This is a genomic window from Cupriavidus sp. GW822-FHT03E04, assembly GCF_058801495.1.
The window spans coordinates 137,746-195,416 of record NZ_JBXANI010000006.1 but is presented as its reverse complement, the minus strand read 5'-3'; the positions used below and the strand labels follow the sequence as shown (position 1 = coordinate 195,416).

The window sequence follows — 57,671 nt, the reverse complement described above, 5'->3', positions numbered from 1 at the left end:
AGATGCTGCAGTACCGGGTGGCGGTATACGCGGGCTTCGTTACGCAGTGCTGGTGGGGGGGAATCAAGATCATGGTACTGGTGGCGTTCTACCGCAGCGCGGCGGCGGCGAGCGCGCCGCTGTCGCTCGCGCAGGCCATCACCTACACGTGGTTGGCCCAAGGCTTGCTCGCACTGCTGCCGTGGATGGGCGACCCAGAGGTGGCGCAGGCGGTGCGCACCGGAGCCGTGGCATACGACCGGCTGCGGCCGGTGAATGCCTATGCGCTGTGGTTTGCACGCTCGGCCGGCTGGACGGCGGCGCGCGCGCTACCGCGTGTGGCCCTGATGCTGGCCTTTGCTGGCATTGCGCTGCCAATTGCCGGGCTGGGTGAATGGGCCTGGCAGCCGCCTGCCGGACTGGCTGCGGGCTTGGGCTTCATCGCCTCGGTGCTGCTCGCGCTGCTGCTGTCCACATCGCTGGTGATGCTGCTCAACATCGCGGCGGCAGCCGCGCTCAACGAACGCGGCATCAATACGCTGGCGGGACCCGTCGTCATCGTGTTCTCCGGGAACCTGCTGCCTCTGGCACTACTGCCCGACACCTGGCAGACCGTGCTGCTGGTGCAACCGTTAGCGGGCGTGATGGATATTCCGGCGCGGATCTATTTCGGGCAGCTGGGCGGCGCGCAGATGCTCTGCGGGCTGGGCCTGCAATGCCTGTGGATCGTGCTGCTAGTGACCGTTGGCCATGCGGCCATGGGACGCACGATGCGCCGGCTCGACGTGCAAGGCGGCTGAGGCGAATGGGCTCCCTGGCATTGTTCGCCCGCCTCGTGATGGCTTCGCTGAGCGGCCAGGCACGCTATCCGGCCTCGGCGCTGTTGCTTACGGTGGGGCAGTTCCTCGTCACCGGAGTCGAGGTGGTCGCGGTCTGGGCGCTGTTCCACCGCTTCGGCGACGTGCAGGGTTGGAGAATCGGCGAGGTGGCGCTGTTCTACGGGCTGGTGAACTGCATGTTCGCCATCGCCGATGCCCTGGGGCGCGGCTTCGACGTGCTGGGCACGGCGTTGTTGCGCACCGGCGAATTCGACCGGTTGCTATTGCGGCCTCGTCCCCTGGCTCTGCAATTGATGGGGCACGACGTCCGCATCAGCCGTCTGGGGCGCTTGTTGCAAGGGCTGATGGTATTGGCTTTCGCAACGGTGCAGGTGGGCATCGCGTGGACACCGGGATCCATCGCCATCGCCCTGTTTGCGGTCGCAGGCGGCGTGGCGCTGTTTCTGGGCATCCTGGTACTGCAGGGCACGCTGTCCTTCTGGACCATCGAGAGCCTCGAAATCGCCAACGTCCTGACGTACGGCGGCGTACAGGCGACGCAGTATCCGCTGGCTTTGTATGCGCAATGGTTCCGGTACGTGCTGACCTTTGCCGTGCCACTGGCCTGTGTCGCCTATTACCCCGCGCTGGCCATATTGGGCAAGGCCGATCCACTCGGTGCGCCTGCCTGGACAGGGCTGGTGTCGCCGTTGGCGGGTTTCGTTTTTCTCCTGGCGGCTTTCGGCGCGTGGCGTGTCGGGCTGCGCCACTATGCCTCGACCGGCAGCTAGTCGGTAACGCGCCTGTCCGTTTTCGCTTCGGGGGTTGCCTCCGCAACCACCTGCCTGGCATCCCGGCTCACCACGAAACCATCACGACATGATGTATTTCGGCACACCGAACTGGTAGCGGCAGATTGGCGAGTGGGCAAGAATGCCGCTACCGGGGGCCTCACCCCGAAACCAGTATCACTCGCGGGATCGTGGTGATTGATGCCGGTAGCGGCATGAGTTCGTTAGAGCCCGGGGCCTGACGACGAAACTACCGGGCCGCGCGGTCCCGACACGCCAGCACCTAGAAGCCCCAAAGGACCGCCCCAAAACGTTCCCCTGCGCCAGTAGCAGACGCGCCGCCCAATTTTGTGCGGCGTGGCATGGCCGCGTCCGGCCGCCATCAAGACCCCTTCACCAACTCAATAGCCCGCGCCAGCTTACCAACCGCAGGTGCAATCTCCGCATCCGCAACTCCACCATAGCCGAGCACCAACCCATTCTGCGCCTGCAGCGAATCAGCAAAATACGACGACAACGGTCGCGCCACAATCCCGTGCGCCAGCGCGAAACGCGATACCAACTGGTCATTGGCATGCCGGAGTATGACGCTCAGATGCAGCCCGGTATCGGTGCCCACGATCGCCACCTCGTCGCCAAGCTGGCGCTGCAGTTCGTCAATCAGCAACACCTGGCGCTCGCCGTAGATCTTGCGCATGCGCCGTACGTGCGCAGCGTAATGGCCATCGGAAATAAACTCCGCCAGCGCGGCTTGCACCGATAGCTGTCCGCCGCGATGCAACTCGGATTGCGCTACCGAGAAGGCGTCGACCAGTTCCGGTGGCACGATCAGGAAGGCGAGCCGCAAGCCAGGATAGAGCACCTTCGAGAAGCTGCCGACATAGATGGTGTTGCGGTGCGGGTCCAGCCCCTGCAGCGACGGCAAGGGTGCGCCCTGATAGCGGAACTCGCTGTCGTAGTCGTCTTCGATGATCCATGCGTTGTGGCGATGCGCCAGCTCTGTGAGCAGGCGGCGCCGCGCAAGGCTCATCACCACGCCGCTCGGGTATTGGTGAGAGGGGGTGACAAAGATCAGCCTTGGCGCGCTCTCTGGTGCAACCGGCGGCCGGATCCCGTGCTCATCCACCGTAATGCCCTCCATCTGCAGGCCCGCCGAGCGAAAGACACTGCGCGCGCCCCAATAGCATGGGTCCTCGACCCAGACCAGTTCGCCCGGGTCCGCGAGCAGGCGGGCGCAGAGATCGGTGGCCTGGTGGCTGCCCTGCGTCACGATGATCTGCTCCGGCGAACAATCCACGCCGCGGGCGAGCGACAGGTACTCCGTCAGCGCGCGCTTGAGCGGCGGATGGCCATGCCGGCTGCCATAGCCCAGTTGTTCCTGGCTGGCGGTCTTCCAGACCTTGGTGATCAGGCGCTGCCACACGCCGCGCGGGAACTGGCTGACATCCGGAATGCCGGGCACGAACGCACCCACTTGCAGGTCCGATGCGCCAACGCTGGCCAGCAGTTCGCGCGCGCGCAGCGAGAGCCTGGATTCATCGCCGGGAAGCGCGGGCTCGCCGGCCTGGCTGGGGGCGACGATGTGGGCGAGCAGGGCGGGGTCGGGGGCGGTGTCGCCGACGTAGGTGCCGCTGCCGCCGTGCGTGTGCGTGTAGCCCTCGTCGGTGAGCCGCTCGTAGGCATAGAGGACCGTGTTGCGGGCAATGCTCAGTTCACGGGCAAGTTCGCGGGTGGGTGGCAACCGTGTGCCCGGGGATAGCTGGCCGGCGAGGATGGCCTCGCGGATGTCGTCGAACAACTGCCTGTTCAGCGGAGCACCGGATCGTTCGGGCTGGCTCCAATGACTGCGCGCGAGAAGCCAATCGGTCAGCGGAGTCTCTCTCAATTCTTGGCTCCGTCTGAAAATTTGTACCGGCACTATACAGTGGAGCCAACGGGCTTGTAGAGTAGATCCCATCATGTCGCGGCATTACCACATAACCATTTCAACTAAGTAACAGACCGCCGGCTTGGCCCAAAAAAGTGTGAAAGACCAGCTATTGAGCGGGCACTTAATTCACCACATAAATGCGATGGGGCAATGGCGAATATCCCCATATCGGTGCGTGCTGATGTACCAGTATGTTGTATTTATCGAGGCATTAAATGAAGCGTTTTGCAGTAGCAGGTATCCAGATGCCGGTGTCGGCATTCGAAGAGAACATCACGCAGATGAATCGCTACCTGGCCCATGTCAGGCACCGCTTTCCGTGGGTCGACATGGTGATGTTCTCCGAGCTGGCGGCGTTTGGCCCGAGCCCGGCCAAGGCCGAGGAAATGCCGGGCGCAGCCGAGGCCCGCCTGTGCGAGATGGCTGCCAAGTACGGCTTGTGGCTGATCCCCGGATCCTTGTTCGAGCGTCGCGGCGGCGCGATCTACAACACCGCGCCGGTGATCGACCCCGCCGGGAACGTGGTTGCCCGTTTCCGCAAGCTGTTTCCCTTCCGGCCCTATGAGCAAGGCATCGCCGCGGGCAGCGAGTTCGTGGTGTTCGATGTGCCGGACGCGGGGCGCTTCGGCATCTCGATCTGCTATGACATGTGGTTCCCGGAGACGACCCGGACACTGGTTGCGATGGGCGCTGAAGTGATCCTGCACCCGACCATGACGGACACCATTGACCGCGACATCGAATTGTCGATCGTGCGGGCATCGGCGGCAACCAACCAGGTCTATTTTTTCGATATCAACGGTGTCGGTGACGGTGGCGTGGGCCGCTCCATCGTGGTGGATCCCGCTGGCTATGTGCTGCATGAAGCCGGCCCGGGCACTGCGGAGATCATCCCCGTGGAGATCGATTTCGAAAAGGTCCGGCGCGAGCGCGAGCGCGGCTTGCGCGGGCTTGGCCAGCCGCTCAAGAGCTTCCGCGACCGGGAGGTGGAGTTCCCGGTCTACCAGCGCAACAGCGGCGCGGATGCCTATCTCCACACGCTTGGCAAGCTGGTGAAGCCGGGTGTCCTGGAAGACGCAAAGCCGGAAGTGACCGGGCCGGCGGGCGAGTAGCCGCCGGGGGAAAAGCCTCGGCAGGCCGCCACGTTATTCCGGTGCGGCGAAAAAACAGAATTCAAATATCCGAGGGAAAGCGTGATGGCTGGCCCAATGGATAGCGCTTGCCTTCAAGGTTGCTATCGACCCGCTTGATAAACAGGAGCCGGTGAATATCGGGCCGGAAATAAAACGGTCGTTCTATTAAACGGATTCGCAGTTGCAGATCCGCGCATTGAGATTATCTAGTTAGCAGAGGAATAACATGGCACGCAGCACGGCACGAAAAGCAAAGACCGGGCAAAACATTTCCCTAAACCGTTACCGCAGCGTTTGGGAAATGCGCGCGGATGGCTGGATGAATCTGACTGACGACCTGGGCCGCCTGGTCAATCTCGCGCGGGAGTGCAAGGAATTCATCGAACGCCACGCCCGGGTAAAAGAGACGCTGGCCATGCTTGAACCGATCGAGCGGTTCTGGGCATTCCCGGGGCACCGATTGTTCGAGGAGCTGACCGCGTGGTTCGAGGCTGGCGACCTGGGCCGGCTGAACATCGCCGTGCACCGTATCAACCGCATGCTGGCCAGCGATACCTATCGCCATAAGAAGCTGTCGCTGGATGCGGAGTCGGAGGAGCCGTCCGAGATCGAGACGGAAGAGGAGATGCAGGCGCAAATAGCACGACCGTACTTTGAGGTCCTGATCGTCGACGACATGACGCGCGAGGATGAAGAGGCCTTGCGCCGGCGCGTTCAGCGCAAGCAGCGCGTGGATGATCCCTTCGTGTGGGACGTGGTGGTGGTGCCAAGCTTCGAGGATGCGCTGATTGCCACGCTCTTCAACTTCAACCTGCAGGCTTGCGTGATCCGGCATGGCTTTCCGTTCAAGTCCGAGTATGAGCTGGACCTGCTGCGCAAGTTCCTGGAAGGCCTGGACGAGGGCATCGAGGAGCAGCCGGAATCCGAGCGCGGCCCCTTGCTGGGGCAGAAGATTGCGGAGCTGCGGCCGGAACTGGACCTGTATCTGGTCACGGACGTGAAGGCCGAAGAGATCGCGTCGCGGCTGGGTGAGGTCTTCAACCGGATCTTTTTCCGGGAGGAGGACCACACCGAGCTGTACATGTCGATCATGAAAGGCGTGTCGGAGCGTTACAAGACGCCGTTTTTCACGGCGTTGAAGGAGTACTCGAAGCAGCCGACCGGGGTGTTCCACGCCTTGCCGCTGGCGCGGGGCAAGTCGATCATGAACTCCCACTGGATTCAGGACATGGCGCAGTTCTACGGCCTGAATCTGTTCATGGCCGAGACCTCCGCCACGTCCGGCGGGCTCGACTCGCTGCTGGACCCCATCGGCCCCATCAAGGTCGCGCAGGAGTATGCCGCGCGCGCATTTGGCGCGCGCCGCACCTTCTTCGCGACCAATGGCACTTCGACGGCCAACAAGATCGTGGTGCAGGCGCTGGTCAAGCCGGGCGATATCGTGATGGTAGACCGCAACTGCCACAAGTCCCACCACTACGGCATGGTGCTGGCGGGCGCCAAGGTGGCGTATCTCGACTCCTATCCACTGGACGATTTCTCGATGTACGGGGCGGTCCCTATCGCCCAGATGAAGCGCACGCTGCTGCGGTTCAAGCGGGCGGGCACGCTGCACAAGGTCAAGATGGTGCTGCTGACCAACTGCACGTTCGATGGCGTGGTCTACGACGTGAAGCGCGTCATGGAGGAGTGCCTGGCCATCAAGCCCGACCTGATCTTCCTGTGGGACGAGGCCTGGTTTGCCTTTGCCCGCTTTCATCCCACCTACCGCCAGCGCACCGGCATGGATTCGGCGTCGCGCCTGCGCCGCGAGCTCGATAGCGAGGATTATCGCCGGCGCTACGATGCATTCACCGCATCGTTCGGCGGGGCGGACTGGGATGATGAGGAGAAGCTTGTCGCCACCCGCTTGATGCCGGATCCGGACCGCGCGCGGGTACGGGTCTACGCGACCCAGTCCACCCACAAAACCCTGACCTCGCTGCGCCAGGGCTCCATGATTCACGTGTGGGACCAGGACTTCAAGGACAAGGCGGAAGAGGCGTTCCACGAGGCGTACATGACGCACACCTCCACCTCGCCGAACTACCAGATCCTGGCCTCGCTCGATGTCGGCCGCCGCCAGGTGGAGCTGGAAGGCTACGAACTGGTGCAGCGCCAGATGGAACTGGCCATGACACTGCGCGAGTGGATCCACACGCACCCGTTGCTCAAGAAGTACTTCCAGTTCCTCAACGTCTCCCGCGTGGTGCCGACCGCGTACCGGCCATCCGGCATCGAGGCGTACTACAGCCCGGAATCCGGCTGGGCCAATATGGAAGCCGCGTGGCGCGTCGATGAATTCGCGCTGGACCCGACCCGGCTGACCCTGTCGATCGGCACCTCCGGCATTGACGGTGACACGTTCAAGAACAAGTACCTGATGGACAAGTACGGCATCCAGATCAACAAAACGTCGCGCAACACCGTCTTGTTCATGACCAATATCGGTACCACGCGGTCGTCGGTGGCTTACCTGATCGAGGTGCTGATCAAGATTGCCAGGGAGCTGGAGGAGCGCACGGCGGACATGAGCGTGATCGAGCGCCGCCTGCACGAGAAGCGCGTTTCGTCGCTGACCAGGGAACTGCCGCCGCTGCCGGACTTTTCGCACTTCCATTTTGCGTTCCGCAGCGTGTGCAACAGCGGGCAGATCGAGACGCCGGACGGCGATATCCGCAAAGCCTTCTTCATGTCCTATGACGAGGAGAACTGCGAGTACCTGAACATGGGCGAGGTGGCCAAGGCCATCTCCAAGGGCCGTGAAGTGGTATCGGCCTTGTTCGTGATTCCCTACCCCCCGGGCTTCCCCATCCTGGTGCCGGGGCAGGTGATCAGCTCCGAGATTCTGGAGTTCATGCAGGCGCTGGATGTGCGGGAGATCCACGGTTACCGCCCGGAGTTGGGCTTCCGTGTGTTCAGCGACGGGGCGCTCCAGCAACTGGCGCTCCAGGCCGCCGGCGAGGCAGCTGCGGCGGTGGCGGCCGCGGCGAAGGCGTCGGTCTCGGCCGTTGTGGAAGTCTCGACGGCAACGGTCGATGAAGTGGCGGCGGCGGCCCTGGCGGAACGCCCCGCGGCAAAAAAGTAGCGAGGCGGGAGGCTGGGACAGGCGCCCGGCTTCTCGCAACAGAGCCCATGTCGACAAAAAAAGAATGCCGGACCTGGATGTCCAGGAACCGCGGGAAACCCGCGTCCAGCCGGCCCCGAGTTCATCAGGAGAAAGCCGCGATGCAAAAAGTCCGTAATGTCTCAGATCTGCGCGTGATGTTCCACAGGAACGAGAAGCCCATCTACTTCATCAGCGCCACTAACTTCAATCTCCTGGGCATCGATCAGTGGGTCAACCGTTTCAAGTACATCAACTACATCGATTGCTTCGACGGCCGCCATCCCAATGTCTTCGTGCCGCAGGCGCTGCCGCACGAGGAGTTCACCTCGATCGAGGACATCAACAACTACCTGCTGCAGCATAAGGACGTGGTGGAAATGATCGAGCAGCGGGGGGGGCGGCCTGCCGCGACCTTCCTGATGTTCGATGAGAAAACCGAAGAGCTGGCCGACGAGCTGGGGCTTGACGTGTGGTTCCCGCCGGCCGCGCTGCGCAGCCGCTGCGATAACAAGATGGAGACTGTGCGCATCGGCAACAAAGCTGGCGTGCACTCGGTGCCCAACGCACTGGAGAAGGTGGACAGCTACGAGCATCTGATGCAGATCGCGGAGCACCACGGTCTGGGCAATGACCTGGTGGTGCAGAGCGCGTTCGGCGACTCCGGCCACACCACCTTCTTTATCGCAAGCGTTGACGATTTCAACAAGCACAAGGATGAGATCGTCAACGACCCCGAAGTCAAGATCATGAAGCGCATCAACTGCCGCGGCGCGACCCTGGAGGCCTGCGCCACGCAGTCAGGCACGCTGGTCGGGCCGCTGCTGACCGAGGTGGTGGGCGCGCGTGAACTGACCCCCTACAAGGGCGGCTGGTGCGGCAACGAGATCTTCCCCGGGGCGTTCTCGGAAGACGTCAGGATGAAGGCGCGCGACATGGCCTTCCGTTTCGGCAACCAGTTGCTGGAGGAGGGCTATCGCGGCTACTTTGACCTGGACTTCCTGATCGACGTCGATAGCGGCGAGGTGTATCTCGGCGAGCTGAATCCCCGCATCTGCGGCGCCAGCCCGATGACCAATCATGCGGCCTTCGCCTATGCGGACGCGCCGTTGTTCCTGTTCCACCTGCTGGAATTCTCGGGTGTGCCATTCGACCTCAATGTGCGCGAGCTCAATGAGCGCTGGGCCGAGAAGTCGTTCATCGACGGCTGGTCCCAGCTGGTCATCAAGTACACCGAGGACAACGTGGATATCGTGACCCATGCGCCGCCCTCGGGCATCTATCGCATGGCATCCGACGGCTCCGTGTCCTACCACCGCTTCGACTCCAACCGTCGCGAGATCGAGAGCGAGCAAGAAGCCTTCTTCCTGCGTATCACCGGGCCCGGCGACTATCGCTACGAAGGCGCGGATCTGGGCATCCTGATCACGCGGGGTCGTTCGATGAACGACGAGTTCAAGCTCAACGAGCGCGCGCACCAATGGATCCGGGGCATCAAGCAGTATTACGTGGCCAAACCCCTGGTTGCCGCACAGGCCGAGCTGGCGCCGCAGCCGGGCGCGTTCAAGATCCTGTAGGCCGAAGGTCCAACCACGAGAGGCCAGGAATTCATGCGTTGTACATTCGAAGCGATCAGTGAGGACTTGCCCGGCCAGCGATGGCAGAACATCTTCCGGCAGTTCTGGCCCGGGTACCGGCAATGGTATCTGCGCGACGGCGATCGCGCGCGGCCGGGCTTCCTGATGTGCCGCAAGGCCTTGCGCCACCACATGCCGGAGCTGGTCCCGACCTGGGAGCGGCTGGTCGAGCTGTCCGGCGGCGGCGACCTGGAAGCGCGCTTCCTCTCGATGTGGGGGCCGCCGCCCTACATTGCCGGCTGCTCGCAGGCGGTGTGGCTGCCGGTGGACGGGCAGCAGGCTGCAGGCGCCACGCCCGCGCTGTTGCGCAACTACGATTTCGCCCCGGCTTTGCTCGAGGGCGTGTGGCTGGCGTCCAGATGGCATGGCCAGCGGGTGGTGGCGGTCAACGACTGCCTGTGGGGCGCGCTCGACGGCATCAACGAGAGCGGCCTGGCCGCGTCGCTGTCGTTCGGGGGCCGCAAGGCGGTGGGTAATGGATTCGGCATTCCACTGGTCTTGCGCTACGTGCTGGAGTTCGCGGAGAACGTCGACCAGGCCGTGGAAATGCTCGCGCGCATCCCGGTGCATATGAGCTACACGGTGAGCCTGCTTGACCGCCGCGCACAGTGGGCAACGGTGTTTGTCACGCCGGACCGGCCGCTGGAGGTGGTGCGCAAGCAGGCGGTGAGCAACCTGCAGCATGGCGTCGAGTGGACGGCGCACGCCAATGCGACCCTGGCCGAGGCCAGGGAGCAGACGCTGGCTGTTGCGGTGCGGCAGGCCGAGGATGCCAAGGCTGTCCTGCGCGCGCTGCTACGCCCGCCGCTGTTTCAAACTGCCTACGGGCGTGGCCACGGCACGTTGTACAGCGCCGTCTATCACCCCTATGACGGTTCCGTCGAAATGGTCTGGCCAGATGCCGTCTGGCGGCAGTCCTGCAGCCATTTCCTGCCCGGCGCCCGGATGATCGAGTTCGACGTGGAGAGCACCGCGCTGCCGCATGCGGTGGTGCCGGCGCGCCGGTGGATGCTCGACGATGTTGGCAGTTTTCAGTGAGTTTCCTAGTCTCATAGTCATGGGGGAAGGCATGCATGGCGAATCCGGGCTGCCTTTGGCCGCAGGCTAACCATCGAATACGCGCAAACGCAAGCAGGACGCGGCCCGGTCCGGACCGCGGCGACCCAATTCGCCAGAACATATCCGAGGGTGGCGGCTTCGGAAAAGCAGGCTCGCAAGAATCCAAGGAGCAGTCATGAAAAAAAAGCGCCCAATCACCACCTACATCGTCATCGCGATGATCCTCGGCGTTATCGTCGGCTATAGCTGTAACAAGGCCTTCCCGGATCCCGGTACCGCCAAGGAGATCGCCGGCTATATATCGATCTTCACCGATGTCTTCCTGCGCCTGATCAAGATGATCATCGCACCGCTGGTGTTCTCCACGCTGGTGGTTGGCATCGCGCACATGGGCGATGCGAGCACCGTTGGCCGCGTCGGCGTGAAGGCGCTCGGCTGGTTTATCGTGGCTTCGTTTCTCTCGCTCACGCTGGGCCTGATCCTGGCCACCCTGCTGCAGCCCGGCCACAACATCGGCCTGCCGTTGCCGGACGTGGGGGCGGCTACCAACCTGAAGACCAACGCCTTCACGCTGAAGGATTTCATTACGCACCTGGTGCCGAGGTCCGTGGCGGAGGCCATGGCCACCAATGAAATCCTGCAGATCGTGGTGTTCTCGATCTTCTTCGGCACCGCGCTGTCGACCCTGGGGGAGACGGGCAAGCGGCTGGCCGGCGTCATCGACGACCTGGCGCAGACCATGCTGAAGATCACCGGCGCCGTGATGTGGATGGCGCCGCTGGCGGTGTTCGCGGCCATTGCTTCCACCGTGACCACGCAAGGACTGGGCATTCTCATCACCTTCGCGAAGTTCATGGGCAGCTTCTATCTTGGCCTGCTGGTGCTGTGGGGCCTGCTGGTGGCGGCCGGGTTCTTCTTCCTGGGCAAGCGGGTGTTCACGCTGATCCGGCTGATTCGCGAGCCCTTCCTGCTGTCCTTTTCCACGGCCAGCTCGGAGGCCGCCTACCCGAAGATGCTCACCGCGCTGGACCGGTTCGGCGTCAGCCGCAAGATCTCCAGCTTTGTGCTGCCGATGGGCTACTCCTTCAACCTCGACGGCACCATGATGTATTGCACGTTCGCCGTGCTGTTCATTGCGCAGGCCTACGACATTCACCTGCCGATCGGTACCCAGATCACCATGCTGCTGCTGCTCATGCTGACGTCAAAAGGCATGGCCGGGGTGCCGCGCGCATCGCTGGTGGTGATTGCCGCCACGCTGAACCAGTTCGGCATTCCGGAAGCTGGCTTGCTGCTGATCATGGGGGTCGACCAGTTCCTGGACATGGGCCGCTCGGCGACCAATGCGGTAGGCAACTCGATTGCCGCTGCCGTGGTGGCGAAGTGGGAGGGCCAGCTGGCGAGCGAGTCGGATCTGGACGGCGAGGGCGACAGCACGGCATCGGACGCGCGCGCCCCGCTCGGAAAGCCGGGCGCGGTCCAGGCCTGAGCGGCCAGCGCGGGAGGGTGCCTCGCAGGCGGCCTCCCGCATGGTGTGCCGGGCATTGTGCGAACGATCACTGCAGGAGTGCAAATCAAATGCGTTCAAATGGAGCACGCGTGGGTGGCGGGCGCAGCAGCCGCGGCGGCCGGCAAATCGTGATGTGGGCGGCCGTTGCGCTGTGCGCGGCATTGGCCGCCGGCGCGGCGTTGGCGCAACAGGCGGGGGAACTGGCCGGCACGCTGAAGAAGGCGAAGGAAATCGGCACCCTGACCATCGGCTATCGCGAGTCGTCCTTGCCATTCTCGTACCTGGACCGGCTTGGCAAGCCGGTCGGCTATTCCATCGATATCTGCCGCGCGATTGTGGATGCGGTGGCGGCGGAGGTGGGCCGCGAGGTCGGCATTCAATGGACGCCAGTCACCTCGGACAATCGATTCGATGCGGTCACGTCCGGCAAGGTCGACCTGGAATGCGGCTCGACCACCAGGAACGTCGAGCGCCTGAAGCGCGTGTCGTTCTCACCGGTGATCTTCGTGGCCGGGACCAAGCTGATGGTGCCGAAGGGATCGCCGATCAAGTCGTTCAAGGACCTGAAGGGGAAGACCGTGGTCGCGACCGGCGGCACCACGAACGTGGAGGCGCTTGAGCGGCTATCGGCTCGCTTCGGCCTGCAGCTGAACGTCATCAAGGCACGGGACCATGCCGATGCGTTCCAGGTTTTGCAGCACGGTGGCGCGGACGCCTATGCGGGGGATGATGTGCTGTTGTATGGTTTTTTGCGCAGCAGCAGCGCCGGCGGCAGGTTCCAGATCGTCGGCGATTTCCTCTCCTACGATCCCTACGGGATCATGTTCCGCAAGGGCGATCCGCAGTTCGCCGCCGTGGTGGACAAGGCGGTGCGCGAGATGGCCGTGTCCGGGGAACTGGATCGCACGTACAAGCAATGGTTCATGAACAAGCTGCCCACCGGTGAGCGGCTCGGGTTGCCCATGAGCGCGCAGCTCGATGAGCTGATACGGGCCATCCCGGACCAGTCGGATTAAGCCGCTCGCGCATCCAGGGTTTCACGCCATCGCTGGGGAGCGCCGCTCAAGGGCGCGCTCCTCGGCCCTTGGAATGGCGAGCCGGACTGCTCAGCGATAGCTGGCGATGAACGCGCGCAGCTGCGGATAGATCTCCTCGCGCCAGCGCCGGCCGGAGAAAATGCCGTAGTGCCCGCAGCCCTGCGCTGTCACATGCTGCTTGCGCGCGCCGGGAATGCCCGCGCAAAGATCGTGCGCCGCCGCGGTCTGGCCCGCTCCCGTGATGTCGTCCAGTTCGCCCTCGATGGTCAGCAGCGCCGCGCCGGTGATGTCCTGCGGCCGTACCGGCTTGCCGTCGATCTCCCAGGTGCCGCTGGCCAGCCGGAATTCCTGGAACACATCGCGGATCGTATCCAGGTAATACTCGGCGGCCATGTCGAGCACGGCGTTGTACTCGTCATAGAAGCGCACGTGAGCCTCGGCGTCGTCCAGGTCGCCATCGACCAGGTTCTGGTAGTAGTCGTAGTGCGAGGAGAGGTGGCGATCCGGGTTGGTGGCAACAAAGCCGGCGTGCTGCAGGAAGCCCGGGTAGACCTTGCGGCCGTGTCCCGGGTAGTTGGCCGGCACGGCATGAATCACGTTGTTCTCGAACCACGCGAAGGACTTGTCGGTGGCCAGCGCGTTCACGGCAGTGGGGCTGCGGCGCGCATCGATCGGGCCGCCCATCATGGTCATGGTCCGCGGCGTGGCCTCACCGGCGGAAGCCAGCAGCGAGATGGCGGCAAGCACAGGCACGGCCGGCTGGCACACGGAGATGACATGGAGGTTTTCCGCGCCGATGTGGCGGATGAAGTCCTGAATGTAGTGTACGTAGTCGGTCAGGTGGAACGGGCCGTCCTCCGCCGGCACCATGCGGGCATCGATCCAGTCGGTCACGTAGACCTTGTGATGCTGCAGCAGGGTTCGCACCGTATCGCGCAGCAGGGTTGCATGATGGCCTGACAGCGGGGCGCACACCAGCACCACCGGCTCGTCCTTCAGCCACTGGATGACCTGCGGATCGTCGGCATAGCGCTTGAAGCGCAGCAGCTTGCAGAAGGGCTTCTCCACGATGGTCTGCTCGACGATGGGAACGTCCCGCCCGTGGCATTGCACCGACTTGATGTCGAAGGGCGGCTTCTTGTAATCCTTGCCGAGGCGGTAGAGCAGTTCGTAGCCGGCGGCCATCCGGTTGGCGCCCGGCATCATGGACAGCGGGCTGAGCGGATTGGTAAAGGTGCGCGACGTGGCTTGCGCCAGTGCGGTGAGCGGCAACAGCAAGGCGCTCTTGAGTTCGTGGAATTGGTAAAGCATGGGGAATACCTGTCAGTCTTGAAAATAGGGGGCGTCCCCCGCGCGACCGGGGGCGATGGTGGATCAGTTGGATCAGTTGGGCCAGTTGGCTCAGTTGGCTCAGTTGGATTACGCCTGGGTCACTCCTCGGCCTGCACCTTGTCATAGGCGATTTGCAGACGGCGCAGCTTGGAGTACAGCGTTTGCTTGGGGATGGAAAGTGCCCTGGCGGTAGCCGCCACGTCGCAGTTGTTCCGCTTGAGTTCCTCCATGACAACCACCCGTTCAAACTGTTCGAGCTGGTCGGGCAGGCTGTTGCCGTGCTCGGCATGGCCGCCGTGCAGCTCGAAATCATCGGACAGCAGCCCGAGCACGAAACGGTCGGCCACATTACGCAGCTCCCGCACGTTGCCAGGCCATGAATGGGACAGCAGCAGCTCGAACTGCGCGTTCCCGAGCACCGGCGCCGGCCGGTTGAAGCGGGTAGCGGCCTGCAGGATGAGATGCTCGAACAGCAGCGGGATATCTTCGCGCCGCTCGCGCAGTGGTGGCAGGTCGATAAAGGCCACGCCGATGCGGTAGTACAGGTCGGCACGGAACTTCTTTTGCTCGCTGAGGAGTTTCAGGTCTTCCTTGCTGGCGGCAATGACCCGGCAATCCACCGCGATGGGCTCGTTCGACCCCACCCGTTCGATGGAGCGCTCCTGCAGCGCGCGCAGGAACTTGACCTGCACCGACATCGGCATGCTCTCGATCTCGTCGAGAAACAGGGTGCCCCCCTGCGCATGCTCGAACTTGCCGCAACGCCGCCGCGTGGCGCCCGTGAAGGAACCCACCTCATGCCCGAACAGCTCGCTCTCGGCCAGGGCTTCGGGCAGGCCGCCGCAGTTCAGCGGCACGAAGTTGCCGGTGCGGCGCGCGCTATGGTCATGCAGGCAGCGCGCCACCAGGTCCTTGCCCGTGCCGGTCTCGCCATAGATCACCACGTCCGCGGGCGCATCGGCCAGCGCGCGCACGGCGCGGCGCACCCGCTCCATCTGCGCGGAGCGTCCGATCAGGCAGGCCTGGATCCCCTGCCAGCTTTCCAGCTGCTCGCGCAGGCCCAGCACTTCCAGGCTGAGCTTGCGCCGGTCGGCGGCGCGCCTGACCACGGAGACCAGCCGCTCGGAGGAGCACGGTTTCTCGATAAAGTCGTACGCGCCCTCGCGCATGGCTTGCACCGCCATGGAGATGTCGCCGTGGCCAGTCATCAGGATCACGGGCAGGTCGGGGTCGATGTGCCGGATCTCGTTGAGCCAGGCCACGCCGTTCATGCCCGGCAGCTTCACATCGCAGACCACCACCACCGGCTCGCCGATGCCGATGCTGCTGCGCGCCTGCTCCACCGAGGCAAAGCCGTTCACGGCGAAGCCCGCCAGCTCGAGGGCCTGCGAGCTGCCGACCAGCACATCCTCCTCGTCCTCGACAAAAACCACGCGGATGGGATGGGTGTCAGTCATTGGTTTGTCTCTCATGCGCCGGCGCCAGCGGCAGCTCGACCACGAACTCGGCACCGGCAGGCGCAAGGTTGCGGGCGTACAGGCGCCCGCCGAATTCGCGCACGATGTGCGCCGAGATCATCAGGCCAAGGCCCAGGCCCTTGCCCGCCGGCTTGGTGGTAATGAATGGGTCGAACAGGCGCGGCAGCACGTCGGGATGGATGCCGGGGCCGGTGTCGCGGATGGTGATGATGCAGAGTTGGTCCTGCCGGGCCGCATGGATCTCCAGATCCCGCACCGGCGCGCCCGACAAGGCATCGGCGGCATTGCCCAGCAGGTTGACCAGCACCTGCTCGACGCGGATCTCATCGGCCAGGACGCTGATGTCGTCGGGGTCGATCGCCACGTTGACCGTGATATCGCGCTCCCGCATCCGGGTGCTGACAAGGAGCAGTGCGTCCTGCACCGCCTGGCGTACCAGGACCGGCTGCACCGCATCCTGGGACTTGAAGGCAAAGACCTTGAGCTGCTGCGTCAGCCGGCCGAGGCGATCGATCAGCTTGGCGATGCGCTGGAGGTTGCCCGCCACATCCTTGAGCCTGCCTTTTTCCAGCAGCACCTCGGCATTGTCCGACAGCGTGCGCATGGCCGCCAGCGGCTGGTTGAGTTCATGCACCACGCCGGCGGACATCTGCCCGAGCGCGGCCAGCTTGCCGGCGTGGACCAGGTCGCTTTGCAGCGCGCGCAGCTCGGCCGTGCGCTCCAGCACCTTGGCCTCCAGGCCATCGTGCGCGGCGCGCAGCGCGCGTTGCGCGGCGGCTTGTTGTTGCGCGGCGCGCAGGCGTAGCGCAATCACCAGCGCCAGCAGCAGTATCACCATGCAGGCCAGGAGAGCGCCGATGGCGGCGTTGCGGGCCAGGTTGCGCGCCGGCAGTTCGTCATCCAGCAGCATGATGCGCCAGAGGCCATGGTTGACCGTGCGCTCCGAGGCCAGGTAATCCACGCCATCCAGGCGCACGCGCGTGGTGTGCGCATCCAGCCTGGCGCGTACCTGCCAGTCCAGGGGCATCAGGTCGGACTTGCCGTAGGTGCGCGCCAGGCCGGCCTCGGCCAGCATCGCTTGCGTCAGCGGCGCCAGCGGACGCAGCCGCCACGGCGCAAGCGACGCGAGGATGACCACATCGCGGGCATCGACCACCATCACCTTGCCCGGGATCTGGACCCAGTTGCGTTCCACCGCGTCGAGGTTGACCTTGACCGTGGCCACGCCGCGCTGCGCGCCGCCTTGCTGCAGCGCGTAGGCGAGGTAATAGCCGGGCCGGCCGGAGGTAAACCCTACGCCGTAGAAGCGGCCCCGGCCGTGCTCGAGCGCATCGCGCATATACGGCCGGAACGAGAGATCCGCGCCCACCGGGGTGCCCGGCTGGTCCCAGTCGGCCGCCGCCAGGGTCAGGCCGGAGCGCTGGGTGACGTACAGGTTGTCCGCGCCGGCGGTGGCGGTGATGCCGTGCAGGTAACGGCTGACCTGCCGCTTGAGCGCCACGTCATCGGGCCGGCTGAGCAACGCGAAGACATCCGTGGTGGATTCGAGCAACGATGGCAGGTAGTCGAACCGGGACAGCTCGCCGTCAAGCCGCGCGGACACGACATCGAGGCGATGCTGGGCGGCAACCCGCAGCTGATCGAGCCCGGCGCGCAACGCCATGACATAGGCTAGCCACGTGGCCAGCGCGATCGCTACCAATGCCATACCGCACCAGATCCCCATGCGCATACGGCCGAGATTCATGTCGCGAGCCCTTTCTCCGCGGTCCTCAAGGATGCAGGACTTGTCGTCCGGATACCAGTGATAGAAGCGAGACCTGTGCTCGTCCAGGCACAGGTCAGGTGAATGCAGTGTACTCCCGGAGCACGGCTGCGCGAAGCCCGCGCAGCCGTCGGCGGGGCCTTGCGTTGTGTCGCGCCGCAGCATGTTCCAGGGCCAGCTAGGCATAGCGGAGTTCGCCGGTCTTGCCACGGAATACCCGGTACGAGAACACCGTGTAGCCGGCAATGGCCGGCACCGAGATGCACACGCCCACCAGGATCACCTTCAAGGCCTCCGGGCTGCTGGCGGCCTGCCAGATCGTCAGGCGGTGGATCACGACAAACGGAAAGATGCTGTAGGCCAGCCCGAGGAAGCTGAGCACAAAGACCCCGATCAGCAGCACGAAGGGCAGCCAGCTCACCGGCCCGCGCACCACGCGGGTGTTCAGCAGCATGCGCACGGCCACGAGCGCGACGCCGGTCACCAGCGGGATGGAGACGAGGGCGACAATCTGCGGCAGTACGAACCAGCGCTCGCGCACCGCCGGGCTGATCCAAGGTGTGGCAATCGAGATCAATGCCAGCCCGCAGACCATCGGCGCCCACGCGATCCTGGCCCAGTGCACCGCGCGCTGCTGGAGTTCGCCCTCGGTTTTCATGACGAGCCAGCACGCGCCGAGCAGCACGTAGGCCATCGGCAACGCCACGGCGATGGCCGCAGCGAACAGGGGATAGTTCCAACCGGTACCGAAGCCACTGATGTAACGTCCCAGCATCCATCCTTGCGAGACCGACGCGATCGTCGAGCCGGCGAAGAAGAGGCGGTCCCACACCGGCTTGTGCGCGCTCTTTACCTTCACCCGGAAGTCGAACGCCACGCCGCGCAGGATCAGCCCCACCAGCATCAGCGTGACAGGCAGGTAGAGCTCGGTCAATATGAATCCGTGCGCCTTAGGGAAAGCCACGAGGAGGATGCCGATGCCGAGCACCAGCCAGGTTTCGTTGGCATCCCAGAACGGACCGATCGACGCCACCATGACGTCTTTCTCGGCCGGGGCCGCCCGGTGCATCAGCATGCCGACGCCCAGGTCATAGCCATCGCTGATCACATAGACCAGCATGGCCACGCCCATCAGCGCCATGAAGATCACGGGCAGGGTGTCGTCAAAACGCATCCAGGTCATGGTTGGCTCCCGGCAGGCAAGGGGCGCGCGGCGATCGTGCCGGACGCCGGCGTGGGTTGTCCGGCGTGATCGGCCCCGAGCGGGGCTTCCGGTTTCTCCGCCAGGTACTTGAGCACGCTGACATAGGCGACGATCAGCGCGAGGTACACCGTCGCAAACAGCGTCAGTGTCAGGGCGATATGGGGCGCCGGCACGTTGGAGGCAACGTCGGCGGTGCGTACCAGGCCGTAGACGATAAAAGGCTGGCGTCCGATCTCGGTGACGTACCAGCCGGCCACCGTGGCAATCCAGCCGGAGAAGGTCATGCCTGCGAATCCCCACAGCAGCGCGCGCGGCAGCCGCTGCGGCTGCCAGCCGGCGCGGCGGTACCACCACCAGCCCAGCCAGCTGGCCGCCAGCATCAGCACCCCCATGCCCACCATCACGCGAAACGCGAAGAACAGCGGGAGGACGGGCGGATGCGCGTCGCCGAACGTGTTCAGCCCGCGGATCTCGCCGTCAGCGCGGTGCGTCAGGATCAGGCTGGCGAGATGCGGGATGCCGATCGCCGCGCGGTTGGTGCGGGCGCCGGCATCGGGAATGGCGAAAAGCAGCAAGGGCGCGCCGCGCTCGGTCTCCCACACGCCCTCCATGGCCGCGATCTTCTGGGGCTGGTGCTCAAGCGTGTTGAGCCCGTGCATATCGCCGATCACGATCTGCAGGGGGATCGCGACAGCGGCGAGGGTCAGCCCGACCCGCAGCACCTTGGGCGCGGACAGCTGTCCGGTGCCCTTGAGCAACTGCCACGCGCTCAGCCCCGCGAGCAGGAAGGCGCAGGTCAGCGCCGAGGCCAGCAGCATATGGCAGAAGCGGTAGGGGAAGGAGGGGTTGAAGATGATGGCGAGCCAGCTGTGCACATGGAACTCGCCATGGATGATCTCGTAGCCCTGTGGCGTCTGCATCCAGGAATTCAGCGCCAGGATCCAGAAGGCGCTGAGCGTGGTGCCGAAGGCGACGAAGAAGGTCGACATCAGGTGTATCCGCTCGCCCACCTTGCCGTGGCCGAACAGCATCACGCCAAGAAAGCCGGCTTCGAGAAAGAACGCGGTCAGCACTTCATAGGCGAGCAGGGGCCCGGCAATATTGCCGACCGTTTCCATGAAGCCAGGCCAGTTGGTGCCGAACTGGAAGCTCATGGTGATGCCGCTGACCACGCCAAGCGCAAACGTCAGCGCGAACACCTTGGTCCAGAACCGGTAAGCATTCAGCCAGGCATGGCGCAGCGGTGGCGTGTCCGCCTTCAGATAGCGCCAGCGGAAGAACAGCAGCAACCATCCCAGGGCAATGCTGATGGTCGGGAACAAGATATGGAAGGTGATGTTGGCAGCAAACTGCATGCGCGCCAGCAGGATGGGATCCATCTGTCCGGGCTCCTCCGTGGGTTGTGGACGGGACGCCGCGCGTGCGGCGTCCCGGTTGCTGCATGGCGGCGTGGCTACCGCGAGGTCAGCGCTTGCCTTCGCCGTTCAGGCCGTTCGACATGCCGATCAGCACGCCGCTGACCAGCGTGGCGTAGTGCTCGAGCCAGGCTTCGGTGCTGCTTTGCGCAAAGGCCCGTCCCTCGCGCGCGAGCTCGCGCGCCTGGGTGGTCAGTTGCTCGACCACTGCCGTGGCGCTGGCGCCGGTCGCCGTGCCTTTGAGCTTCATGCCCTCCAGCACCGACGACCACGGCCCCTGCACTGACTGCGGCAACTCGCCGATGGATTTGGCCACCGTGCCCAACAGCGCGTCCTCCATCTTCTCGATGTCGGCCACGGCCTTCTTGAGGTGGGTCTCGCGCAATTGCGCGCCCTGGTCGACGATCTGCTGCAACGCCCGGCGATTGGCTTCCACCGCCTGCACCAGCGCGGCGTCCATGCCCTGCGCGACCTGGGACAACATCGGCTCCAGCCCCGGCCCGGCGAGCCCGCTGCTGGCCGCCCCGGCGGAGGCCGCCTGGGTGACCATCTTCAGCGTGTCCTTGATGCTCTTCAGGGTCAGCTCCCGGCCTTGCAACGCCTTGAGGGTCGCCTTCTGGACCGCCTGTTGCAGGGATTCGCCTTGCTTTTGCGACGATTGCGCGAACTGCTTGATCAGCGCGTCGTGATCGATGCCCATGGATTTCATATGGTCTCCGGTTGCTGCCTTGCCTTGCTGTTGTCTTGCCAGATGGCCGTCATCGCTGCGCCCGCGTCACTGCATGTGCTGGCCGCCGTTGATGGCGATGTTGGCGCCGGTCAGGAAGGCGGCTTCTTCCGAGGCCAGGTAGATGATCAGGCCCGCCACTTCCTCCGGCTTGCCCAGGCGGCCTACCGGGATCTGCGGGAGAATCTTGGTATTCAGGATCTCCTCGGGAATGGCAGTGACCATCTTGGTCCCGATGTAGCCGGGCGAGATGGTGTTGACCGTCACGCCTTTCCTGGCGACCTCCAGGGCCAGTGCCTTGGTAAAGCCGTGCACGCCGGCCTTGGCGGCCGAATAGTTGGTCTGGCCGAACGCGCCCTTGGAGCCGTTGACCGACGACACGTTGATCACGCGGCCCCAGCCGCGCTCGACCATGCCGTCCGCGACCTGCTTGGTCATGTTGAACAGGCTGTCCAGGTTGGTGCGCAGCACCATGTCCCAGTTCACCTTGTCCATCTTCTTGAACGTCATGTCGCGCGTGATGCCGGCGTTGTTGACCAGCACATCGACCGGGCCGGCGACTTCCGTCACTGCCGCCACTGCCTCGGCGCACGAATCGATGTCCGCCACATCGCAGGGCACGGCGAGGATGTCGTAGCCGCGTGCCTTCATCTGCTGAACCCATTCGCCATGGGTGGTGTTGCCGGGCGAATAGGTGACCGCCACCCGGTAGCCGGCATCGGCCATCTTGGTGGAAATGGTTTCGCCCAGGCCGCCCATGCCGCCCGTGACCAGTACTACGCGTTGCTTGCTCATGGTTGTTTTCTCCTTGTGGAATGTATGTTGTCTTAGCGATAGATTGGCGCTCGATTAGCGCTCGACGGCCAGCGCCACGCCCATGCCGCCGCCGATGCACAGCGACGCCAGGCCGCGCCTGGCATGGCGCCGCGCCATTTCATGGAGCAGGGTGACCAGGATGCGGCAGCCGGACGCGCCGATGGGATGGCCGATGGCAATGGCGCCGCCATTGACGTTGATCTTGCTGGCGTCCCAGTCCATTTCCTGGTTGACCGCACACGCCTGGGCGGCGAAGGCCTCGTTGATTTCCATCAGGTCCAGGTCGTTGATGCTCCAGCCCGCCTTGTGCAGGCAACGCTGCGAGGCCGGGACCGGGCCCATGCCCATGATCGTGGGATCAAGCCCGGCGCTGGCATAGGAGGCGATGCGGGCCAGCGGCGTCAGCCCCAGCTCGCGCGCCTTGCTGGCCGACATCATCAGCACCGCCGCCGCGCCGTCGTTCAGGCCGGAGGCATTGCCCGCGGTGACGGAGCCGGCCTTGTCGAACGCCGGCCGCAGGCCCGCCAGGGCATCGGCCGTGGTGCCGTGCTTGATGAACTCGTCGGTATCGAACACCACCGCGCCCTTCTTCGAGACGATCGAGACCGGCACGATCTCGTCCTTGAAACGGCCGGCTTTCTGTGCCAGCTCGGCCTTCTGTTGCGACGCGGCCGCGAACGCGTCCTGCTGTTCGCGCGAGATGTTGTAGGCCTTGGCCACGTTCTCGGCGGTGGTGCCCATGTGGTACTGGTTGAAGGCGTCCCACAGGCCGTCGACGATCATGGTGTCGGTCAGCTTCCAGTCGCCCATGCGCTGGCCGTCCCGCGAGCCTGCCAGCACGTGCGGTGACGCGCTCATGTTCTCCTGGCCGCCGGCGATGACGATATCGGCGTCGCCGCACTTGATGGCCTGGGCCGCCAGGTGCACGGCCTTCAGGCCGGAGCCGCAGACCTTGCCGATGGTCATGGCGGGCACGGTGTTGGGCAAGCCGGCCTTGATGGCGGCCTGGCGCGCGGGGTTCTGCCCGCTGCCAGCGGTCAGCACCTGGCCCAGCAGCACTTCGTCGACCATCTCGGGTTTCAGGCCGCTGCGTTCGAGCAAGGCCTTGATGACCGTGGCGCCCAGCTCAGGGGCCGGCACCTTGGCGAGCGATCCGCCGAACTTGCCCACGGCGGTTCTGGCTGCGGCGACGATGACAACATCTTCCATGTGACTCTCCTGGGTGAATCTTGGGGGTAGGGTGGATAGCGGATTGACGGGGCGGCTGGCTGGTTGGTAGCTAGCTGGCCTTCGCCTTGACGTAACGCCCGGGTGCGGGCTCGATCACGGGGTAAGCGGCGTGGCCGGGCGACCGGCGCGCAGCGGTGCGCGCGCCGGCGTGCTGCGCCAGCCAGCGGGTCCAGGCCGGCCACCAGCTGCCTTCGGCGCGCTCGGCGCCGTCGAGCCAGCGTTGCGGATCGCTCTGGAGCGGCCCGGTCCAGTGATGGCGCTTGCCTTTGGCCGGCGGGTTGATCACGCCGGCGATATGGCCGCTGGCGCCCAGCACAAAGGTCGTGGGCCCGCCCAGCAGGCGCGTGGTGGCATAGGCGCTGCCCCACGGCACGATATGGTCGTCATGCGAGGCATAGAGAAAGGCTGGCACCTGGACCTGGGCAAAGTCCACCGGCTCGCCGCACTGCACCGTGCCGCCGGGCACCCGCATACGGTTCTCCAGGTAGGCGTTGCGCAGGTACCAGCAGTACATCGGCCCGGGCAGGTTGGTGTCGTCGCAGTTCCAGGACAGCAGGTCGAACGCGGGCGGCGCGCTCCCCTTCAGGTAGCTGTTGACGGCATAGGGCCAGATCAGGTCGTTGGCGCGCAGCGCCGCGAACACATGGGCCAGCTCGCGGCCGCGCAGCAGCCCGCCGCGGCCGATCGCGGCCTCGTGCATGGCGACCATGGCTTCGTTGACCAGTAGCCCGATCTCGCCCGTGTCGTGGAAATCCAGCATCGTGGTGAGCAGCGTGACGCTGGCAACCTTGTCCTCGGCGCGCGCGGCGGCCACGGCCAGCGCGCAGGCCAGCAGCGTGCCGCCCACGCAGAAGCCCAGCGTGTTGACGCGGTCGGCGCCCGTGATGTCCTGCGCCACGTCGATGGCGCGCAGCACGCCTTGCTCGAGATAGTCGTCCCAGGTCAGGTGCGCCTGCGCCTGCGCCACGTTGCGCCAGGACACCAGGAAGACCGTATGTCCTTGCGCCACCGCATGGGCGACGAAGGAGTTCTCGGGCTGCAGGTCGAGGATGTAGAACTTGTTGATGCAGGGTGGCACGATCAGCAGGGGGCGCTGATGGACCTTGCCCGCGCCCGGTGCGTACTGGATGAGCTGCATCAGCTCGTTCTCATGCACCACGGCGCCCGGCGTGGTGGCCACGTTGCGACCAACCTCGAAGCGCTGCTCATCGGTCATGGAGACGCGCCCCTTGGCCAGGTCCTGCAGGAACAGGCGCATGCCTTCCACCAGGCTGGCGCCGCCGGAGTCCACGGCTAGTTGCAGCGCCTCGGGGTTGGTGGCCAGGCAGTTGGCCGGGCTGAGCGCATCCAGCACCTGGCGCAGCGCAAACTGCCACTGGCCTTTGGTCTGCGCATCGGCCGGCGCTTGCTCGATCGCGCCTTGCAGCAGCGTGGCGTAGCTCTGGTAGTGGCGCACCGCCAGCGCGAAGCGCGGGTCATCGCGCCAGGCCTGTGCGGCAAAGCGCCGGTCCGCGGTGCCGGCAGGCTCGCTCGCCGGCCAGAGCGCGCTCATTTGCCTGAGGGCCTGTTCCGGCCAGGCGGCGAGCGCGCGCGCTGCCGCCAGCATGGAGACCGGCGCGGGCGTGCCGTCGGCATCCTGCGGTGCCTGGCCGGGAGCGGCGTCGAACGCGCGCAGCATGGTCTGTTGCGCGCTGAAGAGCTCGGCAATCCAGCGGGAGGGGGCGGGCGTGGGCGTGGTCATGGGGTCCGGATTTGTGCGGTTGCTTGTGCGTGTGCGTGTGTGTTTGCAGGACAGCGGCACCGGGTTCAGTGCAGCTTCACATGTGGCTCGGTGCGCCGGACGATGGAGCGCGCCAGCGTGTCCAGCGCCACCTTGGCAAAGCCGTGCAAGGCCAGTTCGTGCATCTTGTAGAGCGACAGGTACATCATCCGGGCGAACAGTCCCTCCACCATCAGGCTGCCGCCGATCAGGCCGCCCATCATGTTGCCCACGGTGCTGAACTCGCCCAGCGACACCAGCGAGCCGAAGTCGCGGTAGCGGTAGTCGGCCAGCGGCTTGCCCGCCATGCGGGCGCGGACCTGCCTGACCATGTGCGAGGCCTGCTGGTGCGCGGCCTGGGCGCGCGGCGGCACGAACCCGCCCTTGCCCTGATTGGCCTCGGGCCACGCGCACGCCGCGCAATCGCCGATCGCGAAGATGTTCTCGTCGCGGCTGGCCTGCAGCGTGGGATGCACCACAAGCTGGTTGATGCGGTTGGTTTCAAGGCCCGCCAGGTCCTTGAGAAAGTCGGGTGCTTTCACGCCCGCCGCCCATACCACCAGTTCCGCCGGCAGCAGGCGGCCATCGCCCAGCAGCACGCCGCCGGGCAGCACCTCGGCCACCTTGGCGTCGGTAAGTACTTCCACGCCCAGCTTGCGCAGCAGGCCCTGCGTCGCGCTTGAGAGGCGCGGCGGCAGCGCCGGCAGCACGCGCGGCGCGGCTTCGATCAGCGTGACGCGGATGTCCTTGTCGGCGTCGACCCGGTCCAGGCCGAAGGCCACCACCTCGCGGGTGGTGCGGTGCAGCTCGGCCGCCAGTTCCACCCCGGTGGCGCCGGCGCCGATGATGGCAACGTGCAGCTGCTGGGCCAGCAGGGGCGCGGTCTGCGCATGCGCGCGGATGCAGGCATTGACCATGCGCGAGTGAAAGCGCAGCGCGTCCGCCGCGGACTCCAGCCGCATGGCGTGCTCGTAGACGCCAGGGGTGCCGAAGTCGTTGCTCTGGCTGCCCACCGCGATAATCAGCGTGTCATAGCCAAAGGTGCGCGGCGGCGTGATCTGCGTGCCTTCGTCATCCACATAGGGCGCCACCAGCACCTCCTGGCGCTCCCGGTCCAGTCCCACCATCTCGCCGACGCGGTAGCGGAAGTGGTGCCAGTGCGATTGCGCGAGATAGCCCACTTCATGGGCGCTCATGTCCATGCTGCCGGCGGCGATCTCGTGCAGCTTGGGCTTCCACACGTGGGTGCGGGTTTTCTCGATCAGGGTGACTTCGGCTTGCCGGCGCCGGCCAAGGGTGTTGCCCAGCCGGGTGGCCAGCTCAAGCCCGCCAGCGCCGCCGCCGACGATGACGATGCGGTGCGGTGCCTTGACGCTGGCGTCGGGACGATAGGTGGAAGGTTTCATCGCGGCCTGCCGGTCACCGGGTCAGCGTGGTGCCGGAGGCCGGCATGCGCGCCACCATCGGATCGAGCACGGCCTCCGGCTCGTCGGCCTCGGCGTCCGATTCGTTGTCCAGCCGGCGGTGCATGCGCGCCACGTCCAGGTCGCCGGTCCATTTAGCTACCACCACCGTGGCCACGCCGTTGCCGATCAGGTTGGTCAGCGCGCGCGCCTCCGACATGAAGCGGTCGATGCCCAGGATCAGGGCCAGGCCCGCCACCGGCACATGGCCCACCGCCGACAGCGTGGCCGCCAGCACGATGAAGCCGCTGCCGGTGACCCCGGCCGCGCCCTTGGAGGTGAGCAGCAGCACGGCCAGCAACGTCAGCTGCTGCATCAGGCTCATGTCGGTATTGGTGGCCTGGGCGATAAACACAGCCGCCATGGTCAGGTAGATGGACGTGCCATCCAGGTTGAACGAGTAGCCGGTGGGAATCACCAACCCCACGACGGACTTGCGCGCACCCAGGTTCTCCAGCTTGGCCATCATCCGCGGCAGCACCGATTCGGACGACGACGTGCCCAGCACGATCAGCAGTTCCTCCTTGATGTACTTGATGAACTTCCAGATCGAGAACCCATGCGCGCGCGCGATGCCGCCAAGCACGACAAAGATGAAGAACAGGCAGGTCGCGTAGAACGTTGCCATCAGCTGGCCAAGCTGCAGCAGCGAGCCCACGCCATATTTCCCGATGGTGAACGCCATGGCCCCGAACGCACCGATGGGGGCCACCTTCATGATGTAGCCGACGATGGTGAACAGCACATGCGAGAACTTCTCGATGAAGTCGAACACCAGCGTGCCGCGCCCGCCGAACTTGTGCAGCGCGAAACCAAACATCACGGCAAACAGCAGCACCTGCAGGATCTCACCCTTGGCGAAGGCGTCCACCACGGTATTGGGGATCACATGCAGCAGGAAATCCACCGTGCCCTGCATCTTGCCGGGCTCGGTATAGGCGGCGATGCTCTTGGTATCGAGCGTGCTCACGTCGACATTCATGCCCGCCCCGGGCTTGACGATGTTGATGATCACGAGACCCACCACCAGCGCAATGGCGCTCACCACCTCGAAGTACAGCAGCGCCAGCCCACCGGTCTTGCCGACCTTCTTCATGTCCTCCATGCCGGCGATGCCGACCACGACCGTGCAGAAGATGATCGGCGCGATGATCATCTTGATCAGCTTGATGAAGCCATCGCCCAACGGCTTCATCGCCTCGCCGGCCTGCGGGTAGAAGTGGCCGAGGATCACACCGATGACGATCGCGGTGATGACCTGGAAGTACAGGGATCGGTACAACGGCTTGGGGTGATTGTCATTGTCCATGGGTGTCTCCTCTTTGGGGTTGCGTGGGCGCCGGCGTCGTCGCGGGTCAGGTCAGTCGATTGCCCAGGCAGAGGCGCGCTGCGCGCTGGCGTCGACCGTTGCCACGGCGCTCATGTTGACGATGCGGCGCACCGTCGATGAAGACGTCAGGATGTGCACCGGGCGCGCGGCGCCGAGCAGGATGCCGCCCACCGTGATGCCGCCGCCCGCGGCGATGCGCATCAGGTTGTAGGAGATGTTGGCGGCATCCACGTTGGGCATCACCAGCACGTTGGCTTCGGTGGGCAGGCAGGACTCGGGGAACTCGTGCTCCAGGATGGGCTTGGACAGCGCCGCATCGCCGCGCATCTCGCCTTCCACGGCCAGCGACGGCTCGCGCGCCTTCACCAGCGCCAGCGCCTCGCGCATCTTCACCGCGGCGGGCGCGGTGGAGCCGCCGAAGTTGGAGTGGGAGAGCAGGGCCACGCTAGGCGTGATGCCGAAACGCCTGACCGCCTCGGCCGCCAGCAACGTGATGTCGGCGATCTGCTGCGCCGTCGGGTCGAGGTTGACATGGGTGTCGCAGATAAACAGCTGGCGGCCCGGCAGCATCAGCATCTGCATGACGGCGAGCGTCTCGCTGCCGGGCTTGAGGCCGATGGTGTCCCGCACATAGCCAAGGTGATCCTGGAAGCGGCCCACGGTGCCGCACAGCATGGCATCGGCCCGGCCCTGGCGCACCAGCATGGCGCCCAGCAGCGTACCGCGGCTGCGCACCTCCGCCTGTGCCAGCGCCCGCGACACGCCGTCGCGGCAACTCAGCTGGTAGTACGCCTCGGCCGCGTCGCGGTAGACGGCGGGGTCCAGTGGATCCACGCACTCGCAATCCACGCCGGGCTGCAGGCGCAGGCCGAACTGCGCGATGCGCTGGACGATCGCATTGGGGCGGCCCACCAGCAACGGGCGCGCGATGCCCTCGTCGATCACCACCTGGGCGGCGCGCAGCACGCGCTCGTCCTCGCCTTCAGCGTAGATCACCCGCTTGGGCGCGCGTTTGGCGGCGGCAAACACCGGCCCCATGGCGCTGCGCGACTGGTAGACAAACTGGCCCAGGCGCTGGCGATACGCCTCCATGTCAGCGATCGGGCGCGTTGCCACACCGCTGTCCATCGCGGCCTTGGCCACGGCGGGCGCCACCGCTTCGATCAGGCGCGGGTCGAACGGCTTGGGAATCAGGTATTCGGCGCCGAAGCGCAGGCCCACCGCGCCGTAGGCCTGGGCCACCACTTCGGGGATTTCCGCGTGCGCCAGTTCGGCGATGGCGCGCACGGCGGCCAGCTTCATCTCCTCGTTGATGGTGGTGGCGCCAACGTCCAGCGCACCGCGGAAGATGAACGGAAAGCACAGGACATTGTTGACCTGGTTCGGATAGTCCGAGCGCCCGGTGCCCAGGATGGCATCGGGACGTACCGCCAGCGCATCCTCCGGCGCGATCTCCGGCGTGGGGTTGGCCATGGCCAGGATGATCGGGTCGCGCGCCATCACCTTGACCATGTCCGGCTTGAGCACGCCGCCGGCCGACAGCCCCAGGAAGATGTCCGCGCCGCCGATGATGTCGGCCAGCGTGCGCGCGGATGTGTCCTGCGCATAGCGCGCCTTGTTCGGGTCCATTGCCTCCTTGCGGCCCTGATAGACCACGCCGTTGCTGTCGGAGACGAACACGTTGCCGGTCGGCAGGCCCAGGTTGACGATCAGGTCCAGGCAGGCCAGTGCCGCGGCGCCGGCGCCGGATGCGACCAGCTTGACCTCGGCGATATCCTTGCCAACGTGCTTGAGCGCATTCAGGATGGCCGCGGCGGCCACGATGGCCGTGCCGTGCTGGTCGTCATGAAAGACCGGGATCTTCATGCGCTCGCGCAACTTCTTCTCGATGTAGAAGCACTCGGGCGCCTTGATGTCTTCCAGGTTGATGCCGCCAAAGGTCGGTTCCATGCGGGCAATGGTGTCGATCAGCGCGTCCGGATCGTCTTCCGCCAGTTCGATGTCGAACACATCGATGCCCGCGAACTTCTTGAACAGGCAGCCCTTGCCCTCCATCACCGGCTTGCCCGCCAGCGGCCCGATATTGCCCAGGCCCAGCACCGCGGTGCCGTTGGTGATCACGGCGACCAGGTTGGCGCGCGACGTGAGGTTCATTGCCTCGGCCGGATCGCGCACGATTTCCATGCAGGCATCGGCCACGCCCGGCGAGTAGGCGAGGGCGAGGTCGCGCTGCGTGGCCATTGCCTTGGTCGGCGTCACGGAGATCTTGCCGGGCGTGGGGTAGCGGTGGTAGTCGAGTGCGGCTTCGCGAAGGTTTTCGGTCATGGTTGTCTCTGTGGCTCGGTCAGGGCGCCAGATCGGCGATACACGTTCTTGTGATCTCTTGGGCGTAGCGCACGGCGCAAATGCCGCGCCGTGCGCCTCTCGCTTATTTCTTCTTATTTCTTCTTCACAGGCGGCAAATCGGTGCAATGCCCTTCAAACACCTCGGCCGCCATCCCGATCGATTCGCCCAGCGTCGGGTGCGGGTGGATGGTCTTGCCGATATCGGCGGGCTCGCAGCCCATCTCCACGGCCAGGCAGATCTCGCTGATCAGGTCGCCGGCATGCGTGCCGACGATGCCGCCGCCGATCACGCGATGGGTGGCTTCGTCGACGAGCAGCTTGGTGAAGCCTTCGTCGCGGCCGTTGGCGATGGCCCGGCCCGAAGCGGCCCACGGGAACACGGCCTTGCCGAACTTGATGCCTTCGGCCTTGCACTGGTCTTCGGTCTTGCCGGCCCAGGCCACCTCGGGATCGGTGTAGGCAACGGACGGGATCTGCCGCGCGTCGAAGAAGGCGGGCTCGCCGTGCGCGGCCTCGGCGGCCACATGCGCTTCATGTACCGCTTTGTGCGCCAGCATTGGCTGGCCGATGATGTCGCCGATCGCATGGATATGCGCGATGTTGGTCCGCATCTGCTTGTCGACCTCGATGAAGCCGCGCTCGGTGACGGCCACGCCGGCTTTGTCCGCGCCGATGGACTTGCCGTTGGGGCTGCGGCCCACCGCCACCAGCACCGCGTCGTAGACCTGCGGCGCCGGCGCCTCCTTGCCCTCGAAGCTGACTTCGATGCCCGCCGCGGTGGCCTTGGCCCCCACCGTCTTGGTCTTGAGCATGACGTGGTCGAAGCGGTGCGCGTTCTTCTTCTCCCACACCTTGACCAGGTCGCGGTCCGCCCCCTGCATCAGGCCATCCAGCATCTCCACCACGTCGATGCGCGTGCCCAGCGTGGAGTAGACCGTGGCCATCTCCAGCCCGATGATGCCGCCGCCCACCACCAGCATGCGCTTGGGGATCGACCTGAGCAGCAGCGCGCCGGTGGAGTCGACCACGCGCTCGTCGTCGGGCATGAACGGCAGCTTCACCGCCTGGCTGCCCGCCGCGATGATGGCCTTGGCGAACTTGATCACGCGCTTGCCGCCGTCGGCCGCCACCACTTCCAGGTGATACGGGTCGAGGAAGCTGCCGACGCCGGTCACCACCTCGACCTTGCGTGCCTTGGCCATGCCGGCCAGGCCGCCGGTCAGCTTCTTGATGACGCTGTCCTTGAAGCCGCGCAGCTTGTCCAGGTCGATCTCGGGCGCGCCGTAGCGGATGCCGTGGTCCGGCAGGGTCGCCACTTCATCCATGACCGATGCCGTGTGCAGCAACGCCTTCGAGGGGATGCAGCCCACGTTGAGGCAGACACCGCCAAGCGTGTCGTAGCGCTCCACCAGGACAGTCTTCATGCCCAGGTCGGCGCTGCGGAACGCGGCGGAATAGCCCCCGGGGCCGGCGCCCAGCACCAGCATTTCGCATTCCTGGTCCACCTTGCCGGTGTAGCTGGCAGCGTTGGGAACGGGCGCGGCGGCTGGCGCTGGTTTGGGCGGCGCCGATGGGGCCGATGGGGCCGATGGGGCCGCAGGCGCTGGCGCGGCGGGCGCGGCAACGGTTGCAGCGCCCGCGGCGGCCTCCACCACCAGGATCACCGATCCCTCGCTCACCTTATCGTTGACCTTGACGGTGATCTCCTTGACCACGCCGGCGTGGGTGGAAGGGATCTCCATCGAGGCCTTGTCGGACTCGACCGCGATCAGGCTGGTTTCCACGGCGATGGTCTCGCCGGGCTTGACCATGACCTCGATCACCGTGACATCCTTGAAATCGCCGATATCCGGCACTTTGACTTCGACACGTTGGGTCATTGCAGCGCGCCCCTCAGAACAGCACACGCCGCAGATCGGCGAGCAGGTTGGCAAAATGGACATTGAAGCGGGCAGCCGCGGCGCCGTCGATGACACGGTGGTCCCATGACAAGGACAGCGGCAGCGTCAGGCGCGAAGCCCAGTTCTTGCCGTCGCTGGAGTGCTGCTTCCAGAAGCTCTTGCATACGCCCATGATCGCGACTTCGGGCGCGTTGATGATGGGGGTGAAGTTGATGCCGCCGATGCCGCCGAGCGAGCTGATGGTGAAGGTGCCGCCCGACATCTGGTCGGGCTTGAGCTTGCCCTCGCGCGCCAGCTTGGCCAGCTCGCCCATCTCCCGCGCGATATCGGGGATGCTCTTCTTGTCGACGTCGCGGATTACCGGCACCATCAGGCCGTTGGGCGTGTCGGCCGCAAAGCCGATGTGGTAGTACTGCTTGAGCACCAGGGTGTCGCCGTCCAGGCTCGCGTTGAACTCGGGGAATGCCTTGAGCGTGGCCACGGCCGCCTTCATCATGAAGGGCAGCATGCTGATCTTGACGCCGCTCTTCTCCAGCTCCTTGTTCATCTGCACGCGGAATTGCTCGAGGTCGGTGATATCGGCTTCGTCGTGCGTGGTGACGTGCGGGATCACCACCCAGTTGCGGTGCAGGTTGGCGCCCGAGATCTTCTTGATGCGGCTCAGTTCCTTGCGCTCGACCGGGCCGAACTTGGCGAAGTCGACCTTGGGCCACGGCAGCAGGTCCAGGCCGGCGCCACCACCCGCAGGCGCGGCGGCGGGCCTGGCGGCAGGCGCCACGGCGCCGCCCGGGCGGGCGAAGGCCTCTACGTCGGCGCGCAGGATGCGGCCGTGCTCGCCGCTGCCGCGCACCTTGCCCAGGTCCACGCCGGTCTCCCGGGCGAGCTTGCGCACCGCCGGGCTGGCGTAGGCAAGGGCAAAAGCGGTTTCGTCGACGCCACCGGATGCGGCGGTGGCAGCGGCGGGGGCAGGGGCAGCAAGCGCGGCTGCCACGGCGACAGCGGCGCCTGGCGCCGTCGCCGCTGTCGTCGCTGTCGCCGCCGACGCATCGCCGGTGGCCAGCGCCATGATGATGCTGCCTTCGCTGACGGTATCGCCCACCTTGACGCGGATCTCCCGCACCACGCCGCCCAGCGGCGCCGGCACGTCCATGGTGGCCTTGTCGGACTCCAGCGACAGCAGCGCGTCCTCCGCCTTCACGGTATCGCCGACCTTGACGAAGATCTCGATCACCGGGATGTCCTTGAAGTCGCCGATGTCGGGAATGCGCACTTCGGCCAGCCCGGCGGGCGCGCTGACCGGGGAGGGCGGCGCGCTCACGCTGGGCTTGGTGGCTTGCGCCGGCGCGGCGGCGGCAGTGCCGGCCCCATTGCCCTCGAACTGCATCAGCACGCTGCCTTCGCTGACGGCATCGCCCAGCTTGACGTGGATCTGCTTGACCACGCCGCCGTGCGGCGCGGGCACTTCCATGGTGGCCTTGTCCGACTCCAGCGAGACGAGCGGGTCCTCGGCCTTGACCAGGTCTCCCACCTTGACGAATAGCTCGATCACCGGCACGTCCTTGAAGTCCCCGATGTCGGGCACCTTGATTTCAATGGCTTGGTTCATTGTCTTTATTCCTTCGCCTGTCAGACCGTCCACGGCGCTGCGCGCTCGCTATCCACCCCATATCTGGCAATGGCCTCGGCCACCACCGCGGGCTTGATCGCGCCGTCATCGCACAGCGCCTTGAGCGCGGCCACGGCCACGTGGTAGCGGTCCACCTCGAAGAAGCTGCGCAGCTTGGCGCGGTAGTCACTGCGGCCAAAGCCATCGGTGCCGAGCACCACGTAGCGGCGCCCGGCGGCGTGCACGTATTCGCGCACCTGGTCGGCGTAGTTGCGCATGTAGTCGGTGGAAGCGATCACCGGGCCGTCATGGCCTGCCAGGCTCGCCTCGACCCAGCTCTTGCGGCGCGGCTCGGTGGGGTGCAGCAGGTTCCAGCGCTGCGCGGCCATGCCGTCGCGGCGCAGCTCGTTGTAGCTGGGGGCGCTCCAGATGTCGGCGGTGACGTTGAAGTCCGCCTTCAGCAGCTCGGCCGCCGCAATCACTTCGCGCAGGATGGTGCCGCTGCCCATCAGCTGCACGCGCAGCCCGCCCTTGCCGGCCTTGCCGCCGTCCTTGAGCAGGTACAGGCCCTTGAGAATGCCTTCCTCGGTGCTGGCGCCGGCGCCCGCTTCGGCCAGCCCCGGGTGCGTGTAGTTCTCGTTCATCAGGGTGATGTAGTAGTACACATCCTCCTGCTGCTCGTACATGCGGCGCATGCCCTCGCGCACGATGGTCACCACTTCATAGGCGAAGGTGGGGTCGTAGGAGACACAGTTCGGGATGGTGCCGGCGATGATGTGGCTATGGCCGTCCTCGTGCTGCAAGCCTTCCCCGTTGAGCGTCGTGCGCCCGGCGGTGCCGCCCAGCAAGAAGCCGCGCGCGCGGATATCGCCCGCCAGCCACGCCAGGTCGCCCACCCGCTGCAGCCCGAACATCGAGTAGTAGATGTAGAACGGGATCATCGGCACGTTGCTCGTGCTGTACGAGGTCGCGGCCACGATCCAGCTGGACATTGCGCCGCCCTCGTTGATCCCTTCCTGCAGCACCTGGCCGTCCTTGGACTCGCGGTAGTACATCAGCTGGTCGGCATCCTGCGGCTTGTAGAGCTGGCCGACCGACGAATAGATGCCCAGCTGGCGGAACATGCCTTCCATGCCGAAGGTGCGCGATTCGTCAGGCACGATGGGCACCACGTGCTTGCCAATGGCCTTGTCCCTGACCAGCGTGCCCAGCATCTGCACGAAGGCCATGGTGGTAGAGATCTCGCGCTCGCCGGTGCTGTCCAGCAGGCGCTGGAAGTTGGACAGCGGCGGGATCTCCAGCGAGGTCGACTTGCTGCGGCGTGCCGGCAGGTAGCCGCCCAGCGCCGCGCGCCGGGCGCGCAGGTACTGCATCTCCGGGCTGTCCTCGGCCGGCTTGATAAAGGGCACGTCGGCCAGTTGCTCGTCGCTGACCGGAATCTGGAAGCGGTCGCGGAAGCCGCGCAGGGCGTCCTGAGTCATCTTCTTGGCCTGGTGGGCGATCATCTGGCCTTCGCCGGATTCGCCCATGCCATAGCCCTTGACCGTCTTGGCCAGGATCAGCGTCGGCTCGCCGGTGTGCTTCACGGCCGCCGCGTAGGCGGCAAACACCTTCTCGGGATCGTGGCCGCCCCGCGTGAGGCCCCAGATCTCGTCATCGCTCATGTCGGCGACCAATGCCTTGAGTTCCTCGTATTTGCCAAAGAAGTGCTCGCGCACATAAGCGCCGCTCTTGCTCTTGAAATCCTGGTATTCGCCGTCGACGCATTCCTCCATGCGCTTTAGCAGCAGGCCGCTCTTGTCCTTGGCCAGCAGCTTGTCCCAGCCGCCGCCCCAGACCACCTTGATCACGTTCCAGCCGGCGCCGCGGAAGACCGATTCGAGCTCCTGGATGATCTTGCCGTTGCCCCGCACCGGGCCGTCCAGCCGCTGCAGGTTGCAGTTGATGACGAAGATCAGGTTGTCCAGCCGCTCGCGGCCGGCCAGCGAGATCGCGCCCAGCGATTCGGGCTCGTCCATCTCGCCGTCGCCCATGAAGGCCCAGACCTTGCGCGCCGCCGTGTCCGCCAGGCCACGGCCTTGCAGGTACTTGAGGAAGCGCGCCTGGTAGATCGACATCAGCGGCCCCAGGCCCATCGACACGGTGGGGAACTGCCAGAAATCCGGCATCAGCCAGGGGTGCGGGTAGGAGGACAGCCCGGTGCCCCCGGTCTCTTGCCGGTAGCCCAGCAACTGCTGCTCGGTGAGCCGCCCTTCGACAAAGGCGCGGGCATAGATGCCGGGCGCGCTGTGGCCCTGGATGTAGAGCAGGTCGCCGCCGTGGGTGTCGGTGGGCGCATGCCAGAAGTGGCCAAAGCCGATGTCGTAGAGCGTGGCGGCCGACTGGAAGCTGGCGATGTGGCCACCCAGCTCCGACGATTCCTTGTTGGCGCGCAGGATGATCGCCATGGCGTTCCAGCGGATGATCGAGCGCAGGCGATGCTCGATGGCGCGGTCGCCGGTCGATTGCGCTTCGTCCTTGGGGGCGATGGTGTTGCGGTAGCCCGTGGTCAGGGAGCGCGGCACATAGAGGCCATCGCGCCGCGCCTCGTCCACCAGCGTATTGACCAGCTGGTTAGCGCGCTCGGCTCCGCGATGTTGCGTCACCGCTTGCAAGGACTCCAGCCATTCCGCGGTCTCGATAGGATCGAGATCGCCCGCTTCTCGTGCGCTCATAGTGTCTCCACGTGTTCTGTTTTGGTTGTGTCGGGTGCTGCAGTGGCAGATCTGTTCAGCAAGAGACATGCCACTGCAAACGCAGTCATGCGGGTTGTGCAAGTCATTGATTGGAAAGGAAACCCGCCCTGGCCGGCCGGCTGCCCGGTCGGGAATCCATATTCAGGCGGGGTCATCGTTATGAGTTTTCATGCGAGGCCGTCAGGGAATACCCGCGCCTAGCCGGCCCGGGGTTGTTGCGACGGCGCTTGCGCAATGTCCTCGGACTCCAGGGCAGCCACGGTATCGGGGTCCTGCGTGGCGCCAAGCTCGCCTTCCCATTTGGCAACGACGGCCGTGGCGATGCTGTTGCCGATGACGTTGGTGGCGGTGCGGCCCATGTCGAGGAACTGGTCGATGCCCAGGATCAGCAGCAGGCCAGCTTCCGGCAGGTTGAACATCGGCAGGGTTGCCGCAACTACCACGATGGAGGCACGGGGCACGCCGGCGATGCCTTTGCTGGTGACCATCAGCACCAGCAGCATGGTGATCTGCTGGGTCAGGCTCATCTCGATGTTGTAGGCCTGGGCGATGAACAGCGCGGCAAATGCCTGGTACATCATCGAGCCGTCGAGGTTGAACGAGTAGCCCAGCGGCAGCACGAAGCCGGTCACCTTGTTGGGCACCCCGAACTTCTCCATCTGCTCCATGGTCTTGGGGTAGGCCGCCTCGCTGCTGGCGGTGGAGAACGCCAGGATCGTCGGCTCGCGGATCAGCTTGAGCAGCGTGAACACCCGCCCACCCAGGAACAGGTAGCCTGCCGCGGTCAGCACCAGCCACAGCACCAGCAAGCCCAGGTAGAAGCCGCCGATGAACTTGCCGTAGGTAAACAGCACGCCAATGCCCTGCACCGTGATGGCGGCGGCTACGGCGGCAAACACGCCGAGCGGCGCGAAGCGCATCACAAAGTCGGTGACGCGCAGCATGATCGCCACCAGTTCCTCGATCGACGCCACCAGGTGATGGCCCACCTTGCCCTTGAACGACGCAATGGCAAAGCCAAAGAACAGCGAGAACACCAGGATCTGCAGGATCTCGTTCTGCGCCATCGCCTCGAACACGCTCTTGGGGAAGACGTGCGTGATGAAGTCCTTCAGGTTCAGCGTGGAGGTCTTGAGGTTGGTGGCCGTGCCGATTTCGGGCAGTGGCAGGTTCAGTGCATGCCCGGGCTGCAGCAGGTCCACGAAGAACATGCCGAGCAGCAGCGATATCAGCGACGCGGTGATGAACCAGCCGAGCGCCTTGATGCCGATGCGGCCCACGGCGCTGGCGTCTTTCATGCCCGCGATGCCCGCCACCAGCGTGCCGAACACCAGCGGCGCGATGATCATCTTGATCAGCCGCAGGAAGACGTCGGTGACAATGGAGAAGTAGCCGGCGATCTCCTTGGCCATTGCCGCATCGGGCACGAAGCGGTTGCAGAGGTAGCCGGTGACGATGCCCAGGACCATGGCGATCATGATCCGGGTTGTGAGCTTGTTTGCCTTCATGATGCGTTGTCTCCAGGGGTTGCGGCCAGATCCTGGTCTGACCGTCGGTATCGGGGCAGGGCGGGGCCGGTGGCGCCGTGCCTGGCGCCGGACGCGCCTTGCCCCCCGGATCAGCGTGCGCGGGGCGCCAAGCTCAGCGGGGTTGGCTGCGTCAGCACTTCCGGGCGCAGGATCTGGTCCAGTTCCTCCCGGGTCAGCAAGCCCTTTTGCAGCACGATCTCGTACACGCTGCCGCCGGTGGCATGAGCCTCCTGCGCCACGGCGGTGGCGTTGGCATAGCCGATGTACGGGTTCAGGGCCGTCACGATGCCGATGGAGTTCTCGACCGTGGCCCGCAGGCGCTCTTCGTTGGCGGTGATGCCGTTGACGCAGCGCTCGGCCAGCGTCAGGCAGCCGTTGCGCAGATGGCTCACGCTCTTGAACAGGCTGTGCGCGATGATCGGCTCGAAGGCATTGAGTTGCAGCTGGCCGGCTTCGGCCGCGAAGCTGACCGTGATGTCGTTGCCGATGACCTCGAACGCGATCTGGTTGACCACCTCCGGGATGACGGGATTCACCTTGCCGGGCATGATGCTGGACCCTGCCTGCATGGCCGGCAGGTTGATCTCGCCCAGCCCGGCGCGCGGGCCGCTGGACAGCAGCCGCAGGTCGTTGCAGGTCTTGGAGAGCTTGACCGCCACGCGCTTGAGCACGCCGGAGAGCTGCACAAAGGCGCCGCAATCCTGCGTGGCCTCGATCAGGTTCGGCGCGGTCATCAGCGGAATGCCGGTGATCTCCTTGAGCCGCTTGAGGATCAGCGGCGCGTAGTTCGGGTGCGCGGTGATGCCGGTGCCGATGGCGGTGGCGCCCATGTTGATCTCGCAGATCAGCAGGGCGGCCTCGCGCAGCCGCTCCTCGTCCTCGCCGAGCATCACGGCGTAGGTGCTGAACTCCTGGCCCAGCGTCATGGGCACGGCGTCCTGCAACTGGGTGCGGCCCATCTTCAGGACATGCCTGAACTCCTCGGCCTTGCGCTCGAAGGCGCGCCGCAGCACGCCCATGGCATCCACCAGGCCCAGGATGCCGAACCAGGTGGCGATCTTGAGGGCGGACGGGTAGACGTCGTTGGTGCTCTGGCCAATGTTGACCTGCTCGTTCGGGTGCAGGTACTGGTACTCGCCCTTGTTGTGCCCCATCAGTTCGAGCGCGCGGTTGGCGATGACCTCGTTGGCGTTCATGTTGGTCGAGGTGCCGGCGCCGCCCTGGATCACGTCGACGACAAACTGATCGTGCAGCTTGCCGCCAAGCAGTTCCGCGCAGGCGGCGACGATGGCGTCGCAGCGGGGCTCGTCGAGCAGGCCCAGTTCGTGGTTGGCCAGCGCGGCTGCCTGCTTGATGTACGCCAGGGCCCTGATGAGCTCAGGGTAGATGGAGATGGGGGTGCCGGTGATCGGGAAGTTCTCTACCGCGCGCAGGGTGTGCACACCGTAGTAGGCATCGGCCGGGACCTCGCGATCGCCCAGGAGGTCATGTTCGGTTCTAAAGGTGCCAGCGGTCATTGCATTGCTCCTCGCAAATTGTCATCAGGGAGGAGTTGACTCTAGGTAATCCGCCGGCAGGTAGCGACCATGATGCGAATTTCTCATGGCGCGGCGCGAAATACTCATGCGGCACCGGCGCTATCGGCAAGGCGCCAGGAGCGGCTGGAGCGCGGCGGGCGCAGGCCTCGCGGGGTGATGATTTTTCCGCATACTTCGCCGCGAATTTTGCATCGCCCTATCAGGGCTTATACGGATACGGGCGCTTTTTGGTTGCCGTATCATCGCCCGCTCATCACCTGTCATCACCATTTGGCGGGCACTTACCCAGCGCCTGATATCCAACGCATGGAGAACACCATGAAGCGTTTTGCACGTCTTAATACCCTCAGCGCCTTGCTGCTTGCCGCCAGCCTGACCACCGGCGTTGCCCATGCCCAGCTTGCTCCCTCCGCCCCTGCCGCCGGCGCGCCGACACAGGCCAGCGAAGCCCGCAAGGCCAATATCGTGATCATCGGCACCGGTGGCACCATTGCCGGCGCGGGCGCCGCCGCCACCAATACCGCCGCCTACCAGTCGGCCGTGGTGCCGGTGGACAAGATCATCGCCTCGGTGCCGGAGATCTCCAAGATCGCCAACGTCAAGGGCGAGCAGGTTTTCCAGATCGGCTCGGAGAGCTTCAACAACGAGCGCCTGCTCAAGCTTGGCAAGCGCGTCTCGGAACTGCTCAAGCAGCCGGACGTGGACGGCATCGTGATCACCCACGGCACCGACACCATCGAGGAAACCACCTACTTCCTCAACCTCACGCTCAAGAGCGACAAGCCGGTCGTGGTGGTGGGATCGATGCGTCCGGGCACGGCGCTGGGCGCGGACGGCGCGCTTAACCTGTACGACGCGGTGCTGGTGGCGTCCAGCCCGGAGTCCAGAGGCAAGGGCACGCTGGCGGTGCTGAACGACGAGATCCACACTGGGCGCGACGTCACCAAGTCCAACACCTTCAAGATCGAGACCTTCCGCTCGCCGTTTGGCCCGCTGGGCTACGTGGTGGAGGGCCGCACGCTGTACTACCGCCTGCCGGCGCGCCCGCATACCCTGCAAACCGAATGGGACATCGACAAGATCGACAAGCTGCCTGAAGTGGCCGTGGTGTACGCCTACGGCAACGTCAATCCGGCCAGCATCGATGCCGCGGTGAAGAACGGCGCCAAGGCGATCGTCTACGCCGCCACCGGCAATGGCAGCGTGGGCGACTACATGGTCGAGCCGCTCAAGGCCGCCCGCGCCAAGGGCGTGCAGATCGTGCGTGCCTCGCGCACCGGCAGCGGCGTGGTGGTCCGCAACGCCGAGCAGCCAGACGACAAGTACGACTGGCTGGTGACCGACGACCAACTGCCGCAGAAGGCCCGCATCCTGATGGCGCTGGCACTGACCAAGACCAACGACACCAAGGAACTGCAGAAGATCTTCTGGAAGTACTGAGCGAGCACTGAGCGAGCACCAGTCGAGTACTCGGCGCCTTGCGCTTGTCCGCGCGAGGCCGGGGAGGGATGTTGCAATTTCGGAATAATGTGGCGCAAAATTTGCATGGTGCTATCGGGCTTCCACCGATTTGTGCAGCACCGCGCTGCCGTATGATGTGCCATAGACAGCGCGTCCCCCCCTGATGTTGAGTACATTCCATTATGGAAACCAAGTGGCTTGAAGACTTCCTGTGCTTGGCTGAAACGCGCAGTTTTTCGCGCGCGGCTGCCGACCGGCATATCACCCAGTCGGCGTTCAGCCGGCGCATCATGGCCCTTGAGGAGTGGCTTGGCGTCAGCCTGGTTGACCGCAGCGTGCATCCGGCAACGCTGACCACGGCAGGCTGGCTGTTCCGCCGGCTGGCCGCCGACCTGTTGCGTGACGCTTACGCCGCACGCGCGCTGCTGAGCAGCCGCCAGCCCCTTGCCGAGAGCGACAAGGTCATCCGCTTCTCGGTGGCGCACACCCTGGTCTTTACCTTCTTCCCGTCCTGGCTCAAGTACCTGCACGGGCGTTTCGGCTCGTTGAGCGCCTGCGTGCATGCGGTGAATGTGCCGGAGGGCGTGCAGCAACTGGTGGATGACGATTGCGACATCCTGCTGGGCTACCATCATCAGCAACTGCCGATCCTGCTTGACCCGAACGGCTTCCCGTTCCTGATGCTGGGCGTCGAGCGGATCCTGCCGTTCTCGGCGCCGGACAAGCACGGGCAGCCGATCTTCCGGCTGCCGGGCACGAGCGCCAAGCCCTTGCCCTTCATGGCCTATTCATCCGGCGCGTTCCTTGGCAACGTGGTCGAGATGATCCTGCTCAATGCGCCGGAGCCCTACGGGCTGCAGCGCTGCTTCGAGACCCATATGTCGGAGGCCCTGAAGGCCATGGTCGTGGCCGGGCACGGGGTGGGCTGGTTGCCGGAGAGCTGCGTCAGCGACGAGCTGAAAGAGGGCAAGCTGGTGGTGGCGGGGCCGGCCTCGTGGGCAACCAGCCTCGATATCCGCCTGTACCGCTCGGCGGCCAGCCCGAAGCCGCTGGTCGATGAGCTGTGGTCCTTTATCAGCCATGTGCGGGACCCGCAATTGATGCTGATGGGCAAGGCCGCTGAATCGAGCGACTGCGGGATGCTGTAAGGCTGGGTCCCGGGCCGCGGTGGTTGGCGGCCCGGGCGGATACGTTGGCGATTGGCCGGGGGATCTATCGTCGGTCGATCAGCCAGCCGATCAGCACGCCGACAGCAGCGGCCACGCCGATGGCCGTCCACGGGCTTTCATGCACATAGTCGTCCGCGACGCGCGCCGTGTGGCGGCTCTTTTCCACGACGACGTATTGCACATCGGCGATTTTCTTCTTTGCCTTCTTCAGGCGTTCCTGCACCTTGCCCGGCGCATCCGCGGCCGGCGTGCCGGGGGCATGGGTGGCATTGGTGGCATTGGTGGCAGGCACCAACAGGCTATCGACTTCGCGCAGGGCGCTACCGGTATTCGACATTTCCTTCTCCTCGTTGAATGGCTAACGCAATGAAAGACCTGATGGCGTAAATAGGTCCGGCTCATTGGGTTTAGCTAGCATAAGGAACATCCGGTGCGTAAATAAGAGCCAATCAGGATTAGTTGATGGAACCGCCTCCCGGCGGTCCACGCAGGCCTGTGCGCTGCTCGCGCCCGTAGATCAGCCGAGATCCAGGCAGAGGTATTTCATCTCCAGGTACTCGTCGATGCCGTAGCTGGAGCCTTCGCGGCCGAGGCCGGATTGCTTGACGCCGCCGAACGGCGCCACCTCATTGGAGATCAGCCCCGTATTGATGCCGACCATGCCGTACTCCAGCGCCTCGGCCACGCGCCACACACGGGCCATGTCTTTGGAGAAGAAGTAAGCGGCAAGACCGGACTCGGTGTCGTTGGCCATGGCGATGACTTCCTGGTCGTCCTTGAAGCGGAACAACGGTGCCAACGGGCCGAACGTTTCCTCGCGCGCGACGCGCATGGCAGCGGTGACGTCAGCCACCACCGTGGGCTCGAAGAAGGTGCCGCCAAGCGCATGGCGCTTGCCGCCGGCCAGCACCCGTGCGCCTTGGGCGAGCGCATCGGCGATATGGCTTTCCACCTTGGCGACGGCGTCGGCGTCGATCAGCGGCCCTTGCGTGACGCCGCTGTCGATGCCGTGCCCGGGACGCAGGGCGCTCACCGCGCGCACCAGCCGGCTGGCCATCTCGTCGTACACGGCGTCGTGCACATAGATGCGGTTGGCGCAGACGCAGGTCTGGCCGCTGTTGCGGAATTTCGAAGCCAGGATGCCGTCCACGGCGCGGTCGAGATCGGCGTCCTCGAATACGATCAGCGGCGCATTGCCGCCGAGTTCGAGCGAGAGCTTCTTGACCGTGCCGGCGCATTGCGCCATCAGCAGTTTGCCGATGGCGGTGGAGCCGGTGAAACTCAGCTTGCGCACCACCGGGCTCTCGCACAAAACGCCGCCGATCTGGACCGGGTCGCCGGTGACGACCTGCAGCACGCCACGGGGCACGCCGGCTTCTTCGGCCAGCGCGGCCAGCGCCAGCGCGGTCAGCGGGGTTTGTTCGGCGGGCTTCACGATCATGGTGCAGCCCGCGGCCAGCGCCGGGCCGGCCTTGCGCGTGATCATGGCGGCGGGGAAGTTCCACGGCGTGATCGCCGCGCACACACCCACCGGCTGGCGCAGCACCAGCATCTTCTGGCCGGCGCGCGGGCTGGACAGTACGTCGCCGTCCACCCGCTTGGCTTCTTCGCCGAACCATTCGAGGAAGGAGGCCGCGTAGGCGACTTCGCCACGTGCTTCGGCCAGCGGCTTGCCTTGCTCGGCGGTCATCAGTTGCGCCAGGTCTTCCTGGTGCGCCAGCATCAGGTCGGCCCAGCGGCGCAGTACCGCGGCGCGGGCCTTGCCGGTCAGGTCGCGCCAGGCCGGCAGCGCGCGCGCGGCGGCCTCCACGGCTTGCCGGGTTTCGGCGGCGCCGCAGCCCGGGACGGTGCCGACGACGTCGTGGGTGGCCGGGTTGTGCACCACCAATACGGCGCCGCTGGCGGCGCCGGTCCATTCGCCATCGATCAGGCAGGCGCTGCGCAGCAGCTCGGGTCGTTGCAATGTCAAGGTGTCTCCCATGGTGTCTGCCTTTATGCGGCGATGCCGGCCAGCACCTTCGTCAGCACCACCAGTGCGGCGTCGAACTGGGCTTGCGGGATGGTCAGGGGGTAGAGAAAGCGGATGGTGTTGCCGTACGTGCCGCAGGTCAGCAGGATCAGCCCGGCCTCCATGGCGCGCAGCTGCACCCGCTTGGCCAGTTCAGCGCTGGGCTGCCCGCTGGCCGGGTCGTGGAACTCCACCGCGACCATGGAGCCAAGCCCGCGGATCTCGGCGATGCCCGGGCAGGTCTGGCTGGCTTCCTGCAACGCGGCCTTCAGTTGCTCGCCAAGTGTGGTGGCGCGCTCGCAAAGGCGCTCTTGCTCGATGGTCTCGATCACCGCGTGGGCGGCGGCCACCGCCAGCGGGTTGCCGGCGTAGGTGCCACCCAGGCCGCCGGGCAGCGGAGCGTCCATGATGCTGGCGCGGCCGCAAACGGCCGACAGCGGCATGCCGCCCGCCAGGCTCTTGGCCATGGTGATGAGGTCGGGCGCCACCGGGTAGTGCGACATGGCAAAGAGCTTGCCGGTGCGGCCAAAACCGGTCTGCACCTCATCGGCGATCAGCAGGATGCCGTGCTTGTCGCACAGTGCGCGCAGCGTTTGCATGAAGTCCACCGGCGCCGGGTGGAAGCCGCCTTCGCCCTGGACCGGCTCGATGATGATGGCCGCCACGCGCTGCGGGTCGATATCCGTCTTGAACAGCGACTCCAGCGCCTGGATGGATTGCTCGGTGCTCACGCCATGCAGCTCGCACGGGAACGGTGCGTGATAGATGTCGGACGGGAACGGCCCGAACCCGACCTTGTAAGGTGCCACCTTGCCGGTCAGTGCCATGCCAAGCAGGGTGCGGCCATGAAAGCCGCCCGAGAACGCAATGACGCCAGGGCGCCCGGTATGCGCGCGGGCGATCTTGACCGCGTTTTCCACGGCCTCGGCGCCGGTGGTGAACAGGGCGGTCTTCTTCAGGCCATCGATCGGCACCAGGGCGTTGATGCGCTCGGCCAGCGCCACGTAGCTCTCGTAGGGCACGATCTGGTACGCGGTATGCGTGAAGCGCTCGAGCTGCGCGATCACTGCCTGCATCACGCGCGGATGGCGGTGACCGGTATTGAGCACGGCAATGCCGCAGGCAAAGTCGGTGTACTGGCGGCCTTCCACATCCCAGAGCGTGGCGTTTTCCGCGCGGTCTGCATAGAAGTCGCACATCACGCCGACACCGCGGGGGGTGGCAAGGGCGCGGCGCTGATTCAGTTCGAGGTTCTTCATGGGCTCTCCGTGGTGCTTGATATGGCCCGGGCAGCGCTTGCCGGCCGGACTCGGTTTTCGCGGGTTGTCGCTGGCTGTCGATCGATCGCGATCGCAACGATGCAGTGCATTTCAACTTCCTTTGGCACTACAATCCAGTACCGCATTCACATATCTGATGGTGCCAATTGAGATCGATCTGTGGCGACCTGCTGCTTCAGCGCCTGGGTCCGGACGGTCCCGCAGCCCTTGCGAAACCGTTGAACCGCAGTCTTTACGAGTGCATCCGCGGCGCCATCCTCGATGGCAGCCTGGGGCCCCAGACCCGTCTGCCGCCATCGCGTGACCTTGCATCCGAGCTGGGCATGTCGAGAAATACCGTGATGTTTGCGTACGAGCAGTTGCTGGCCGAGGGCTATGTGCACGCCCGTACCGGCAGCGGCACCTTCGTGGCGGCCACCGCGCCGGAGGCCTATCTCAATGCCAAGGCCAGCCATGCCAGCAGCGCGCAGGCCCGGGCCATGCCAGGCTTGTCGCCGCGCGGCGTGGAACTGCTGGCCAATGCCTCGGCGTCGCCATCGCAGTGGGGCGCCTTCATGCCGGGCGTGCCGGATGTGACGCGTTTCCCGCACCAGCGCTATGCGCAGATCGCTGCCCGCCTGTGGCGCAATCCGCCGCCCGAGCGGCTCAGCTATTGCCATGGCGGTGGCTTGCCCGCCTTGCGTGAAGCCGTGGCGGCGCACTTGCGGGTGGCGCGATCGGTGCAATGCGACGCCGCCCAGGTGCTGATCACTGAAGGCATTCACCAGGGCATCGACCTGCTGGTCCGGATGCTTGGCATGTCCGGCGAGCACGCCTGGGTGGAGGAACCCAGCTACTGGGGGATTCGCGGCTTGCTGCAGATGAACGGCATCCACATGATGCCGATCCCGGTCGATGAGGAGGGGCTGACGATACCGGCGGGGAAGGACGCGGGCCTGCCGCCGCGCTTTATCTTTGTCACGCCATCGCACCAGTATCCGCTCGGCGCCGTCATGAGCCTGACGCGGCGGCGCGCGCTGCTCGAATACGCCCGGCGCCAGGGCAGCTGGATCGTCGAGGACGACTACGACAGCGAGTTCCGCTTCTCCGGCCAGCCAATCCCGTCGCTGCAAGGCATGGAACCGGACGCGCCGGTGATCTATATCGGCACATTCAGCAAGACGCTGTTCCCCGGGCTGCGCATGGGCTACATGGTCTTGCCGCGCGCGCTGGCCGGCGCCTTCCAGACCGCGCATTCCGAGCTGTACCGCGCCGGCCACCTGATGACGCAAGCCACCGTGGCCGAGTTCATGCAGGCGGGCGACTATGCCGCGCATATCCGCCGCATGCGGCTACTGTACGGCCGCCGCCGCGCCATCCTGGCAGGATTGATCGAGCGTTATCTGGGACCCGAAGCGCTGCACCGGTACGGCAGCAATGCCGGCTTGCACTTGGTACTCTGCCTGCCGGACAGCGCGGATGATGTGGCCATTGCGGACGAAGCCGGGCGCCGGGGCATCCTGGTGCGGCCGCTGTCGCGGTATTTTCTGGGCGGTGCGGTGCAGCGGGGGCTGTTGCTCGGGTATGCGTGCGTACCGGAGGAGCAGATAGGGCCGGCGTTCGAGGTATTGCTGGGTTGCTTGCGGGACGTGCGGCTGCTGTCGCACTGAGCGAGACGAGGAGGCTGGCCCCCGGTTCGGTCCCTGATGTCACGGCTTGCGCCGCTGGCCGACGGACGCCGTTTTTTGAGCAGGAAGACCTTTGCGCAAGGTATCATTCGTTCCCGGTTAGCCTCCGGTTAGCATCTGGCTCACGCGCTGGCGTGGCGCAAGTACGGCGCACGCCACTCCCCGAGCCAAGGATGTTCCGGTTGCGTCTCGTCAGGATTTTTTTGTGATCCCGGCGCGGTTTCAACGATGTGGCCTGTTCAGCGGTTGCCTGGTTGCCTGGTGGCCGGGTTCGCCGCCAAGCCGCACGGATGTGGCCACCACCGGGTTTTGCCGCCCATACAAAGTGACGGAGCGCCGGCCACCGCCGAAGGCCGCTCCGCTCGACGCGCGGCGCATGAAGGCTTCCTGCATGCGCCGCAATTCATAGCCTGCTTGTCGCCAGAACTGGCGCCCGCCGGTTCGCATGCTTGCGAACCACCAGATGAAAGTTTCCTGATGTTTGGATTTCTCCGTAGCTACTTCTCCAACGATCTCGCGATCGACCTCGGCACCGCCAACACCCTGATCTACATGCGCGACAAGGGCATCGTCCTCGATGAGCCCTCGGTGGTCGCGATTCGCCAGCAGGGCGGCCCCAATCCCAGGAAGACCATCGAGGCGGTGGGCAAGGAAGCCAAGCAGATGCTGGGCAAGGTGCCTGGAAACATCGAGGCCATCCGCCCGATGAAAGATGGCGTGATCGCCGACTTCCGGGTCACCGAGCAGATGCTCAAGCAGTTCATCAAGATGGTGCACGACACCAAGCTGCTGCGGCCGTCACCCCGCATGATCATCTGCGTGCCGTGCGGCTCGACCCAGGTCGAGCGCCGCGCCATCCGCGAATCCGCGCTGGCCGCCGGCGCCAGCCAGGTCTACCTGATCGAGGAGCCCATGGCGGCCGCGCTCGGCGCGGGGCTGCCGGTGTCGGAGCCGTCCGGCTCGATGGTGGTGGATGTCGGCGGCGGCACCACCGAGGTCGGCGTGATCTCGCTGGGCGGCATGGTCTACAAGGGTTCCATCCGCGTGGGCGGGGACCGGTTCGACGAGGCCATCGTCAACTACATCCGGCGCAACTACGGCATGTTGATTGGCGAGCAGACCGCCGAGGCCATCAAGAAGACCATCGGCTCGGCGTTCCCGGGCTCCGAAGTCCGCGAAATGGAAGTCAAGGGCCGCAACCTGTCCGAAGGCATCCCGCGCGCGTTCACGGTGTCGTCCAACGAAATCCTGGAAGCGCTGACCGAACCACTCAATCAGATCGTGTCGGCGGTCAAGATCGCGCTGGAGCAGACCCCGCCGGAACTTGGCGCCGATATTGCCGAGCGCGGCATGATGCTCACCGGTGGCGGCGCGCTGCTGAGCGACCTGGATCGCCTGCTGGCCGAGGAAACCGGCTTGCCGGTCCTGGTGGCCGATGACCCGCTGACCTGCGTGGTGCGGGGCGCGGGCATGGCGCTCGAACGCATGGACAAGCTCGGCAGCTTCTTCTCCTACGAGTAACGGCTCGCAGGTCGCAACGAAGAAGGCTGCTGACAAACCTGAAGCACCAGCCGAAGCCGCGGAGCGGGCCAAAGCCGCGCGCCATGACGACGGCTGTCTCTCCCTCGCCCCTCAGGGGGAGAGGGCCGGGGAGAGGGGTGGCTTAGCTAGGAGCCACTAGAAGCGAAGCCCGTGGTGTTTTCCAGCACGCAGGCGTAATGGGCGCCCGCCCTCTCCCCCAACCCCTCTCCCGCAGGCGGGAGAGGGGAGCACGGCAACGCAGTCCCGGCGCTTCGAACGTGCCGATAGCACTAGCACCCGCACCATTGCGCAACCGCGCTCAATCTCCCAATGCCACTCCCTCGCGGCGCGGGTCGGCGCCGCCGGCCCAGGCCCACGTGCCATCGGGGCGCTGGCGGCGCATGATGGCCTGCGTGCCGCTGGTCATCTCGATCTGCGCGACCTCATGCCCACGGTCTTTCAGACCTTGCACCAGGGCCGGGCTGACCAGGCCGGCTTCCAGTTCCGTTGGCCCGTTGCGGCTGCCGAAGTTGGGCATGTTGATGGCCGCCTGCACGTCCATGTTCCAGTCCAGCAGGCCCACCAGCGTCTTGGACACGTACTCGATGATCTGCGAGCCGCCGGGCGAACCCACGGTTGCGACCAGCTTGCCGCTGTCGCGCTCGAACACCAGCGTGGGCGCCATCGACGAGCGCGGGCGCTTGCCGGGCTGCACGCGGTTCGCGACGGGCTTGCCGTTCTCGCTCGGCACGAAGGAGAAGTCGGTGAGCTGGTTGTTCAGCACGAAGCCGCGCACCATCAGGTGCGAGCCGAAATAGCTCTCCACGGTGGTGGTCATGGAAATCGCGCCGCCGGTGTCATCCACCGCGACGATCTGCGAGGTGGACACGCGCGGTGGCGAGCGGTCCGGCGCCAGCGCGACGGTGACTCCGGGTGGCACGCCGGCCTCCGCCTTGTCCATGCTTTCCTCGCCGATCAGGCTAGCGCGGCTTGCCAGGTAGTCACGGCTCAGCAGCCCCGCCACATTGACTGGCACGAAATCCGAGTCCGCCACATAGAGGCCGCGGTCCGCATAGGCCAGGCGCCCGGCCTCGGAAATGGCGTGCACGGCGTCGATGCCCGGCTCGACACCGGCAGGCGTTGCGACCTGTTTCGGCTTGAGCGCGGCGAGCGCGTATTTCGGGTTCCTGGCCTCCAGCGCCTGCAAGGCGCCGAGCATCTGCGCGATCGCGATGCCGCCTGACGAAGGCGGCGGCATGCCGCAGATCTTCCAGCGCTTGTAGTCGCTGCAAATGGGCGCGCGCTCCTTGGCGCGGTAATCCTTCAGGTCCGCCAGCGAGAGCGAGCCCGGGTTGGCGCTGCCGTTGACCTGCTTGACGATCTCGCTGGCAATCGGGCCGGTATAGAGCACGTTTGGCCCGCGGTGCGCGATCTCGCGCAGCGTGTTGGCCAGCGCCGGATTCTTCAGCATGGTGCCGACCGGCCTGGGCTTGCCGTCCGGCGTCAGGAAGTAGGCTGCCATCTCGGGCGAGGCCGGAAGGAACTTGTCGGCGGCGATCTGCGTATAAAGGCGCGGCGAAATCGGGAAACCCTGCTCTGCCAGCGCGATCGCCGGCTCGAACAGCTTGGCCCAGGGCAGCTTGCCATGCTCGCGGTGCGCCAGTTCCAGCGCGCGCAGCACGCCGGGGGTGCCCACCGAGCGCCCGCCGATCTGCCCTTCGCTGAAGCTCATGGGTTTGCCGTCGGGGCGCATGAAGAGGTTCTCGCCGGCGCCGGCGGGCGCGGTCTCGCGGCCGTCATAAGCCTGCACGCGCTTGCCGTCCCAGTACATGATGAAGGCGCCGCCGCCGATGCCGGTGGCTTGCGGCTCGACCAGCGTCAGCACAGCCTGCATGGCAACGGCCGCATCGATGGCCGTGCCGCCCGCGCGCAGGATCTTGCGGCCGGCTTCGGTGGCCAGGGGATTGGCGGCCGCGGCCATGTGCTTGTCGGCGTAAGTGGTCGTCATGCCCGGCCGGTAGCCGGACGAGACTTCCGGTGCCGCGGGCAGGGCAGTTGACGTGGGAGCGGTTGTGGCCGGCGGTGTCGAGGACACCCCGGTCTGCGTCGAGCATGCGCTTAGCAGGGCGAGCGCCAACGCCAGCGGGCTGCCCCGGCGTATCAATGAAAACTGCTGAGTGGTCATTTCATTATTCTCCTGAAAGGAAAGGCATTCTAGAAATCGATGCTTGCCCCCTCGGGGGTGGCAGAGCTGCGTACGGCCTCGATGGCTTCGAGCCGGCGCCTTGCCTCCTCCGGGAAGCGGGCAATGAGGGCGGCAATCAAGGTCTCGCATTGCGCCAGCGCGGGTACCTTGGTATCGAACGGCGAGCCGGTCTGCACAAAGCTGCTTAGCGTGGCTGTGGCGAAGCCGGCAATCGGCGACTTCCACTCGTCGGTAAACAGGATGATTCTGGCGCCCTGGCGATGCGCCGCGGCGGCAAAGTCGATGACGCTTTTCTGATAGCGGCGGTAGTCGAAAACGACCAGCGCATCGTTTGGCCCGATGTCGACCAGTACCTCGTTCGCCCGCTCCAGGGCAGGCTCGACGAGACGGACCTTGGGCCGGATATGCGTCAGGTGCGACGCGAGCCGCGAGGCCAGGAACAAGCTCGATCGTCCGCCGGTGCAGAACACGGCGGACCGCGCATTGCCAAGCAACTCGACGGCGGTGTTGAAGTCCTCCGGCGAAGCGTGCTGCGCCACGCGCTCGACCGACATCGCCAGGCTTGCCAGCGAACCCTTCTGGAAGTCTTCTCCGAGTGCTGTGTCGCCCAGCGCGCCGAGCCGGGAGAGCGGCGAATTCATTGCCTCGTCAACCTCCGCCAGGAGTGCTCGCTGAAATGACGGGTAACCGTCGAATCCCAGCTTCACGACCAGCCGGTACACCGTCGGATCGCTGACCCCGGCTTGCCCCGCGAGGTTCGAGATGGAGGTCAGCGCGGCACTTGGGTAGCTGGCGAGCAGCGTTTCCACTACCTTCAGCTCTGACGTGGTGAAGCCGGCGGCCTGGTCTGCCAGCATCTCCCTGATTGATAACCTGGCCAAGCCGCTCTCCGAAAAGGGACTGCCCGGTCACTATGCGGTGCGGCAGTATGACGTAATGAACATTACATAACGTGAAACAAATCGGAGAATATCATTTGGGTCGCTCGGCAAAAACCGCGTAGAAACCCTCGGTTTCTCCCGACGGACGCGGCGTGTATTGTTTGTCAGTGAAGCACCCGGCTCAGCCCTTAGGTTTTTTTGTAGCGTATGTTACAAAGAGCCGAACGCATCATGATGTCAGTAGCCAAGAGTCGGGGCTCAACGAGCAGAGGGAGCGAAGACTTTGAAAGAGACGCCACTGATCGACTGGCTTCTCGGGCGCAGTCACTGGGCGCAACCCGACCGATCGGGCCTCCCCTTGAACCGGCAGTTGTTCGACGACATCCGCGGTGCGATCCTTGCTGGCCAGTTGTCGGCCGGTACGCGCCTGCCGCCGACCCGCGAGGTTGCCAAAGGCCTGAGCATCGCCCGCAACACGGTCCTGTATGCGTATGAGCGCCTCACCGAAGAGGGCTATACGCTGACACAGGGCGGCAGTGGCACCTACGTCGGCAAGGCACCGCCCGATCCCGCGCTGCGCGAGCGCGTGTTCGACTTGAGCCAGGCGAGTGAGATCGCGCCGCCGCGCGAGGCATCGCGCCTGTCCGCAAGAGCCCGCGAGCTGCTCGATGGCGCCGGCGCATCGGACCGGCAGGTGGGCTCGTTCGTGCTGGGCATTCCGGATGTCAGGCAGTTTCCGCGCGCGACATGGCAGCGCCTGATCACCCAGGTCTGGAAAACCGCCTGCCAGGAACAACTGGGCTATGGCACGCGGCATGGCTGTCCGCCGCTCAAGCGCGCGCTGGCGCAATACCTGGCGCTCGCACGCGGCGTCGACTGCTCGCCCGAGCAGATCGTGGTGACGCAGGGTAGCCACCAGGCCATCGATCTGTGCGCCCGCTTGCTCGCCGATCCGAGCGATGTGGTGTGGGTGGAAGACCCGGGCTACTGGGGCGCGCGCAGCGTGTTTCGCGCCGCAGGCCTGAAGGTCGAGGCGGTGCCGGTCGACGCGCAGGGCATGCAGCCCCCCGTTGCGCCGCAGACCGCGCCCAAGCTCATCTTCGTCACCCCGTCGCACCAGTACCCCAGCGGCGTGGTAATGAGCCTGGCACGCCGACGTTTGCTCACGGAGCTGGCGCATCGCTACGGCGCCTGGATCATCGAGGACGACTACGACAGCGAGTTCCGCTACCACGGCGCGCCCCAGCCGTCGCTGCAGGGCCTCGATCCCCATCGCAACACCATCTACGTGGGCAGCTTTTCCAAGGTGCTGTACCCCGGCCTGCGGCTCGGCTTCCTGATCCTGCCGCCGTCACTGGTGGATGCCTTCGCCGTAGCGCACTCCGAGTTGTATCGCGGCGGGCAGTTGCAGATCCAGACCGCGCTGGCGCTGTTTATCGCGGACGGGCACTACGCCGCCCATATCCGGCGCATGCGCAAGATCTATGGCGAGCGCCAGGCGCTTCTCACGCAGGCATTGCAGCGCCGGCTTGACGGCGAGATCGATATCGTCGGCACCGATACCGGGCTGCATCTGACCGTCCTGCTGCGCCGCGCGGACGATCACCGGGTATCGCGCGCCGCGCTTGCCCACGGGATCGTGGCGCGCCCGCTGTCGTCCTACTATGCCAATCCCCGGCGCTCGCGCAACGGCCTGGTGCTGGGCTACGGCGGGGTCAGCGAGGAGGAGATCGGGCCTGCGGTGGCCAAGCTGGCGTTGGCCATCGAGTCGGTCAGCAGCGCCTGATGCAGGCGTCAGGAGAGTCTGCCCGGAATGGGGAAGGCGCCGGCCTGAACGTCACCTCATTCCACCCAGGCTGGGAAGTATCCCAGTGACGTCTGTACCGGCCCATCGTGCGCCGGAACCACGACAATATCCGGATGCCTGCCCGCCAGCGCGCGAATCTGATCCACGGCATCCTGGGTTTGTTCAATGTCGCCATCCACCAACCAACGTGCTGCCCAGAACTTCGGGCTGCCAAGCTTCAATGCCTTCGCATTCCAGACTGCATCGCCCACCAGGAAGTACTGTGCACCGGAGTCGACAGAGATGAACATGCCGATCGAACCGGGGGTATGACCGAGAAGAGGAACGAGCACGACCGTGCCGTCTCCATAGAGATCCCGGCTGTTCGCGAACCCTTTGTATGACACCGGTTCGAATGCCAAGCTTTTCCATTTGATCGATTGCGCGCTGACTTGCGAGGGCCAGCTGCCGCCGACGCCAGCGGAAGGGCGCCTGATCACCGACAGCTCCGCGGGATGCACCAGCACCGTGGCATTCGGGAAGTCGCTAATGCCGCTGGCATGATCCCAGTGACTGTGGCTCAGGATAATCGTTTGAACGGGTTCCATGCCGGCGCGCAATAGCTGGTCGATCACCGGGGCCACCGGATTCTCGTACTTGAAAAACAGGCTTTGCCACCAAGGCATATCTTGCCGATATTGATCGGCCACCTTCGAGCCCAGCCCTGCGTCGAACAGCAGCGTGTCAGTGCCGTGTTTCACCAGGAACGCGGAGAAGTTACTGCTCACCTTGCGCGTGAAGCTCCCGCCGGAGTAGACCAAGGCCTCGGTAACGGATAGCTCCGCGGTTCTGATGATCGCAAAAGCTACCATGGGTTGGCCCGAAGTCGATGGGCTGCCTGGTGCCGAGCCATTGTCGGCGATAGCGGGCATGGCAATAGCAGACAGCAGTAGAAGAACAAGCATACGAAACATGGCGTCACCTTTGTCGATGGTTCCGGGATCCTGTGGAGTGCATCCCACGCGCACCTTAAACCTTGGTGTAGACTCCAAGGTCAAGACAAATCAGGGACGTCGCGTTTGACGGGGGCCACAGGTGAACATCAGCGAGTTGGCGAAGGCAGTTGGCACGACTACAGATACCCTGCGTCACTACGAAAAGGTGGGACTGTTGGCGCCGCCCGCTCGGCTGGGCAATGGCTATCGTTCATACGACACCCTGGCCGTTCGGCACATTCAATTCATCCGTAGCGCGCAAACGCTCGGGTTCTCGCTTGCCGAGATTCGGGAAATCATCCCGCAATTGATTGGCGGCAGGTTTGGCCGGGCCGAGATAGAGCAACGCTTGAGCGCCAAGATCGGACAAATCGATGCCCATATCAAGGCGCTTCAGTCCTTGAGAAAGGAGTTGGTCGCAACGGCCAACTCCTTATCTTGTCCTCCGGGGGCTCCGGTCACCATGGCATCCGCGACTAAAGTTCCCGTGATCCATAAGGACAAGTTGCATACGGAGAAGAGAATCTCACCGCGCCCCGGCAAGCGATGACACCGTCGGACAAGGCGCGTTCTCCTTGACTCTCGCGATGAACTTCTCGATGGTTCTCATGTTCCGACCACACGACCCACCATCAGCGGTCGCGGTAGTGGTCGTGGTGTTGAGGGCAAGGAAGTGCACGCGCGTTGCCGGGTGCTGCAGGCCGGGCGGGACGTCAATATCCGGCGTGGCTTCAGCGTGCCAGCGCACGCTGGCGGATGTCCTCGAAATCCGCCGGCGGGGCGTGCCGCGTCAGGCGCGGGCCAGCCTGCGAAACCTGCGCGGGCAGGTCGTGCTTGAGGAGCCGGCGCAGGGTGGCGGAAGCGCCGAGCAAGCCGGGCAGGTCCATGCCCGTGTCATAGCCCATGCAGTCGAACAGATGCACCATGTCCTCGGTGGCGACGTTGCCGGTGGCGCCGGGCGCGTAGGGGCAGCCGCCGATGCCGCCAAGCGACGTGTCGAAGCGGCGGATGCCGGCTTGCACGGCAGCCACCGCATTGACCAGCCCCATGCCGCGCGTGTTGTGGAAATGGGCGGTGAATTCGAGCTTGGGAAAGCGTGCCTGCACGGCCTCGCACAGGGCCTGCACCTGGTTGGGGTACGCCATGCCGGTGGTGTCGCACAGCGTGATGCCGTGCACGCCCAGCCCGGCAAAGCGGGCGACCCATCCAAGGACAGCTTCCGCCGCGATCTCGCCTTCCATCGGGCAGCCGAATACGCAGGACAGCGAGACGTTCACCCGCACGCCGCGTTGCATGCCGAGCGCGATCACGTCCTGCAACTGGCCCAACGATTGCTCTTGCGTCATGCGCAGGTTGGCCAGGTTGTGGGTCGCGCTCACCGACATGACGAGGTTGAACTCCTCGGTGGCGGACTCCAGCGCGCGCTGCGCGCCGCGCACGTTCGGCACCAGCGCGGTGTACACCACGCCGGGCGCGCGCCGGATACGGTGCATGACCGCCTCGGCATCCTTGAGCGCCGGGATGGCCTTGGGCGACGTGAACGACGTGACTTCGATCTTGGCGAAGCCCAGCCCGCTCAGCGCATCGAGCAGGGCGACCTTGTCATCCGTCTCGATGAAATCGCACTCCATCTGGAAACCGTCGCGGGTCGCCACTTCATTGAACTCCAGGCGGATGCCTTGGCCGTGATGCATGCTTGCGCTCCTTTTGCGGGTTGCGGATGACGCGCCGGGCAGCCACCGGCGGCTTGATCCTGGTTGTGTTTGCCAAGCCGTGGTGCCGCCGTCACGGGTCGGGCCGTCCCCGCCACTCTATGGGCGCGGCGCCGTCGGCGGAATTGCGATCTCCACAATCCGGCTTCGCAAAACGCGAAGGACCCGCGCTAGAATGCGCCAATGACCTGGCCCCTCAATCCCGCCCGAGTAGATTTCGTGACGCTGCGCTTGTTCTGCGCGGTCGTGCAGACCGGCAGCATCACGCAAGGCGCGGCCGCCTGCCACCTGGCCTTGTCGGCGGCCAGCCGGCGCTTGTCGGATTTCGAGGAAACCACGGGCTTCCAGTTGCTGGAGCGTACGTCCAAAGGGGTGACGCTCACGCCCGTGGGCCATATGGCCATGCAGCATGCCATGCGCCTGTTCCAGGGTTTCGAGCGCTTCAGCGCGGAGCTGCAGGACCATTCACGCGGCTTGCTGGGCCATGTGCGGCTGTGGGCCAATATGTCCGCCCTGACGGAGTTCCTGCCCGCCAGGCTCGCCACCTTCCTGGCGCAGCATGCGGGGGTTCATGTGGAAGTCGAGGAACAACTCAGCGGCGATATCGCCCGCGCGCTGGTGGACGGCCTGGCGGATATCGGCGTGTTATCGGAAGGCACGCCCACGGATGGCCTGGACATCAGCGATTTCCAGACCGACACGCTGGTGCTGCTGTGCTCGCGCCGCCATCCCCTTGCGCGCAAGCGGCGCGTCGATTTTGCGAGCTGCCTGGAGTACGACATGGTCGGGCTCAATCGCGGCAGTGCGTTGCTGGAGCTGACCTCGCGCGCGGCGGAGCAGGCCGGGCGGCCGCTTCGGCTTCGCATCCAGGTCCGCAGCTTCGACGCGATGTGCCAGATGATTGCGGCCGACCTTGGCGTAGGCGTCCTGCCGCAGGCCGTGTGCCGCGCCCAGGCCAAGGCGCTGGGGCTGCATATGGTCGGCTTGTCGGACGATTGGGCCAGCCGGCGGCTTCTGCTGGCAACGCGCTCGGGCGTGCCCTTATCAACCGCCGCGCGGCTTCTCGGTGAGCATCTGCGGCAGGCCGGCCTGCCCTGACCGGATCCGCGCCTGGCGGGCTTATTCCACCTTGGCGCCCGATTCCTTGATGATCTGGCCCCAGCGCGTGGCCTCGCTCTTCATGTAGGCCGTGTATTGCTGGGGCGTGCCGCCAAGAATGTCGGATCCCTGGGCGATCAGCTTGGCGCGCACCGCCTCATCTTTCAATGTCCTGTCGGTCGCCTCCCGCAGTTGCTTGACGATGGGCTCCGGCGTTCCTTTTGGCACCAGGATGCCCTGCCACGCGCCCATTTCCAGCGAGCTCATGCCGCTCGCTTCCTTGATCGTCGGGATCTCCGGCAGCAGCGTCGAGCGCTTGGCGCTGGTGATGGCCAGGGCTTTCAGCTTGCCGCCCTTGATCAGCGGCTGGGCGTCGCTCAGCGGCAGGAACATGAACTGCGTCGAGCCCGCGATCAGGTCGGTGATCGCCGGCGCGCTGCCCTTGTAGGCGACATGGGTCACCTGGATGCCGGTTTCCTTGGCAAAGAGCGCGCCGCCGAGATGGAGCAAGGCGCCAGCACCGGATGACGCGTAGTTCAGCTTGCCGGGGTTTGCCTTGGCGTAGGCCACCAGTTCATGCACGTTCTTCACCGGCAGGCCTGGCGTGGTGACCAGGACCAGCGGCACGATGGCGGTGAGCGAGACCGGCACGAAATCCGCGAACGTATCGAATT

41 protein-coding genes (2 of these 41 only partly in view) are annotated in these 57,671 nt (G+C 65.4%); 15 read left to right on the top strand and 26 right to left on the bottom strand.

Going from position 1 to position 57,671, the window contains the following annotated elements; genetic code table 11:
- Both AC1RQC_RS10080 and AC1RQC_RS10075 read left to right on the top strand, forming a co-directional pair.
- Positions 1 to 779, top strand: the 3' portion of a protein-coding gene (locus AC1RQC_RS10080; protein ID WP_492374515.1) for an ABC transporter permease. 58 nt of this gene lie to the left of the window's left edge; only the last 779 of its 837 coding nucleotides appear in the window; the start codon falls outside the window, past its left edge; the stop codon is at positions 777 to 779.
- A 5-nt stretch (positions 780 to 784) separates the two neighbouring features.
- Positions 785 to 1,588 (top strand): ABC transporter permease, encoded by an 804-nt coding sequence (locus tag AC1RQC_RS10075; RefSeq protein WP_492374516.1) that lies wholly within the window; start codon positions 785 to 787, stop codon positions 1,586 to 1,588.
- Between the two features lie 382 nt (positions 1,589 to 1,970).
- Here AC1RQC_RS10075 and pdxR (AC1RQC_RS10070) read toward each other — a convergent pair whose 3' ends face one another.
- Complete coding sequence (gene pdxR, locus AC1RQC_RS10070) at positions 1,971 to 3,473, bottom strand: MocR-like pyridoxine biosynthesis transcription factor PdxR (protein ID WP_492883144.1); 1,503 nt, start codon at positions 3,471 to 3,473, stop codon at positions 1,971 to 1,973.
- A gap of 260 nt (positions 3,474 to 3,733) precedes the next feature.
- Here pdxR (AC1RQC_RS10070) and AC1RQC_RS10065 point away from each other — a divergent pair, with 260 nt between their 5' ends.
- The 6 genes from AC1RQC_RS10065 to AC1RQC_RS10040 all read left to right on the top strand — a co-directional run bounded on the left by AC1RQC_RS10065 (position 3,734) and on the right by AC1RQC_RS10040 (position 13,018).
- Positions 3,734 to 4,630, top strand: a complete 897-nt coding sequence (locus AC1RQC_RS10065) for a carbon-nitrogen hydrolase family protein (protein ID WP_492883142.1) — start codon at positions 3,734 to 3,736, stop codon at positions 4,628 to 4,630.
- Between the two features lie 340 nt (positions 4,631 to 4,970).
- The gene (locus tag AC1RQC_RS10060; RefSeq protein ID WP_492883140.1) at positions 4,971 to 7,778 is read left to right on the top strand and encodes an aminotransferase class I/II-fold pyridoxal phosphate-dependent enzyme; all 2,808 of its coding nucleotides are present in this window, start codon (positions 4,971 to 4,973) and stop codon (positions 7,776 to 7,778) included.
- A gap of 47 nt (positions 7,779 to 7,825) precedes the next feature.
- Positions 7,826 to 9,373, top strand: a complete 1,548-nt coding sequence (locus tag AC1RQC_RS10055; RefSeq protein WP_492883138.1) for a biotin carboxylase — start codon at positions 7,826 to 7,828, stop codon at positions 9,371 to 9,373.
- A gap of 33 nt (positions 9,374 to 9,406) precedes the next feature.
- Complete coding sequence (locus AC1RQC_RS10050) at positions 9,407 to 10,471, top strand: C45 family autoproteolytic acyltransferase/hydrolase (protein ID WP_492374520.1); 1,065 nt, start codon at positions 9,407 to 9,409, stop codon at positions 10,469 to 10,471.
- 196 nt (positions 10,472 to 10,667) lie between these two features.
- The gene (locus AC1RQC_RS10045) at positions 10,668 to 11,981 is read left to right on the top strand and encodes a dicarboxylate/amino acid:cation symporter (protein WP_492374521.1); all 1,314 of its coding nucleotides are present in this window, start codon (positions 10,668 to 10,670) and stop codon (positions 11,979 to 11,981) included.
- A gap of 152 nt (positions 11,982 to 12,133) precedes the next feature.
- Positions 12,134 to 13,018, top strand: a complete 885-nt coding sequence (locus tag AC1RQC_RS10040; protein ID WP_492374544.1) for an amino acid ABC transporter substrate-binding protein — start codon at positions 12,134 to 12,136, stop codon at positions 13,016 to 13,018.
- Positions 13,019 to 13,108: 90 nt separating this feature from the next.
- On the opposite strand, the gene AC1RQC_RS10035 is transcribed toward AC1RQC_RS10040, so the two are convergent.
- The 17 genes from AC1RQC_RS10035 to aspA form a co-directional block, all read right to left on the bottom strand.
- On the bottom strand, positions 13,109 to 14,350 hold the full coding sequence (locus AC1RQC_RS10035; protein ID WP_492374522.1) for a polyhydroxyalkanoate depolymerase: 1,242 nt from the start codon (positions 14,348 to 14,350) through the stop codon (positions 13,109 to 13,111).
- A gap of 119 nt (positions 14,351 to 14,469) precedes the next feature.
- The gene (locus AC1RQC_RS10030) at positions 14,470 to 15,828 is read right to left on the bottom strand and encodes a sigma-54-dependent transcriptional regulator (protein WP_492374523.1); all 1,359 of its coding nucleotides are present in this window, start codon (positions 15,826 to 15,828) and stop codon (positions 14,470 to 14,472) included.
- Complete coding sequence (locus tag AC1RQC_RS10025) at positions 15,821 to 17,800, bottom strand: sensor histidine kinase (protein WP_492883136.1); 1,980 nt, start codon at positions 17,798 to 17,800, stop codon at positions 15,821 to 15,823. The genes AC1RQC_RS10030 and AC1RQC_RS10025 overlap by 8 nt, the downstream gene beginning before the upstream one ends.
- The gene (locus AC1RQC_RS10020; protein ID WP_492883297.1) at positions 17,793 to 18,788 is read right to left on the bottom strand and encodes a cytochrome d ubiquinol oxidase subunit II; all 996 of its coding nucleotides are present in this window, start codon (positions 18,786 to 18,788) and stop codon (positions 17,793 to 17,795) included. Before AC1RQC_RS10020 ends, AC1RQC_RS10025 begins: the two co-directional genes overlap by 8 nt.
- Positions 18,789 to 18,793: 5 nt before the next feature.
- Positions 18,794 to 20,197 (bottom strand): cytochrome ubiquinol oxidase subunit I, encoded by a 1,404-nt coding sequence (locus AC1RQC_RS10015; RefSeq protein WP_492374525.1) that lies wholly within the window; start codon positions 20,195 to 20,197, stop codon positions 18,794 to 18,796.
- 85 nt (positions 20,198 to 20,282) lie between these two features.
- Positions 20,283 to 20,942 (bottom strand): DUF6781 family protein, encoded by a 660-nt coding sequence (locus tag AC1RQC_RS10010; protein ID WP_492883134.1) that lies wholly within the window; start codon positions 20,940 to 20,942, stop codon positions 20,283 to 20,285.
- A gap of 66 nt (positions 20,943 to 21,008) precedes the next feature.
- Positions 21,009 to 21,755 carry an acetoacetyl-CoA reductase gene (phbB, locus tag AC1RQC_RS10005; protein ID WP_492883132.1) on the bottom strand — a complete coding sequence of 249 codons (747 nt, stop codon included), beginning with the start codon at positions 21,753 to 21,755 and terminating at the stop codon, positions 21,009 to 21,011.
- A 54-nt stretch (positions 21,756 to 21,809) separates the two neighbouring features.
- Complete coding sequence (locus tag AC1RQC_RS10000) at positions 21,810 to 22,985, bottom strand: acetyl-CoA C-acetyltransferase (protein ID WP_492883130.1); 1,176 nt, start codon at positions 22,983 to 22,985, stop codon at positions 21,810 to 21,812.
- Between the two features lie 70 nt (positions 22,986 to 23,055).
- Positions 23,056 to 24,747: a class I poly(R)-hydroxyalkanoic acid synthase gene (gene phaC / locus AC1RQC_RS09995; RefSeq protein ID WP_492883128.1), complete on the bottom strand. Its 1,692-nt coding sequence runs from the start codon at positions 24,745 to 24,747 to the stop codon at positions 23,056 to 23,058.
- A 65-nt stretch (positions 24,748 to 24,812) separates the two neighbouring features.
- Positions 24,813 to 26,171, bottom strand: coding sequence for an NAD(P)/FAD-dependent oxidoreductase (locus AC1RQC_RS09990; RefSeq protein ID WP_416051927.1), 1,359 nt, complete (start codon positions 26,169 to 26,171; stop codon positions 24,813 to 24,815).
- A 13-nt stretch (positions 26,172 to 26,184) separates the two neighbouring features.
- Positions 26,185 to 27,537: a dicarboxylate/amino acid:cation symporter gene (locus AC1RQC_RS09985; protein WP_492374530.1), complete on the bottom strand. Its 1,353-nt coding sequence runs from the start codon at positions 27,535 to 27,537 to the stop codon at positions 26,185 to 26,187.
- 51 nt (positions 27,538 to 27,588) lie between these two features.
- Positions 27,589 to 29,883 carry an NADP-dependent malic enzyme gene (locus AC1RQC_RS09980; protein WP_492374531.1) on the bottom strand — a complete coding sequence of 765 codons (2,295 nt, stop codon included), beginning with the start codon at positions 29,881 to 29,883 and terminating at the stop codon, positions 27,589 to 27,591.
- A gap of 113 nt (positions 29,884 to 29,996) precedes the next feature.
- On the bottom strand, positions 29,997 to 31,784 hold the full coding sequence (gene lpdA, locus AC1RQC_RS09975; protein ID WP_492883126.1) for a dihydrolipoyl dehydrogenase: 1,788 nt from the start codon (positions 31,782 to 31,784) through the stop codon (positions 29,997 to 29,999).
- A 13-nt stretch (positions 31,785 to 31,797) separates the two neighbouring features.
- Positions 31,798 to 33,411, bottom strand: coding sequence for a dihydrolipoyllysine-residue acetyltransferase (gene aceF, locus AC1RQC_RS09970; RefSeq protein WP_492883124.1), 1,614 nt, complete (start codon positions 33,409 to 33,411; stop codon positions 31,798 to 31,800).
- A gap of 20 nt (positions 33,412 to 33,431) precedes the next feature.
- Positions 33,432 to 36,125 (bottom strand): pyruvate dehydrogenase (acetyl-transferring), homodimeric type, encoded by a 2,694-nt coding sequence (aceE, locus tag AC1RQC_RS09965; RefSeq protein WP_492826805.1) that lies wholly within the window; start codon positions 36,123 to 36,125, stop codon positions 33,432 to 33,434.
- A gap of 218 nt (positions 36,126 to 36,343) precedes the next feature.
- Positions 36,344 to 37,654 (bottom strand): dicarboxylate/amino acid:cation symporter, encoded by a 1,311-nt coding sequence (locus AC1RQC_RS09960; RefSeq protein WP_492374535.1) that lies wholly within the window; start codon positions 37,652 to 37,654, stop codon positions 36,344 to 36,346.
- A gap of 110 nt (positions 37,655 to 37,764) precedes the next feature.
- A complete protein-coding gene (gene aspA, locus AC1RQC_RS09955) occupies positions 37,765 to 39,192 on the bottom strand; it encodes an aspartate ammonia-lyase (protein ID WP_492883122.1) in 1,428 nt (475 codons plus the stop codon).
- A 339-nt stretch (positions 39,193 to 39,531) separates the two neighbouring features.
- Between aspA and AC1RQC_RS09950 the strand changes: the two genes are divergently transcribed.
- Positions 39,532 to 40,653 carry an asparaginase gene (locus AC1RQC_RS09950; protein ID WP_492374537.1) on the top strand — a complete coding sequence of 374 codons (1,122 nt, stop codon included), beginning with the start codon at positions 39,532 to 39,534 and terminating at the stop codon, positions 40,651 to 40,653.
- 203 nt (positions 40,654 to 40,856) lie between these two features.
- Entirely contained in the window at positions 40,857 to 41,822 is a 966-nt protein-coding gene (locus AC1RQC_RS09945; RefSeq protein ID WP_492374538.1) for a LysR substrate-binding domain-containing protein, read from the top strand.
- 64 nt (positions 41,823 to 41,886) lie between these two features.
- Here AC1RQC_RS09945 and AC1RQC_RS09940 read toward each other — a convergent pair whose 3' ends face one another.
- The 3 genes from AC1RQC_RS09940 to AC1RQC_RS09930 form a co-directional block, all read right to left on the bottom strand.
- Entirely contained in the window at positions 41,887 to 42,180 is a 294-nt protein-coding gene (locus AC1RQC_RS09940) for an ElaB/YgaM/YqjD family protein (protein WP_492883120.1), read from the bottom strand.
- 180 nt (positions 42,181 to 42,360) lie between these two features.
- Positions 42,361 to 43,824, bottom strand: a complete 1,464-nt coding sequence (locus AC1RQC_RS09935; protein WP_492374540.1) for an NAD-dependent succinate-semialdehyde dehydrogenase — start codon at positions 43,822 to 43,824, stop codon at positions 42,361 to 42,363.
- 11 nt (positions 43,825 to 43,835) lie between these two features.
- Complete coding sequence (locus AC1RQC_RS09930) at positions 43,836 to 45,110, bottom strand: 4-aminobutyrate--2-oxoglutarate transaminase (RefSeq protein ID WP_492883118.1); 1,275 nt, start codon at positions 45,108 to 45,110, stop codon at positions 43,836 to 43,838.
- 167 nt (positions 45,111 to 45,277) lie between these two features.
- Between AC1RQC_RS09930 and pdxR (AC1RQC_RS09925) the strand changes: the two genes are divergently transcribed.
- Positions 45,278 to 46,780 carry a MocR-like pyridoxine biosynthesis transcription factor PdxR gene (pdxR, locus tag AC1RQC_RS09925; RefSeq protein ID WP_492826813.1) on the top strand — a complete coding sequence of 501 codons (1,503 nt, stop codon included), beginning with the start codon at positions 45,278 to 45,280 and terminating at the stop codon, positions 46,778 to 46,780.
- Positions 46,781 to 47,275: 495 nt separating this feature from the next.
- Positions 47,276 to 48,319 carry a rod shape-determining protein gene (locus AC1RQC_RS09920; protein WP_492374543.1) on the top strand — a complete coding sequence of 348 codons (1,044 nt, stop codon included), beginning with the start codon at positions 47,276 to 47,278 and terminating at the stop codon, positions 48,317 to 48,319.
- Positions 48,320 to 48,638: 319 nt separating this feature from the next.
- Here the strand turns inward: AC1RQC_RS09920 and ggt are convergent, their stop codons facing one another.
- Together ggt and AC1RQC_RS09910 are read right to left on the bottom strand one after the other, a co-directional pair.
- Complete coding sequence (ggt, locus tag AC1RQC_RS09915) at positions 48,639 to 50,504, bottom strand: gamma-glutamyltransferase (RefSeq protein ID WP_492883116.1); 1,866 nt, start codon at positions 50,502 to 50,504, stop codon at positions 48,639 to 48,641.
- Positions 50,505 to 50,533: 29 nt separating this feature from the next.
- Complete coding sequence (locus AC1RQC_RS09910; RefSeq protein ID WP_492375175.1) at positions 50,534 to 51,406, bottom strand: MurR/RpiR family transcriptional regulator; 873 nt, start codon at positions 51,404 to 51,406, stop codon at positions 50,534 to 50,536.
- A gap of 283 nt (positions 51,407 to 51,689) precedes the next feature.
- On the opposite strand from AC1RQC_RS09910, the gene pdxR (AC1RQC_RS09905) reads away from it, so the two are divergent.
- Positions 51,690 to 53,192 carry a MocR-like pyridoxine biosynthesis transcription factor PdxR gene (pdxR, locus tag AC1RQC_RS09905; RefSeq protein ID WP_492883114.1) on the top strand — a complete coding sequence of 501 codons (1,503 nt, stop codon included), beginning with the start codon at positions 51,690 to 51,692 and terminating at the stop codon, positions 53,190 to 53,192.
- 56 nt (positions 53,193 to 53,248) lie between these two features.
- On the opposite strand, the gene AC1RQC_RS09900 is transcribed toward pdxR (AC1RQC_RS09905), so the two are convergent.
- The gene (locus AC1RQC_RS09900) at positions 53,249 to 54,166 is read right to left on the bottom strand and encodes an MBL fold metallo-hydrolase (RefSeq protein WP_492883112.1); all 918 of its coding nucleotides are present in this window, start codon (positions 54,164 to 54,166) and stop codon (positions 53,249 to 53,251) included.
- A 121-nt stretch (positions 54,167 to 54,287) separates the two neighbouring features.
- On the opposite strand from AC1RQC_RS09900, the gene AC1RQC_RS09895 reads away from it, so the two are divergent.
- Positions 54,288 to 54,737, top strand: coding sequence for a heavy metal-responsive transcriptional regulator (locus tag AC1RQC_RS09895; RefSeq protein WP_492883110.1), 450 nt, complete (start codon positions 54,288 to 54,290; stop codon positions 54,735 to 54,737).
- A 181-nt stretch (positions 54,738 to 54,918) separates the two neighbouring features.
- Here AC1RQC_RS09895 and AC1RQC_RS09890 read toward each other — a convergent pair whose 3' ends face one another.
- The gene (locus AC1RQC_RS09890) at positions 54,919 to 55,881 is read right to left on the bottom strand and encodes a hydroxymethylglutaryl-CoA lyase (protein ID WP_492883108.1); all 963 of its coding nucleotides are present in this window, start codon (positions 55,879 to 55,881) and stop codon (positions 54,919 to 54,921) included.
- A gap of 201 nt (positions 55,882 to 56,082) precedes the next feature.
- On the opposite strand from AC1RQC_RS09890, the gene AC1RQC_RS09885 reads away from it, so the two are divergent.
- Positions 56,083 to 56,997 (top strand): LysR family transcriptional regulator, encoded by a 915-nt coding sequence (locus AC1RQC_RS09885; RefSeq protein WP_492883106.1) that lies wholly within the window; start codon positions 56,083 to 56,085, stop codon positions 56,995 to 56,997.
- A gap of 21 nt (positions 56,998 to 57,018) precedes the next feature.
- Here AC1RQC_RS09885 and AC1RQC_RS09880 read toward each other — a convergent pair whose 3' ends face one another.
- Positions 57,019 to 57,671: the 3' portion of a Bug family tripartite tricarboxylate transporter substrate binding protein gene (locus AC1RQC_RS09880; RefSeq protein WP_492375166.1), read on the bottom strand. Its footprint extends 328 nt past the window's final position; 653 of the gene's 981 nt are visible here — the last part of the coding sequence; its start codon lies beyond the right edge, outside the window — the gene reads right to left on this strand; its stop codon occupies positions 57,019 to 57,021.

Excerpts from the sequence above, each read along its gene's own strand:
- AC1RQC_RS10075 (WP_492374516.1), top strand. The coding sequence starts at position 785 with ATGGGCTCCCTGGCATTGTTCGCCCGCCTCGTGATGGCTTCGCTGAGC.
- AC1RQC_RS10065 (WP_492883142.1), top strand. The coding sequence starts at position 3,734 with ATGAAGCGTTTTGCAGTAGCAGGTATCCAGATGCCGGTGTCGGCATTC.
- AC1RQC_RS10060 (WP_492883140.1), top strand. The coding sequence starts at position 4,971 with ATGAATCTGACTGACGACCTGGGCCGCCTGGTCAATCTCGCGCGGGAG.
- AC1RQC_RS10055 (WP_492883138.1), top strand. The coding sequence starts at position 7,826 with ATGTCGACAAAAAAAGAATGCCGGACCTGGATGTCCAGGAACCGCGGG.
- AC1RQC_RS10050 (WP_492374520.1), top strand. The coding sequence starts at position 9,407 with ATGCGTTGTACATTCGAAGCGATCAGTGAGGACTTGCCCGGCCAGCGA.
- AC1RQC_RS10045 (WP_492374521.1), top strand. The coding sequence starts at position 10,668 with ATGAAAAAAAAGCGCCCAATCACCACCTACATCGTCATCGCGATGATC.
- AC1RQC_RS10040 (WP_492374544.1), top strand. The coding sequence starts at position 12,134 with ATGTGGGCGGCCGTTGCGCTGTGCGCGGCATTGGCCGCCGGCGCGGCG.
- AC1RQC_RS10035 (WP_492374522.1), bottom strand. The coding sequence starts at position 14,350 with ATGCTTTACCAATTCCACGAACTCAAGAGCGCCTTGCTGTTGCCGCTC.
- AC1RQC_RS10030 (WP_492374523.1), bottom strand. The coding sequence starts at position 15,828 with ATGACTGACACCCATCCCATCCGCGTGGTTTTTGTCGAGGACGAGGAG.
- AC1RQC_RS10025 (WP_492883136.1), bottom strand. The coding sequence starts at position 17,800 with ATGCCTAGCTGGCCCTGGAACATGCTGCGGCGCGACACAACGCAAGGC.
- AC1RQC_RS10020 (WP_492883297.1), bottom strand. The coding sequence starts at position 18,788 with ATGCGTTTTGACGACACCCTGCCCGTGATCTTCATGGCGCTGATGGGC.
- AC1RQC_RS10015 (WP_492374525.1), bottom strand. The coding sequence starts at position 20,197 with ATGGATCCCATCCTGCTGGCGCGCATGCAGTTTGCTGCCAACATCACC.
- AC1RQC_RS10010 (WP_492883134.1), bottom strand. The coding sequence starts at position 20,942 with ATGAAATCCATGGGCATCGATCACGACGCGCTGATCAAGCAGTTCGCG.
- phbB (WP_492883132.1), bottom strand. The coding sequence starts at position 21,755 with ATGAGCAAGCAACGCGTAGTACTGGTCACGGGCGGCATGGGCGGCCTG.
- AC1RQC_RS10000 (WP_492883130.1), bottom strand. The coding sequence starts at position 22,985 with ATGGAAGATGTTGTCATCGTCGCCGCAGCCAGAACCGCCGTGGGCAAG.
- phaC (WP_492883128.1), bottom strand. The coding sequence starts at position 24,747 with ATGACCACGCCCACGCCCGCCCCCTCCCGCTGGATTGCCGAGCTCTTC.
- AC1RQC_RS09990 (WP_416051927.1), bottom strand. The coding sequence starts at position 26,171 with ATGAAACCTTCCACCTATCGTCCCGACGCCAGCGTCAAGGCACCGCAC.
- AC1RQC_RS09985 (WP_492374530.1), bottom strand. The coding sequence starts at position 27,537 with ATGGACAATGACAATCACCCCAAGCCGTTGTACCGATCCCTGTACTTC.
- AC1RQC_RS09980 (WP_492374531.1), bottom strand. The coding sequence starts at position 29,883 with ATGACCGAAAACCTTCGCGAAGCCGCACTCGACTACCACCGCTACCCC.
- lpdA (WP_492883126.1), bottom strand. The coding sequence starts at position 31,784 with ATGACCCAACGTGTCGAAGTCAAAGTGCCGGATATCGGCGATTTCAAG.
- aceF (WP_492883124.1), bottom strand. The coding sequence starts at position 33,411 with ATGAACCAAGCCATTGAAATCAAGGTGCCCGACATCGGGGACTTCAAG.
- aceE (WP_492826805.1), bottom strand. The coding sequence starts at position 36,125 with ATGAGCGCACGAGAAGCGGGCGATCTCGATCCTATCGAGACCGCGGAA.
- AC1RQC_RS09960 (WP_492374535.1), bottom strand. The coding sequence starts at position 37,654 with ATGAAGGCAAACAAGCTCACAACCCGGATCATGATCGCCATGGTCCTG.
- aspA (WP_492883122.1), bottom strand. The coding sequence starts at position 39,192 with ATGACCGCTGGCACCTTTAGAACCGAACATGACCTCCTGGGCGATCGC.
- AC1RQC_RS09950 (WP_492374537.1), top strand. The coding sequence starts at position 39,532 with ATGAAGCGTTTTGCACGTCTTAATACCCTCAGCGCCTTGCTGCTTGCC.
- AC1RQC_RS09945 (WP_492374538.1), top strand. The coding sequence starts at position 40,857 with ATGGAAACCAAGTGGCTTGAAGACTTCCTGTGCTTGGCTGAAACGCGC.
- AC1RQC_RS09940 (WP_492883120.1), bottom strand. The coding sequence starts at position 42,180 with ATGTCGAATACCGGTAGCGCCCTGCGCGAAGTCGATAGCCTGTTGGTG.
- AC1RQC_RS09935 (WP_492374540.1), bottom strand. The coding sequence starts at position 43,824 with ATGGGAGACACCTTGACATTGCAACGACCCGAGCTGCTGCGCAGCGCC.
- AC1RQC_RS09930 (WP_492883118.1), bottom strand. The coding sequence starts at position 45,110 with ATGAAGAACCTCGAACTGAATCAGCGCCGCGCCCTTGCCACCCCCCGC.
- AC1RQC_RS09920 (WP_492374543.1), top strand. The coding sequence starts at position 47,276 with ATGTTTGGATTTCTCCGTAGCTACTTCTCCAACGATCTCGCGATCGAC.
- ggt (WP_492883116.1), bottom strand. The coding sequence starts at position 50,504 with ATGACCACTCAGCAGTTTTCATTGATACGCCGGGGCAGCCCGCTGGCG.
- AC1RQC_RS09900 (WP_492883112.1), bottom strand. The coding sequence starts at position 54,166 with ATGTTTCGTATGCTTGTTCTTCTACTGCTGTCTGCTATTGCCATGCCC.
- AC1RQC_RS09890 (WP_492883108.1), bottom strand. The coding sequence starts at position 55,881 with ATGCATCACGGCCAAGGCATCCGCCTGGAGTTCAATGAAGTGGCGACC.
- AC1RQC_RS09885 (WP_492883106.1), top strand. The coding sequence starts at position 56,083 with ATGACCTGGCCCCTCAATCCCGCCCGAGTAGATTTCGTGACGCTGCGC.